Origin of the sequence: Sphingomonas pituitosa NBRC 102491, from assembly GCF_001598435.1 — a bacterium.
GTDB lineage: Bacteria > Pseudomonadota > Alphaproteobacteria > Sphingomonadales > Sphingomonadaceae > Sphingomonas > Sphingomonas pituitosa.
The window spans coordinates 511,205-568,875 of record NZ_BCYY01000001.1; the positions used below are offsets into that span (position 1 = coordinate 511,205).

At 66.6% G+C, this 57,671-nt stretch carries 48 protein-coding genes and 1 tRNA gene (2 of these 49 running past the window's edge); 26 read left to right on the top strand and 23 right to left on the bottom strand.

All coding sequences use genetic code 11. The features are described 5' to 3' along the window. The 6 genes from SPI01S_RS02295 to SPI01S_RS21660 form a co-directional block, all read left to right on the top strand. Window positions 1-1,786: the 3' portion of a TonB-dependent receptor gene (locus SPI01S_RS02295; RefSeq protein ID WP_066717720.1), read on the top strand. Its footprint begins 983 nt before the window's first position; only the last 1,786 of its 2,769 coding nucleotides appear in the window; its start codon lies off the left edge, out of view; its stop codon occupies window positions 1,784-1,786. A gap of 181 nt (window positions 1,787-1,967) precedes the next feature. Next, window positions 1,968-2,043 (top strand) — tRNA-Thr (locus tag SPI01S_RS02300). A 161-nt stretch (window positions 2,044-2,204) separates the two neighbouring features. Continuing rightward, entirely contained in the window at window positions 2,205-3,092 is an 888-nt protein-coding gene (locus SPI01S_RS02305) for a tyrosine-type recombinase/integrase (protein WP_066717398.1), read from the top strand. 11 nt (window positions 3,093-3,103) lie between these two features. Next, a protein-coding gene (locus tag SPI01S_RS02315) for an IS3 family transposase (protein WP_157084519.1) occupies window positions 3,104-4,230 on the top strand; the annotation gives its coding sequence in 2 pieces (ribosomal slippage) (window positions 3,104-3,356 and window positions 3,356-4,230; 1,128 coding nt in all). Continuing rightward, window positions 4,231-4,509, top strand: coding sequence for a hypothetical protein (locus SPI01S_RS02320; RefSeq protein ID WP_066717409.1), 279 nt, complete (start codon window positions 4,231-4,233; stop codon window positions 4,507-4,509). A gap of 573 nt (window positions 4,510-5,082) precedes the next feature. Further along, on the top strand, window positions 5,083-5,805 hold the full coding sequence (locus tag SPI01S_RS21660) for a TonB family protein (protein WP_157084520.1): 723 nt from the start codon (window positions 5,083-5,085) through the stop codon (window positions 5,803-5,805). A gap of 3 nt (window positions 5,806-5,808) precedes the next feature. On the opposite strand, the gene SPI01S_RS02330 is transcribed toward SPI01S_RS21660, so the two are convergent. The 10 genes from SPI01S_RS02330 to SPI01S_RS02375 all read right to left on the bottom strand — a co-directional run bounded on the left by SPI01S_RS02330 (window position 5,809) and on the right by SPI01S_RS02375 (window position 19,518). Further along, complete coding sequence (locus tag SPI01S_RS02330) at window positions 5,809-6,846, bottom strand: cytochrome-c peroxidase (RefSeq protein WP_218017569.1); 1,038 nt, start codon at window positions 6,844-6,846, stop codon at window positions 5,809-5,811. A 44-nt stretch (window positions 6,847-6,890) separates the two neighbouring features. Continuing rightward, window positions 6,891-9,380 (bottom strand): TonB-dependent receptor plug domain-containing protein, encoded by a 2,490-nt coding sequence (locus SPI01S_RS02335; protein WP_245653440.1) that lies wholly within the window; start codon window positions 9,378-9,380, stop codon window positions 6,891-6,893. A 210-nt stretch (window positions 9,381-9,590) separates the two neighbouring features. Further along, complete coding sequence (locus SPI01S_RS02340) at window positions 9,591-11,156, bottom strand: sensor histidine kinase (RefSeq protein WP_066717417.1); 1,566 nt, start codon at window positions 11,154-11,156, stop codon at window positions 9,591-9,593. Then, window positions 11,153-11,854, bottom strand: coding sequence for a response regulator transcription factor (locus tag SPI01S_RS02345; protein ID WP_066717724.1), 702 nt, complete (start codon window positions 11,852-11,854; stop codon window positions 11,153-11,155). The genes SPI01S_RS02340 and SPI01S_RS02345 overlap by 4 nt, the downstream gene beginning before the upstream one ends. Before the next feature lie 32 nt (window positions 11,855-11,886). Next, window positions 11,887-13,365, bottom strand: coding sequence for a DUF4153 domain-containing protein (locus tag SPI01S_RS02350; RefSeq protein WP_157084521.1), 1,479 nt, complete (start codon window positions 13,363-13,365; stop codon window positions 11,887-11,889). An 856-nt stretch (window positions 13,366-14,221) separates the two neighbouring features. Next, a complete protein-coding gene (locus SPI01S_RS02355; RefSeq protein WP_066717427.1) occupies window positions 14,222-15,034 on the bottom strand; it encodes a sulfite exporter TauE/SafE family protein in 813 nt (270 codons plus the stop codon). Further along, window positions 15,034-16,581, bottom strand: coding sequence for a CRTAC1 family protein (locus SPI01S_RS02360; RefSeq protein ID WP_084253232.1), 1,548 nt, complete (start codon window positions 16,579-16,581; stop codon window positions 15,034-15,036). Before SPI01S_RS02360 ends, SPI01S_RS02355 begins: the two co-directional genes overlap by 1 nt. A 5-nt stretch (window positions 16,582-16,586) precedes the next feature. Beyond that, window positions 16,587-17,936 (bottom strand): MFS transporter, encoded by a 1,350-nt coding sequence (locus SPI01S_RS02365; protein ID WP_066717432.1) that lies wholly within the window; start codon window positions 17,934-17,936, stop codon window positions 16,587-16,589. Between the two features lie 45 nt (window positions 17,937-17,981). Beyond that, complete coding sequence (locus SPI01S_RS02370; RefSeq protein ID WP_084253218.1) at window positions 17,982-19,001, bottom strand: FecR family protein; 1,020 nt, start codon at window positions 18,999-19,001, stop codon at window positions 17,982-17,984. After that, the gene (locus SPI01S_RS02375; protein WP_066717434.1) at window positions 18,910-19,518 is read right to left on the bottom strand and encodes a sigma-70 family RNA polymerase sigma factor; all 609 of its coding nucleotides are present in this window, start codon (window positions 19,516-19,518) and stop codon (window positions 18,910-18,912) included. Before SPI01S_RS02375 ends, SPI01S_RS02370 begins: the two co-directional genes overlap by 92 nt. 180 nt (window positions 19,519-19,698) lie before the next feature. Here SPI01S_RS02375 and SPI01S_RS02380 point away from each other — a divergent pair, with 180 nt between their 5' ends. Genes SPI01S_RS02380 through SPI01S_RS02395 form a run of 4 tightly spaced genes read left to right on the top strand, consistent with a single transcriptional unit; the run spans window position 19,699 to window position 26,999 of the window. Continuing rightward, a complete protein-coding gene (locus tag SPI01S_RS02380; protein ID WP_066717436.1) occupies window positions 19,699-22,491 on the top strand; it encodes a TonB-dependent receptor in 2,793 nt (930 codons plus the stop codon). 12 nt (window positions 22,492-22,503) lie between these two features. After that, entirely contained in the window at window positions 22,504-24,594 is a 2,091-nt protein-coding gene (locus tag SPI01S_RS02385; RefSeq protein WP_066717437.1) for an acylase, read from the top strand. Continuing rightward, window positions 24,594-25,826 carry a dipeptidase gene (locus tag SPI01S_RS02390; protein ID WP_066717438.1) on the top strand — a complete coding sequence of 411 codons (1,233 nt, stop codon included), beginning with the start codon at window positions 24,594-24,596 and terminating at the stop codon, window positions 25,824-25,826. The genes SPI01S_RS02385 and SPI01S_RS02390 overlap by 1 nt, the downstream gene beginning before the upstream one ends. 18 nt (window positions 25,827-25,844) lie before the next feature. Next, a complete protein-coding gene (locus SPI01S_RS02395; protein ID WP_066717443.1) occupies window positions 25,845-26,999 on the top strand; it encodes a pyridoxal phosphate-dependent aminotransferase in 1,155 nt (384 codons plus the stop codon). 115 nt (window positions 27,000-27,114) lie between these two features. Here the strand turns inward: SPI01S_RS02395 and SPI01S_RS02400 are convergent, their stop codons facing one another. The 4 genes from SPI01S_RS02400 to SPI01S_RS02415 form a co-directional block, all read right to left on the bottom strand. After that, complete coding sequence (locus SPI01S_RS02400; RefSeq protein WP_066717446.1) at window positions 27,115-28,116, bottom strand: NADP-dependent oxidoreductase; 1,002 nt, start codon at window positions 28,114-28,116, stop codon at window positions 27,115-27,117. 30 nt (window positions 28,117-28,146) lie between these two features. Beyond that, window positions 28,147-29,010: an alpha/beta fold hydrolase gene (locus SPI01S_RS02405; RefSeq protein ID WP_066717459.1), complete on the bottom strand. Its 864-nt coding sequence runs from the start codon at window positions 29,008-29,010 to the stop codon at window positions 28,147-28,149. Between the two features lie 48 nt (window positions 29,011-29,058). Next, window positions 29,059-29,883: an oxidoreductase gene (locus SPI01S_RS02410; protein WP_066717461.1), complete on the bottom strand. Its 825-nt coding sequence runs from the start codon at window positions 29,881-29,883 to the stop codon at window positions 29,059-29,061. A 99-nt stretch (window positions 29,884-29,982) separates the two neighbouring features. Next, on the bottom strand, window positions 29,983-30,771 hold the full coding sequence (locus SPI01S_RS02415) for an SDR family NAD(P)-dependent oxidoreductase (RefSeq protein ID WP_066717463.1): 789 nt from the start codon (window positions 30,769-30,771) through the stop codon (window positions 29,983-29,985). Between the two features lie 108 nt (window positions 30,772-30,879). Here SPI01S_RS02415 and SPI01S_RS02420 point away from each other — a divergent pair, with 108 nt between their 5' ends. Both SPI01S_RS02420 and SPI01S_RS02425 read left to right on the top strand, forming a co-directional pair. After that, on the top strand, window positions 30,880-31,428 hold the full coding sequence (locus SPI01S_RS02420; protein ID WP_066717465.1) for a TetR/AcrR family transcriptional regulator: 549 nt from the start codon (window positions 30,880-30,882) through the stop codon (window positions 31,426-31,428). Window positions 31,429-31,502: 74 nt separating this feature from the next. Continuing rightward, window positions 31,503-31,712, top strand: a complete 210-nt coding sequence (locus tag SPI01S_RS02425; RefSeq protein WP_157084522.1) for a hypothetical protein — start codon at window positions 31,503-31,505, stop codon at window positions 31,710-31,712. A 150-nt stretch (window positions 31,713-31,862) separates the two neighbouring features. Here the strand turns inward: SPI01S_RS02425 and SPI01S_RS02430 are convergent, their stop codons facing one another. Beyond that, window positions 31,863-32,594: an LLM class flavin-dependent oxidoreductase gene (locus SPI01S_RS02430; RefSeq protein ID WP_066717470.1), complete on the bottom strand. Its 732-nt coding sequence runs from the start codon at window positions 32,592-32,594 to the stop codon at window positions 31,863-31,865. Between SPI01S_RS02430 and SPI01S_RS02435 the strand changes: the two genes are divergently transcribed. Beyond that, window positions 32,566-32,988, top strand: coding sequence for a type 2 periplasmic-binding domain-containing protein (locus SPI01S_RS02435; RefSeq protein WP_157084523.1), 423 nt, complete (start codon window positions 32,566-32,568; stop codon window positions 32,986-32,988). The two genes, SPI01S_RS02430 and SPI01S_RS02435, sit on opposite strands and share 29 nt — an antisense overlap. Before the next feature lie 179 nt (window positions 32,989-33,167). Here SPI01S_RS02435 and SPI01S_RS02440 read toward each other — a convergent pair whose 3' ends face one another. Beyond that, window positions 33,168-35,684 carry a TonB-dependent receptor domain-containing protein gene (locus tag SPI01S_RS02440; protein ID WP_066717477.1) on the bottom strand — a complete coding sequence of 839 codons (2,517 nt, stop codon included), beginning with the start codon at window positions 35,682-35,684 and terminating at the stop codon, window positions 33,168-33,170. Between the two features lie 705 nt (window positions 35,685-36,389). Between SPI01S_RS02440 and SPI01S_RS02445 the strand changes: the two genes are divergently transcribed. From SPI01S_RS02445 to SPI01S_RS02460, 4 genes are all read left to right on the top strand, one after another. Continuing rightward, window positions 36,390-36,842, top strand: coding sequence for a MarR family winged helix-turn-helix transcriptional regulator (locus SPI01S_RS02445; RefSeq protein ID WP_066717480.1), 453 nt, complete (start codon window positions 36,390-36,392; stop codon window positions 36,840-36,842). A 65-nt stretch (window positions 36,843-36,907) separates the two neighbouring features. Further along, complete coding sequence (locus SPI01S_RS02450; RefSeq protein ID WP_066717483.1) at window positions 36,908-38,338, top strand: aldehyde dehydrogenase; 1,431 nt, start codon at window positions 36,908-36,910, stop codon at window positions 38,336-38,338. Between the two features lie 19 nt (window positions 38,339-38,357). Further along, the gene (locus tag SPI01S_RS02455; protein WP_066717488.1) at window positions 38,358-39,194 is read left to right on the top strand and encodes a p-hydroxycinnamoyl CoA hydratase/lyase; all 837 of its coding nucleotides are present in this window, start codon (window positions 38,358-38,360) and stop codon (window positions 39,192-39,194) included. 35 nt (window positions 39,195-39,229) lie between these two features. Then, window positions 39,230-41,305, top strand: a complete 2,076-nt coding sequence (locus tag SPI01S_RS02460; protein ID WP_066717492.1) for an acetate--CoA ligase family protein — start codon at window positions 39,230-39,232, stop codon at window positions 41,303-41,305. A 61-nt stretch (window positions 41,306-41,366) separates the two neighbouring features. Here SPI01S_RS02460 and SPI01S_RS02465 read toward each other — a convergent pair whose 3' ends face one another. Next, window positions 41,367-42,092: an alpha/beta fold hydrolase gene (locus SPI01S_RS02465; RefSeq protein WP_066717494.1), complete on the bottom strand. Its 726-nt coding sequence runs from the start codon at window positions 42,090-42,092 to the stop codon at window positions 41,367-41,369. A gap of 99 nt (window positions 42,093-42,191) precedes the next feature. On the opposite strand from SPI01S_RS02465, the gene SPI01S_RS02470 reads away from it, so the two are divergent. Then, window positions 42,192-43,016 carry a p-hydroxycinnamoyl CoA hydratase/lyase gene (locus tag SPI01S_RS02470; protein WP_066717495.1) on the top strand — a complete coding sequence of 275 codons (825 nt, stop codon included), beginning with the start codon at window positions 42,192-42,194 and terminating at the stop codon, window positions 43,014-43,016. Here SPI01S_RS02470 and SPI01S_RS02475 read toward each other — a convergent pair. Beyond that, window positions 43,003-43,449 carry a MarR family winged helix-turn-helix transcriptional regulator gene (locus SPI01S_RS02475; protein ID WP_066717498.1) on the bottom strand — a complete coding sequence of 149 codons (447 nt, stop codon included), beginning with the start codon at window positions 43,447-43,449 and terminating at the stop codon, window positions 43,003-43,005. The genes SPI01S_RS02470 and SPI01S_RS02475 overlap by 14 nt on opposite strands. A gap of 86 nt (window positions 43,450-43,535) precedes the next feature. Between SPI01S_RS02475 and SPI01S_RS02480 the strand changes: the two genes are divergently transcribed. The 7 genes from SPI01S_RS02480 to SPI01S_RS02510 all read left to right on the top strand — a co-directional run bounded on the left by SPI01S_RS02480 (window position 43,536) and on the right by SPI01S_RS02510 (window position 52,486). Continuing rightward, window positions 43,536-44,957, top strand: coding sequence for an aldehyde dehydrogenase family protein (locus SPI01S_RS02480; RefSeq protein ID WP_066717731.1), 1,422 nt, complete (start codon window positions 43,536-43,538; stop codon window positions 44,955-44,957). 29 nt (window positions 44,958-44,986) lie between these two features. Continuing rightward, window positions 44,987-45,874: an AraC family transcriptional regulator gene (locus tag SPI01S_RS02485; protein WP_084253219.1), complete on the top strand. Its 888-nt coding sequence runs from the start codon at window positions 44,987-44,989 to the stop codon at window positions 45,872-45,874. Between the two features lie 90 nt (window positions 45,875-45,964). Beyond that, on the top strand, window positions 45,965-48,568 hold the full coding sequence (locus tag SPI01S_RS02490) for a TonB-dependent receptor (RefSeq protein WP_157084524.1): 2,604 nt from the start codon (window positions 45,965-45,967) through the stop codon (window positions 48,566-48,568). A gap of 13 nt (window positions 48,569-48,581) precedes the next feature. After that, a complete protein-coding gene (locus SPI01S_RS02495) occupies window positions 48,582-49,664 on the top strand; it encodes an NAD(P)-dependent alcohol dehydrogenase (protein ID WP_066717503.1) in 1,083 nt (360 codons plus the stop codon). Continuing rightward, window positions 49,661-50,632 (top strand): alpha/beta hydrolase, encoded by a 972-nt coding sequence (locus tag SPI01S_RS02500; RefSeq protein ID WP_066717506.1) that lies wholly within the window; start codon window positions 49,661-49,663, stop codon window positions 50,630-50,632. Before SPI01S_RS02495 ends, SPI01S_RS02500 begins: the two co-directional genes overlap by 4 nt. A 35-nt stretch (window positions 50,633-50,667) precedes the next feature. Further along, window positions 50,668-51,756 carry a Rieske 2Fe-2S domain-containing protein gene (locus SPI01S_RS02505; RefSeq protein ID WP_066717509.1) on the top strand — a complete coding sequence of 363 codons (1,089 nt, stop codon included), beginning with the start codon at window positions 50,668-50,670 and terminating at the stop codon, window positions 51,754-51,756. A 40-nt stretch (window positions 51,757-51,796) separates the two neighbouring features. Next, complete coding sequence (locus SPI01S_RS02510; RefSeq protein WP_066717512.1) at window positions 51,797-52,486, top strand: GntR family transcriptional regulator; 690 nt, start codon at window positions 51,797-51,799, stop codon at window positions 52,484-52,486. A 99-nt stretch (window positions 52,487-52,585) separates the two neighbouring features. Here the strand turns inward: SPI01S_RS02510 and SPI01S_RS02515 are convergent, their stop codons facing one another. Both SPI01S_RS02515 and pobA read right to left on the bottom strand, forming a co-directional pair. Beyond that, a complete protein-coding gene (locus SPI01S_RS02515) occupies window positions 52,586-53,599 on the bottom strand; it encodes an aldo/keto reductase (protein WP_066717515.1) in 1,014 nt (337 codons plus the stop codon). 2 nt (window positions 53,600-53,601) lie between these two features. After that, window positions 53,602-54,771, bottom strand: coding sequence for a 4-hydroxybenzoate 3-monooxygenase (gene pobA, locus SPI01S_RS02520; RefSeq protein ID WP_066717517.1), 1,170 nt, complete (start codon window positions 54,769-54,771; stop codon window positions 53,602-53,604). Window positions 54,772-54,887: 116 nt separating this feature from the next. On the opposite strand from pobA, the gene SPI01S_RS02525 reads away from it, so the two are divergent. Beyond that, a complete protein-coding gene (locus SPI01S_RS02525) occupies window positions 54,888-55,808 on the top strand; it encodes a helix-turn-helix domain-containing protein (protein ID WP_066717518.1) in 921 nt (306 codons plus the stop codon). Here SPI01S_RS02525 and SPI01S_RS02530 read toward each other — a convergent pair. The 3 genes in view from SPI01S_RS02530 to ligA are tightly spaced (at most 23 nt apart) and all read right to left on the bottom strand, a layout consistent with a single transcriptional unit that may run on beyond the window. After that, window positions 55,766-56,707 (bottom strand): Gfo/Idh/MocA family oxidoreductase, encoded by a 942-nt coding sequence (locus tag SPI01S_RS02530; RefSeq protein WP_066717520.1) that lies wholly within the window; start codon window positions 56,705-56,707, stop codon window positions 55,766-55,768. The genes SPI01S_RS02525 and SPI01S_RS02530 overlap by 43 nt on opposite strands. Window positions 56,708-56,730: 23 nt before the next feature. Then, window positions 56,731-57,576, bottom strand: coding sequence for a class III extradiol dioxygenase subunit beta (locus tag SPI01S_RS02535; protein WP_066717522.1), 846 nt, complete (start codon window positions 57,574-57,576; stop codon window positions 56,731-56,733). Then, window positions 57,576-57,671 carry the 3' portion of a protocatechuate 4,5-dioxygenase subunit alpha gene (gene ligA / locus SPI01S_RS02540; RefSeq protein ID WP_066717525.1) on the bottom strand. It continues 315 nt past the right edge of the window, so only the last 96 of its 411 coding nucleotides appear in the window; the start codon falls outside the window, past its right edge; the stop codon is at window positions 57,576-57,578. Before ligA ends, SPI01S_RS02535 begins: the two co-directional genes overlap by 1 nt.

Below are 57,671 nucleotides of genomic sequence, written 5' to 3' on the forward strand. Positions count from 1 at the left end.
CGGGCTGCACATCGACGGCAACTACAACAACTACAGCCAGTCGCTGTACGTGATCCCCGGCGCCTGGTCCGGTGCGCTCGCCCAGTCGCTGACGATCGATCGCGGCCTGGTCACCGCGGGCACCTTCGGCGCGGCCGACCGCAACGTGACCCAGAACGCCCAGCTCGACACGCTGGTCCGCAGCACCAAGCTGAAGACCGACAACTATAACGGCGTGTTCGAATGGACCGCGCCGGACGGCGGCAAGATCACCGTCGGCGGCGGCTGGAGCAAGGCGACCGGCGGCAAGACCCCCGAGTATCTGTTCGACACCCAGGTCGCCCTGCCGTACAGCTATGCCTTCACCGGCAGCAGCGCCAACGTGAACTTCACCGGCGACCTGAAGAACCCGGCCAACTACTTCAACAGCAACGGCGTCGAGGCGCAGACGATCGACGGCGTGCCGATCGTCGTCAACGGCACGCAGCTGGTGGCGGCCCGCAGCGGCGGCGTCGACATCAGCAAGACGACCGATGAAGACATGTACGGCAATATCGACATGGAGTTCCCGGTCGAGCTGGCGTTCTTCAGCAAGGTGCGCGGCGGCCTGAAATATGTCCACCACATCAACCGCCAGGATGCCGGCGGCAGCAACACCTACCGCGCCAACCCCTACACCGTCGCGGACCTGGGCGTGCCGACCTCGGTAACCCCGGACGGCGTCTTCGGCGGCCTCAACGCCACCGGCAACGCCACGGTTTTCCTGAACCTGCCGCGCCAGTCGGTGATCGACATCCTGAACAATTCGATCACCATCCCGGTCGCGAAGCCGACCGCGACCTACTATGTCTCTGAAAGCACCGCAGCGGGCTATCTCCAGCTCGACTTCGACCAGGGCGGCTTCCGCGGCAACCTCGGCGGCCGGCTGGTCTACACCCAGCAGGTCTCCAATTCGACCAGCCAGATCAACCAGGGCGGCACGCCGATCTTCGTGCCGAGCTCGGTCTCGCACGACTATGTGAAGTTCCTGCCTGCGTTCAACATCGCCTATTCGGTGCGTCCGGACGTGGTGGTGCGCGGCGCGGCTGCCAAGGTCATCGCCCGTCCGCGCTTCAGCGATCTGGCCGGCTCGTTCAGCCAGAACGACGTCACGCTCGACGCCGGCGGCGGCAATCCGGACCTGAAGCCCTACGAATCGACCAACTACGAGCTCTCGGCAGAATATTATCCGCGCCCGGGCGCCGTGCTCTCGCTCGAGCTCTTCCGGCGTGAGATCGGCTCGTACATCATCAACACCCGCCAGGAAGGCGTGCAGCTGTTCAACAGCCTGACGCAGCGCTTCGCATCCTATGGCGTGTCGCGGCCGATCAACGGCGGCAACGCCAAGGTGAACGGCGTGCTCGTCGCGGGCCAGGCGGAAATCTGGGGCGGGTTCGGCCTGCAGGCGAACTACAGCTATGCCGATGCCTCGACCGACAACGGGCTCAACATGCCCTATCTGTCGCGGCACACCGTCAACGTGATCCCCTATTACGAGAAGGGGCCGATCCAGGCGCGCCTGAGCTACAACTACCGCTCGTCCTACTTCCGGACGATCGGCCGCCTGAACTCGATCGACATGGTCGCGCCGTACAGCCAGCTTGATTTCTCGGCCAGCTACCAGCTGACGCCGCAGATCTCGATCAGCGTCAACGCGCAGAACCTGCTCGACGAAACCTACTATCAGTACAGCGGCGATCGCCGCGCGCCGACCGCCTTCTACAAGAACGGCCGGACCTTCGCGGGCAGCGTCAGCTTCCGCCTGTAAGCGATCCGCTGCGCTCCCGGGTGCAAGCCCGGGAGACGGCAATCGAACGACGCAAGAGCCGTCCGCCAGCACCAGCCGGCGGGCGGCTTTTTGCAAGCAGGGAAAGAGGCTTTCCTTCCCGCTTGACCCGTCGCCGCAAACCGCGCAGATGCGTGCCCAGCCTTTTTGCGGCGAGCCAAGGGCCGGTTTAGCTCAGCTGGTAGAGCAGCGGTTTTGTAAACCGAAGGTCGCGGGTTCGATTCCTGCAACCGGCACCATCCACCTTTCCGCAGGCATCCAAGGGCATCCAAAATTGGCGGATTTGCGTGGTTTTTGACGGCATCTGATCCACCCAGATCCGGGTCAATCCATTGGAACCCGCGGCCCCTGACGGTATATTTGACGGTATCAGCACTGCGCCAGCGGAGGAGATACCGTCATGCTCACCGATGCAGCCGTCCGTCGAATCAAACCGCGGGACAAAGCGTTCAAAACCCAGGACATGCACGGCATGTACCTCCTCGTTCAACCTGGCGGTGGTCGGTACTGGCGATGGGACTATCGTCACGACGGCAAGCGCGGCACGGTGGCGCTGGGCCTATATCCTAACGTCTCCCTAAAGGAAGCACGCGAGCGCCGGGAGAACGCTCGGAAACTGCTCGAGAAGGGCATTAACCCCTCCTCCTACGGCAAACTGACGCGCGGCGTGGGCAGCATTTCGGCCGGAGATACGTTCGCCACCGTCGCCGACGAATGGCTGAAGAAGATCGAGGCGGAAGGGCGAGCTGCGAAGACCCTCGAAAAGCTGCGCTGGCTGATTGCGTTCGCCAACCCGCTGATCGGCACTCGACCGATCGGCGACATCAGCGCGCCAGAGCTGCTCACCGTATTGAGGACAGTGGAGGTTCGGGGCCGCTATGAGACGGCACGACGCCTCCGCAGCAGCTGTAGCAGCGTCATTCGCTACGCGATCGCCACCGGACGGGCGCAGCGAGATGTGACCGCCGATCTCCAGGGCGCCCTGATCACGCCCAAGGTCAAGCATCATGCCGCGATCATCGAACCCGACAAGGTCGGCGCACTCTTGCGCGCCATAGACGGGTACGAAGGTCAGCCATCAGTTGCCCTGGCGCTTCGGATCCTCATCTGGAGCGTTCGCGCCAACGGCTGCTTTCCACTGCCACTCCTGTCCCGCCATATCTCTACGGGGCTCAAGGCGAGCAGATGCCTAACGCTTTCTGCCACGGACTGGCTGACTATGGCGCGGTCAAGGGCATTGACGTGCTCCCCTGAAACTCCTCCATTTATAAGTAGAGTCCTCGACTAAGGAGGACGGAGATGAAGCGCAGCAGGTTTACGGAAGAGCAGATCATCGGGATCTTACGCGAGCAGGAGGCCGGGTCGTCGACGGCAGACGTGTGCCGGAAGCACGGTGTAAGCAGCGCGACGTTTTACAAGTGGAAGGCGACGTACGGCGGCATGGACGTGTCGCAGGCGCGCAAGCTGAAGGTGCTCGAGGACGAGAACGCGCGGCTGAAGCGGCTGCTGGCCGATGCGATGCTCGACAATGCGGTACTGAAGGAAGTTGCCGCAAAAAACTGGTGAAGCCTGCCGCTCGCCGAAGGGCTGTCGAGGATGTGCGGCAGGCCTTCGGCATCAGCGAGCGTCGGGCATGCGCCATTCTGAGCGTGGATCGGTCGTCGATGCGCTATGCGCATCGGCGTAGTGATGATGGCGACCTGCGGTCGCGGCTTCGCGAGATCGCGCTTGAGCGCCGTCGGTTCGGCTATCGGCGGCTTGGGATCATGCTGGCCCGAGAAGGGATCGTCATGAACCACAAGAAGCTGCTGCGGCTGTATCGCGAGGAGAATCTGCGGGTGCGTCGTCGCCGCGGCCGCAAACGGGCGATGGGCACGCGGGCGCCGATGGCGCACCCGCAGGGGCCGAACCAACGGTGGAGCCTGGACTTTGTGAGCGATACGCTGGTGTGCAGCCGGCGCATCCGTATCCTTGCCGTCTTCGACGACTTCACGCGGGAGAACCTGGCGCTGGTGGTGGATACATCGCTGTCGGGCGCTCGTGTTGCTCGCGAGCTCGACGCGATCATCGCGGTGCGCGGCAGGCCCCTGATGATCGTCAGCGACAACGGGACCGAACTGACGAGTCTGGCAATCCTGCGCTGGGCGCAGGACCGGCAGATTGAGTGGCATTACATCGCGCCGGGCAAGCCGCAGCAGAATGGCTATGTCGAGAGCTTTAATGGTCGCTTGCGCGACGAATGCCTGAACGAGACGCTGTTTGCCTCGCTGAGCCATGCCCGCTCGGTGCTGAGCAACTGGCGAGACGACTACAACCATGTGCGGCCGCATAGCGGTATAGGCGGGCTGACGCCCGCCGATGCCGCCAGACGCGTTGCGCAAACCCACCCGCCAGGGCATCCTGGCAGCCCCGGACTCTACTTATAAATGGAGGAGTTTCAGGGGAGCACGTCAGCCGCGCGCCGGGCCGAGATTCGACACCGCGCGTGGCTGGAGGAACAGGAGAAATGCCGCCGCCGCGAGGACGAGCGCAACATCGCCAAATCTTACGAGGAAAGCCTGACCTCCCTGCAGAGCGCTATCCAGCGATGGTCAAGGGTAATGGAGATCGAACAGTTCTTCTCCCAAGCCGAGCAACGCGCAGCAATACTGCCCAGCGAAGCCCGAACGAACGTGTGGAGCGGGTCAGCCTTGCCCGAGACCTGATCGGTAATCAGGACCCCCTCGACCTCCTTCGAGAATGGAGGTCGCCCGCCGAACTCTATAAGCCGCTATTTGCCGAATCCGCGAATGCAGTGCGGCAGCAAATGCGCAGAAAACTCTGACGGCCGCTATAGCTGGACGTCCCCTAGGTCTCAGCTCGGCTGGATGTAACCCCAAATCGGCGGCAGCATCCGACCAGCTCCAGCCATTATTGTTCAACTTGAGGATGGCCGGTTTCAGAAACTTCTGCCGTTCGGGCGGCAATTGCCGTCGTTAAAATGCCGTGCTCCAATCACCGAAGCGCTCCGGCAGATTGCACCACGGGCTGCCCGTCGCGCGATCCGCAACACCGCCTCCAAGAATAGCCGACTGCCCCGACCGCTTCGGCCCGTCAGTCCGCTTGCCCAGACAATGCGGCTCGATCGCCACTGGGCCTCCGGCAGTACGTCTCGGTCCATCCACAGCGTGAATCACATCAGCGCCACTGCGTGAATCCTCACGATCCCTGATCGCCCTGCAACCACTCGACCCGCCGAGAATATTGCTATTGCATATCGTTCGCTATAACAGACAACCGTGTATCTGTCTCATCCTTCCATGTCCGAACGATCCGGCGCCGCGACGCTGACGGCGTCGGTTACCGCCGCGCTCCTCGGTGCGGTCATCACACTGTCGCGACTGGGCGAGCCGGTTCCCTCCGGTGGCGGCGCAATGCGGATATTCGACGTCGTGGGCGTAGCGCCAGCCGATGCCACGCCTGATTCGATGGCCAAGGCGCCCGACGAACCGCCGCGATCGACGCCGCCCGCTGCGACTCCCGCCCCGGCGATACAGGACCCGCCCGAACCCAAAGTCGAAGCCGCCATCGTTTCAGCCCCTGCGTCCGCACCCTCCGCCCCCGCGCTGCGAGCGGAAGGAACGACGTCGCCGCTCTCGGGAGCGGCACAGGCGAGCACGATAGCCGTGTCCGAAGCCACTCCGGGTGCAGCGCGCAGCAGTGTATCCCCTACGCAAGCGGCAGCGGATGCCGATTTCTATGGCCGTCTCGTTTTCCGCGAGATCCGTGCCCGCCAGACATTTCCGCCCGAGCTGGCGCGCATGGGTATTGGCGGCATCGTCGTGGTGGAGTTTCGCGTCTCGCCGCGCGGCCGGATCATCGCGGCTGCCGTTTTTCTTTCCTCTCAAAGCCGGCAGCTCGACACGCTGGCGGTCGCCCAGGTCCTGGCAACGCCGCTCCCCGCACCGCCACGGGGAGAGGCGCGGACGTTCCGTATCCCGATGCGCTACCAGCTGGACTGACGCTCACAGGATCTCCAGAAAGGCAACCAGAGCGGCGCGCTCGTCGGGAGTCAGCGCCAGCTTCTGAAGTTGCGGATCATGGCGCGGCGGCGGCGCACTGGTCGTGGCGCTCTGCGCTGCCCGGTCCACACCTCCGCCCGCAACATAGAGGTTCACCACACCCGCCAGGCTGGGAAAAAGGCCGTTGTGCATATACGGGCCGGTCCGTCGCACCGCGCGCAGCGACGGCGTCCGGAACCGACCGACATCGGCGGGGTCGTGCGTTATCCCGTAGCGACCGATGTCCTCCCGCCGCCGGCCGTAGAAGCTGATGCCCAGATTGTGGAATTTCTGGTCGGTCAGCAACGGGCCGTTGTGGCAGTTGGCGCACCGCGCCTTGGTGCGGAATAGGTGCAGCCCCTGCAGTTGCTGGTCGGTCAGGACCTCGGTACCGCGGGTGAAGACGCGGTCCCATGGGGTCTGCGGCGGGCGCAAACTCCGCTCGAAGCTCGCCAGCGCTCGCGCTACTTCCGCCATCCCGATGCGGGGGACGCCGAACGCCGCCCCAAACCCCCGCCGATAGGATTCGTCGCGGTTGATCCAGCCCTCGATCTGCCTAGGATGACCTGCCATTTCAATGGGATTGGCGATGGGTTGCAGCGCCTGATGCTCGAGCGTGGGGCTCCGACCGTCCCAGAACAATGTGTTCTGGAAGCCCACAGTGTACAGACCCGGCGCGTTGCGCTGGCCGCGACGGCGGTCATGCCCGAAGGACGTGCGCAGCCCGTCGCCGAAGCCTAGCTCAGGACTGTGGCAGGACGCACAGGCGAACTGCCCGGTAGCCGACAGGCGCCGTTCGTCAAACAATCGCGCACCAAGTGCAATCCGCTGTGCTTCGATGGTATCGGGCGGCAGCAGCGCGGGCAGCGGCCCGAACTCGACAAAGTCCACCCCCGCATCCACTTCGGCACGCGGCCAGCCGGATACGGGGCCGGAATAGGCGCGACGAAGTTCTGAAGCATCCATAGACTGCCGCAGCCCCGCCGCGGTGAGGAACAGCAAGAATGCGCCCAGCAACGCGAGGTGAAACACGCGGTGCATCGCGTTCAGAACCGATAGGCCAGGCCGAACCAGGCCGATCGCCCCATCTGATAGGGATTGGCGGTCAACGCAGAATCCTGCACCGGGACGCGGTTGAGCAGATTGGCGATACGGGCATCGAGCGTGAGCGTGCCTGCGCGGCTGCGGATCACGTCGAATTGGGCATTGAGGTTCACGTCCAGACCCGACGCATAGTGCCGAAGCGCCACGACATCATAGCGTGCGCCGTTAACCGTCTGCCGCTCACCGGTCACTTCAATGCGATCGAAACCGTTCCGATAGCGCGCATTGACGTTGGTGGTCAGCCGATCGCTGAACCAGCGGCCGGTCCAGGTGAGATTGGCGAGGAACGGCGAGGCAAATTCCAGCCGCTGGTTCTGTTCGTTGATCGACGAGGCGGAAACCAGTGCGCCGTTGTAGACGTAGAGCACGGCCTCGTCCTCCACGTCGTCGCTAGTCACGAAATAGTCGGTGTTGCTGGTGAAGGCCTTTGAATAATTGACGTTCGCAGCGATGCTTTGTTTTCCGAAGGCTCGGGTCCATTCAAGAGAGGCGCCGCGATAGCGGCTGCGCCCCTCGTTGTTGGGCGTATAGAGGGTGTAGGTTGTCGTCGCGCCGGTCGCCAGCGTCCCGGTGACGCGCGTTGCAGACGATCGCGAAAATTCGTCCTTCGCCCAGCGGAACACCCCCTTCAAGCGGATCGTGCCGCCCAGCACCCGGCCGGTGATCGCCCCGGTAAGCTCGTCCGAATAGGGCGTCTTGAGATTGGCGTTCGCATAGCTGGTCGAGTGCGAGGTGTCGTACAGCGTCCAGCCGGCGTCGGAAAAAACCAGACTGCTGCCGGAACGAACGCCCGCACGCCGATAGATGAAATTGTCGGGATATTGCTCTCGCAGCGCATAGCCCAGCATCGACCGGCCATAATAGCGGTTGGCACCCGCCGTAGCTGCCCAGCCCTGCCATGGCAGGGCCACGGTCGCCGAAAGGCGCGGCGCAAAGTTGTGGTTGCCCAGGAAGCTTTCATAATCGTACCGAAGCCCGCCCCGAAGATCGACCGGGCCGGCCTTCACCGCATATTCCGTCCAGGCCGAAACGCTGTCCAGCCCAGCGTTCGCCCGATAGGCGCGGTACTCGCTGTACTGGGTCAGCGCATATTGGCCGCTGGCGCACAACAAGCTGTCGCCGCTGCCGCAGACGATATTGGTAGCGCTCGTGCCGCGCGAATAGGCGTTGTTGGTCTGCGGACGGCTGCGCATCGCCTCGAAGCGTTGGTAGTCGACCCCGCCGCGAAGCTCGCCGGCGCCAATATCGCGCGCTGCGGTGAAGGTCAGCGCGAAATTGTTCTGCCACTGATCGACATTGCCAAAACCGCCGATCGTGCAGTTGGTGCTGCTGCACACGTTGCCATTGGTGGAACTGGAAGGAATGGAATAGTTGTTCGGCGAAGCAGTACGGCCTGAATCATTATGACTGAACCGTGCCTTGAGCGACCACCGCGTCATGCCGCTGCCGTCCAGTTGCAACTGCCCCGCGAGACCACCTCCCTTGGAAGTGACGAGATTGTCGATACCGTTCGCCGCGGAGGACTGGCTTTCGTAGGGTGCATAGGTGAGCTGGCCGGTGAGCTTGATGCTCGGCGAAAGGTCCGCCACGCCGCGCAGCATCAGGTTGTCGCTGACGCTGCGTTGCCCATAGGGGGTGCCGCCATAGGCCGCCGCGCGCTGATAGGTGACGTCCGCGCGTGAGCGATTGGCCGCTACGAGCACCGCGACATTCTCCGAGAGCGGCACATCCACGCTGGCGCCGAACCGCCACTTGCGGAAACTGGGCCGCTCCGGCAGCGCCCCGGTGCCAAGTGCCGCGCGGGAGGCATCGGAGATCCGATAGTCCACCAACTCGTCGGACGTGTAGCTCAGGCTGGCATTGCCGCCGAACCGGCGCTTGGGATCGCGGGTGCGGATGTCGAGCGCACCGCCGGTGAACCTGCCGAACTCTGCCGACACGTTCGAATCGCGCACCACGATCTCGCCGATCAGGTTGGAATCAAGCCAGAGGTTCTGTGCGGCGTTGCCGGCCGGCTCGGCGAAATGTTGCGGATTGTTCTCCGTGACGTCGAGCCGGGTGTTGGCATCGATGCCGTCGATGGTGATCAGGTTCTCATAGATGCGCCCGCCCGAGATCGAGATGTCGGCGGGTCGGATGTCCTGGATGGCCTCCCGCGATGCGAGCCCTGCCCGGCGATCGAACTGGACAGTGGGCAAGGCTTTGAGCAGTTGGTTGACGTCGCCGGATCCGGGAACGCGGGCCCTGATCTCTTTCTCACGGATGATCGTTGTCCCTGTGTCGTTGCCGGGCTGCAGTTCGTAGCTGGGATCCGCCTTGTCCCCCGTTGCCACGGTCTCCGGTAGCATCTCGGTCTGCTGTGCCATCGCCGTACCAGCCGACATCAACGCAATGGCGGTAGCCGCTGCGGAGCAGCAGAAACGAACGTGCATGAACGACCCCCTTTGTGATTAGGGTGCGCCCCATAGCAGCCAATAACGCTAATGCAAATGATTCGCACAATCATGTGCGGTGGCGCACTGCTTGACGCCTCCATTGCCGCACCGCGATAGGAAGACAGCTTCCTTTGAAACCAGACGTAGCGCGCCAAAGTCTCGAACGGCCGCTTCGTCCCAATTTCAGGCGCTAGCAGGTCGAAGGCCTCACCATTGAACCGGGAGCGAGATCACAAACGAGGCGCCTGCCGCGTCCGACGCATCCAAGTCGATCTTCCCACGGTTCGCGTCGAGCAACGAGCGCAGGATTGGCAGGCCAAGGCCGGTACCACCATCCGAGCGGCGCGTGGTGAAAAACGGCTCAAAGATGCGATGGCGATCCCCCAAAGGCACCCCTGGACCATCGTCCCTTACGGTAACCGTGACACCTGCGGTCGCTGATCGGGCTGCGAGCGTCACCTGCGTGGCGCCTGCCTGCTTGCTGTTTTCAATCAGCCCCACCAGCACCGCTTCCAGCACGTTGGAGGGAATTGCGACCAGCGGCACAAAGTACTCCGAAATGTTGACAGCGAGCCCAGCGCCCTCGTGCCCATAGGCGTCGGCGAGGCAGCGCATCACATGGAGCACATCGGTCCGCGCCCCCTCCTCTGCCGTCGCCATGTCTGCACGGGCCAGATCGAGCAGCCGGCTGACGAGCAGATTGAGCCGGGCCGCGTCGCCAGCGATATTGGAGAGGAAACGCTCGCGATCCGCGGGGGCCATGTCCCCATGATCCTGCAGCAGCTCGACCGCGCCTCGGATGCCCGCCAGCGGCGTCTTGAATTCATGGCTGACCGCATGGGCGAAGTCCCGCAGGTAGCGCGAGCGCCGCTCGATTGCCTCGGCCATGCTGCCGAAGTCGCGGTACAGCGCCTGGATTTCGATCGCGGCGGTCGTGGGCGCCTCCGGCACCGCCCCGCCCCCCTTTGCGACGGCGCGGGTCGCCTCGCCCAGCGCCTCCACGGGCCGTACGATGCCGCGCGACAGCAGGCCACTCAGCACCACCAGCGTGGCGAAGATCACGACGATGCCGAAAAGGATTTTGCCCCGATCCTCATAGATGCCGACGAATAGCGCGCGCGGCGAGCGTGCGAGCAGCAGCACGCCGACCACCCGGCCATCGACGACGATCGGCTGCGCATGGTGGAGGCGCAGGTCGGAGGCACGGCTCAGCCACTCGAGCGCATAGTGCGGCCGGTAGGCGCCGTTGCGACGCAGCGTCGTCACCGCGCGACCGGCCAGCGCCGCCTGCAGTTCCGGCATCGCGCCATAGGCCAGGCGGGCATCGCCGCCTGCAAGAATGCGCCCTTGCGGGTCGAGTAACTGGATCGACGCAAGCGTCGTGTTTGCCGTCGCACGAAGGACAGGGGCCAAGCGCGTTGCCCAAGCTTGCGTCTCCGGATCGGCCGAGCCTCTTCCAGCGATCGGCACGGGGCGTTCGGGAAAGACCGACGTCAGGCGCAGATCAAGCGTGGACGCACTGGGCATAGTGCCCATGCTCTCCGGCATCCCGTGCGCACCAGGCCATTCTGCAGCGCCCGCCGCTGCCAGCGCGACACTCTGCGCGACCAGCGCGGCCTCGGTCTGGCGCAGCAGGCTGTTCTCATAGACCCGCAGGAATAGCGCCCCGAAGCCCGGCAAAGCCGCCACGAAGACGAAGGTCAGCAGCAGGATCGTGCGGAGCCGCAGGCGCGGCCAATGGCGCCGCACGACCGCCTTGAACCGCTCGATCATCCCGCCCCGCAGGTGCCGAGTCGATAGCCGATCCCGGCGCGGGTCTCGATCACGTCCTCCGCGCCGATCCGCGCGAACTTGCCCCGCAGGTTGCGGATGTGGCTGTCGATTGTGCGATCGGTGATGGCGAAGCCCGGCCCATGGAGCCGGTCGATGATCGCGTCGCGGCTGAACACCTTGGACGGCATCGCCGCCAGCGTGCGCAGGATGCCAAACTCGGTGACGGTGAGCGGCACCGCCTCCCCTGCCCAGCTCGCCTGCCAGCCATCGGGGTCGAGCGTCAGGCGTCCATGCTGGAGCGGCCCCGCCGCCGCGGCGACGTCCGGCGGGCGGCTGCCCACCCGCCGCAGGATCGCCATCACCCGCGCCACCACCTCGCGCGGCGAGAAGGGCTTCACGACATAATCGTCCGCGCCGAGCTCGATGCCGACGACGCGATCGATCTCGTCGTCTCGGCTGGACAGGAACAGGATCGGCAGATCGCCACTGGCGCGCAGCTGCCGGCAGACCTCGATCCCGTCCATCCGCGGCATGTTGATGTCGAGCACGATCAGGTCCGGCGCGTGGGACGCGACCGCGGCCAGCGCCGCCTCGCCATCCTCGGCCTCGATCGCATCGAGCCCGGCCTTGGCCAGCGCGAACACCAGCAGTTGGCGGATGTGCGGATCATCGTCCGCGACCAGGATCGTCCGGGGCATGGGGCACTGGATCATGGCGCGCGCCGCCCCCGTCAAGATCGGACTTGCGGGGGAATGATGCTGCCGTCGCACCACTCCCGGCTGTAGTTGGCAGTCAGCGGGCGCGGCGCCCCCGGTCCGACGAGCGCGCGGGCCGCTGCCAGGCGGCGCGCGCCATGCCATGTCCAGTACCGTCCATCCGCCTGCCGCGTCTCGAGATCCCGGAGGAGCTCGGCGCGCACATAGCGCACGCGGTCCAACTTCTCGGCGTCCATCGGCCGGCGTTCCAGCGCAATCAGCGGCAGCAGGGCACTGTCCCCACTGCGATGCAGATAGCAGAGGTCGATCTTCGCCGGGTCGGCAGCCTGCACGTTCCAGCGGGCCGCAATCGCTTCGATGTCGACGAAACAGCAGGCGGTCAGCACAACACCGGCAGCCAGCACGTTGCAGTTGATCAGCCAGCGCGCACTGCGCCCGCGGAGGATGCGCCAGCAGATCAGCACCAGGCCGAGTGCAACCAGCGCCATCCACAGCAGCGCCGCGATCCGCCAGGAGGTGAGCATCGACTCTTGGATATACTGCACCGTCCGTAGCGCGCTGGAGGCGACGAGCACCAGGTTCTGCGCCACCCACAGGGCTACCATCCGCCGCGCCCAGGGATCTCGTTCGCTCGCACTGCCCGGCCGCAGCATGGCCAGCGCCATCGCGCCGGCGATCAGGGCCGTGACGATTAGCGGATAGGCGCCACGATGCACATAGTCCGTCCGGGTCATGCCGTCCGGCAGCGCGCCTCCGCTCCAAAGGAAAGCGATGTCGAGGGCATTCTGGACCGCGAAGATCAGGTTGAAGAGCGCGAGGGCAATCAACACCGACGGCAGCGACGTACCGGGAAGGATCGGCTCCAGATCCGGCACGCGACGAGCAACGCGCAGCGCGAGCGCGCCGGGCCGCAGCATCGGCCAGACGCAGCAGGCGACGAAGGTCCACAGCGCGAGCTGCCACAGGCTGGGCAGCTGGATGGAGGCGAAGGCATGCTCGATCAGCGGGTTCGCCGCCGCGAAGAGGATCAGGAAGACAATGCCGCCGAGCAGCGGCAGGGCCAGCGTAGTCGCGAGCAGGCGCGGAGAAGCGCCGACGCCCCGTCGTTGCCCGGCGACGCGGCGCAGGTCGGCGAAGAGCCACAGGAAGCCGGTGGCGCCATGGAGGAACAGGCGAACACCCCAATGCCAGGCATCGTCGAAACGCCCAACTCTGGGCGCCACTGTGGCGAACGCGATCGCGCACCAGAACATCGACCATGCCAGCACCCCCGGCTCGTCGAACAGCGATGCCGCGAAAAGCGCCGCCAGCGCGAGCCCAGGCCAAGCGGATCGCGCCCTGCCGATGTCCGGCCGGGTGGCGATGATGGCGAGCAGCCAGGCGCCGGCGAACACACCGACTCTCGCCCCGCCGAAGCTGTCGGCAAAAAGCCTGTCGAACAGGATGATCAGGGCCAAGGCGGCACCGGCCTTGCGGACGAAACTGAAGCGCACGTGTTGCTCCCTCTTGCACAGGAGCAGCGTGGATATGCGATGCTGGTCCATCGCTAGCGCTGGCGCTGAGGAAATTCATGGGAGTGCCTGTGCAGGACCGGTGCAGATTGCTGCCTTCGCTACCGTCGCGGCTGAGACCGTTTAGCGCAAAGCGGTTAGATTGTTGGCCGCATATCACTGGCCGGGCGCAGTAAAATATTTCTCCTTATTGCTTGAATTTGCATCGCTGCGGGCAGATTCACCATCTCTCGCAGCGCGATTGGGCCAACGCGAACCTGAAATCATCGGCTAGTTTGGAATCGAACCCGGCAAGACTTTCCCGGTGACGGTACTTCGCACGGTACCGAGACTGACGGTATCAGCTTAGATGCTTGAATTATCTTTCGGTTTTCGGCGCAATTCGATTCCTGCAACCGGCACCATTTCTCCCATCCCTTTGGCCATCCGACTCTGCCGGGAGGGTCAAGAGAGTTGCCCCTTGATCGGATTGGCGATCGGGCTTTGGACCGCCGCACATCCGGGCTCCCCGCTTGTCAGGAGCACCACGATGTCGCCTCCCCGGACGGAGCTGATGGAAAGTCAGCAAGTCCCCGGCGTCGACGCGCTTGCGCGCCTCGCAGGAGAGGCCGCGGAAGCACGGTTACGCGCTCAGGAGGACGCCGCGCCGGCAAAATTGATCAAGTCCCGGGTTGTAGACCGCAAAGGTCAGGTCGGCCTCCGCGTGCAGCGGGGGAACCCGCAAACGCCCTTCTGGTCATCCTTTTCCGGAAGAAGTGGGAGCGCGACCGCTTTCGCGAGTGGTTCGATGGCAGCGGCATCGCTTCGCCGGATGGGCCGAGGCAGCTTGGCGCGAGCTTTAGCCGATCGCGCGGTGCAGCATCAGATAGGCGATCGCGAGCAGATAGATGCCGAAGATCGTCTTCAGGGGCCGGGACGGCAGCTTGTGCGCTGCCGCCACGCCGTAGGGCGCCGTCACGATCGACATGGCCGCTACCGCCGCCGTCGCGGGCAGGTTTACATAACCGAGCGAGCCCCAGGGCAGCCGCTGCTCGTGCAGCCCGATCAGCACGAAGCCCAGCGTCGTCGGGACCGCGATCAGCGTGCCGACGCCCGATGCTGTCGCGATCGCGCGATGAATGGTGCGCCCGCACAACGTCATCAGCATGATCGCGAGCGTCCCGCCGCCGATGCCGAGCAGCGAGGAAAAGGTCCCGAGTCCGGTTGCGAAGCCTATCCGGAGCATGCCGCCGGGCATCGTGTCGCGCACCACCTTGTCGCCCAGCTTGGGGACAAGGAAATTGATCGACATGAGCCCCACCCCGATCCCGAAGATCAGGGTCAGCACGCGGCCGTCGATCCGGTCGGCGAGCAGCACGCCCGCGCCGCAGCCGAGGACGATCCATGGCGCCCAGCTGCGCAGCGTATCGAATTCCACGGCGCCGCGCTTCGCATGCGCGCGAAGCGACCGCAGCGAGGTTATGATGATCGTCGCGGCCGAGGTGCCGATCGCGACATGGGCATAATGATGCGGATCGCCGCCCAGCAGCGGCAGCACCAGCAGCAATGCGGGAACGACGACAAAGCCACCACCGATCCCGAACAGCCCGGCGGCGAACCCCGCCGCCAGGCCTGCTGCAAGCAAGGCGATCCCGGGAAGGAGCAAGGCCATCAGCGCCCGCCCTCCACCTTCTGGCGCACCACCAGTCGGGTGCCGGCATAGCGCCGCGGATCGACGTTGCGGATCGCCTGCGTCCTGCGGCCCTTCGGCGTCAGGAACGTCACCTCCACGGTGACCGGCGCGATTCTGGACAGCCCGAAATGCACCGGCAGCGCGCTCTGCGTGTTGTAGCCATCGCCGGTACCCAGTTGTCGGGTGGCGAGGATCTTTCCGGCCGCATCGCGTAGCCGCACCTCGGCGCCGGCGCGGGTGAAATGCCCCTTGGCGTCGAGCACCAGCACCTGCAGGCTGCGTGCCGCGACGCTTTTCGGCGAGGTGTTGTGGAAGACGAAATGGCCGCCGACCGGGCCATAGCCATCGGTGATCGACAGATCGAGCGCGCCGTCGCCGTCATAATCGACCCACTGCACGCCGTGATCGCCGGCATTGACCGGGCTGGTGCGCGGCAGCACGTTGACGAAATGGCGGCCGCCCTTGCCATCGGGCTCATTGTGCATCAGCGCGTTGGTCGGCACCTGCTGGCCGACCGGGCCCTCATAAGCCATGATCGACAGGTCGATCCAGCCGTCATTGTCATAGTCGCCCCAGGCGGCACCGACGCCGTGGTTCTCGAAGCCAAGGCCCGCTGCGGCGGAGACATTCTCGAACGTGCCGTCACCCTTGTTTCGGTACAGCGCGTTGGCGCCGTAATTGGGCACGAACAGGTCGAGGTGCCCGTCATTGTCGAAATCGCCGACAGCGCAGCCTACGCCGCCTTCCTCCTTGGTGCGGGGCGGCCCGGCGACGCCCGCCTGGACGGCAACGTCGGTGAAATGCCCGCCATCGTTGCGCCACAGGGCATCTGCCGCGCCCGACTGGTTGGCGAGGAACAGGTCGAGGTCGCCGTCCTCGTCATAGTCGAACCAGCATGCGCCCACGGTCGGGCGCGGGTCGGTGATGCCGTCGCCGGCCAGGATCTGGGCGAACCGGCCTCGGTTGTTGGCGAACAGCTTGTTGGGGCCGATCCGATCGGCGGCGTACACGTCCAGGTCGCCGTCATTGTCGAAATCGACCCAGCTGGTCTGCCGCGCCGAGCGGCCGGAAAAGCCCAGCCCGATCGCCGCGCCGACTTCCTCGAATTTCCTGCCGCCAAGATTGTGGAACACCAATGTCGCGGTCTTGGGATCGGTCGCGCCGCCGAGCAGGTCGAGCCAGCCGTCGCCGTCATAATCGCCCCAGCTCAGGCCGCGCAGTTCATAGCCCTTGGTCGGCAGCCCCATCGCCGCACCGATGCTGACGAAGGTGCCACCGTCGTTGCGGTAGAGCCGCAGCTCGCCGCTCTTGAGCGATACCGCCAGATCGGCATCGCCATCGCCGTCGAAATCGCCCCAGGCGTTGGAAAGCGAGCCCGCGACGCCGAACAGTTCGGGCTGAACCGACTGGAACGGCAGCGGCGGCGCATCGGCGGCGGGCAGCGGCACGCCGTGTTCGTCCTGCACCGGCGCGGCGGCCAGCAACAGGGCGAAGGGAAGCAGGGGCAACAGGCGAACGCGTGCCATCGGCATTACCTTTCGGGATCGGCGCCATCCGCGGCCATCTGGCCGCCGGCGCGGGTTTCGGGCATCAGGAAATAGGCGATGAGCGACAGGGCGATCAGCGCCGAGACGTACCAGTAGAAGCCGTTCTCCAGCCCTTCCCGCTTCAGCCACAGCGCGACATATTCGGCGGTGCCGCCGAACAATGTGTTGGCCAGCGCATAGGGCAGCGCGACACCGAGCGCGCGGATATGGGCGGGGAACATCTCCGCCTTCACCACCGCGTTGATCGACGTGTAGCCGGTGACGAGCAGCAGCCCCGCCAGCACCAGCAGGAACGCCGCGAACGACGAGGTGACATGCTCCAGCCGGGTGAAGATCGGCACGGTCAGCGCCGCGCCGCCGATGCCGAACAGGATCAGCAGCGGCTTGCGCCCGATGCGATCGGAAAGGCCGCCCGCCAGCGGCTGGGCCAGCATGTAGAGGAACAGCGCCGATGCCATGATCGCGGTGGCGGTCTGGCGGCCGAACCCGGCCGAGTTGACCAGGAATTTCTGCATGTAGGTCGAGTATGCGTAGAAGGCGAGCGTGCCGCCGGCGGTCATCACGAACACCGTCAGCGCCGCGCGCGGATGGTGACGGAACAGCACCAGCGCCGCCGAACGCGGGCGATCGGCCCGCGCGGCGCTGTGCGCGAAAGCCTCCGTTTCCTGCAGCCTACGGCGCAGCACATAGACGCCCACCGCCATCACCGCGCCCACCGCAAAGGGAATCCGCCAGCCCCAGGCCTCCAGTTGCGCCTCGCTCAGCACGCCCTGGAGCAGCAACAGCACGCACAGCGCCAGCAGCTGGCCGGCGATCAGCGTGACATATTGGAAGCTGGAGAAGAATCCGCGCAGGCCCGGCCGCGCCATCTCGGACAGATAGGTGGCGCTGGCGCCATATTCGCCGCCGACGGAAAGCCCCTGCATCAGCCGGGCGAGGAGCAGCAGCAGCGGCGCGGCGTTGCCGATCGTCGCATGGCCCGGCGTTGCCGCGATCAGCGCCGAGCCGCCGCCCATCAGCGCTACCGAGAGCGCGAGGCCGGCCTTGCGCCCATGGCGATCGGCATAGATGCCCATGATCCACGCCCCCAGCGGCCGCATCAGAAAGCCGACGGCGAAGATCGCCGCCGCGCTCAGCAACTGCGCGGTGCTGTCGTCCGACGGGAAGAAGACCGGCGCGAAATAGAGGGTGAACGCCGAATAGACGTACCAGTCATACCATTCGACGAGATTGCCTAGTGAGCCGCCGATGATCGAGGTCAGCCGCCGATCTGCCTTGGCGGCTACGATCGGTGCGTGGTCTGCCGTTGAACGCTGCTGTGTCGTGAACTCCATGTCGCCGGAAACGGACCGCGCGACGCTTTCTGCTACTCGGCCGGGCTATTCCGCCGCCGGCATCAGCAGCAGCGATCCATCCGCGCCGGGAAGGGCGCGGATGCCGAAGCTCTGCTCCAGCGCATGGGCGAAATCGTCGGAGCGATCCGAGCGGAAGGTACCACCGATGCGCAGGCCGCTGAGCGCCGGATCGCCGATCACGATCGGGCTGGTGCGGTATCGGTTGAACTCCTCCACCGCCTGCGCGAGCGTGTCGCCGTCGAAGCTGAGCCGCCCCTGCTGCCAGGCGAGGCGGCGGGCGATATCGCGACCGGCGAGCGGCGTCACCGCGATCGCGCCTTGGCGCACCGCGGCGGCATTGCCTGCCGTCACGCGCCGTCCGGTCGCCTGCGCATCGCGCACCAGCACCACGCCCTGGGTGACGGTCACTTCGGTCAGGTCGGGGCGCAGCCGCACCGAAAACGCCGTGCCGACCGCGCGCACCTTGGCGCCGTCCGCATCGACGATGAACGGCCGGGCGGTATCATGCGCCACGTCGAAGCTCGCTTCGCCGCGCAGCAGCCGGATCGCGCGCTCCTTCTTGCCCAGCGCGACCTCGATCGAACTGCCGGTGTTGAGCCGCACGACGCTGCCATCCGCGAGCCGGACGACCCGCTTTTCGCCGATTTCGGTGCGATAGTGATCCACCGCATGATCGAGCTGGAGCGCCACCGTGCCGCCGATCGCCACCGCCAGCACGCTGGCGGCAAGGGTACCGGCCAACATCCGGCGGGTCGGCCGCCACGGCGCGGTTTTCGGCACGACCGGATCGGCCGCCAGATTGGCGTCCCGCCCGCTCAGCGGACAGCGCGGGTCCGTGGGAGCGATCTCGCCCAGCCGCTCGGAGAGTTCCCACGCCGCCTCCACCTTGGCGAAGGCATAGCCGTGCGCCGGGTGCTCCGCGACCCAGCCGAGCGCTTCCTCCCACGCCGCGTCAGTGTCGGCGGCGCGCGCCTTCAGGAACCGCCGCGCTGCCTCGGCCTCGATCGCCTGCCGTTCCGCTGCGCTTGTGAAGGGACCACCCAAAACCCGAACCCTCAAACTCGCCGATCGCCTGCATGATCTTCAGTGCGGCCCGCGCAAGATGCTTGTCTACAGTGGAAACGGACAGGCCCATCTCCTCTGCTATCGCTGTCACCGGCCAATCATAGACGCGCCGCAAAAAGAAAGCACGCCGGCACTGGGGCGGCAACGTATCCAATATGGCCTGCAAGTGGCGCAATTCATCGCGCGCTTCCAGCCGGGCATGCGCGCTATCGTCCACCCCGATCAGTTCCAGGTCGGCGATCACTTCGAACGATACGATCTTGCTGCGGCGCGCCTCGTCGATCACCAAGTTGCGCGCGATCTGGAACAGATAGGCGCGGCCCGACTGCGTCCGATCGATGTCCCCGTTCGCATAGGCGCGCGTCATCGCCTCGGCCACCATGTCGTCGATGTCATAGCCATCGGGCAGGACGCGACGGAGGCGTGCCCGCAAGGCTCCCTCATGCGGCAGGATACACCTTTTATACCAGTCCAGTCGTGCCCGAACGGAATCCATGCGACGCTCCCCCCTTTTCTGTGGGGCATCCTCTCCTGCGGATTCGTGGTTGGCCGGATACGAACAGGTAAGCGGGGGCGTGTCCAGCCACGATGAAATAAAAGTGACACGCCGATTAGCAGAATATGTCGCGCCGTCCGTCTTCCCCAGCAGCAAACATCTTCTCTGGGGGGGCAACCCATGACATCGACCCTGCTTCGCACCTTGATGGCCAGCGCCACCGCCGTGGTCGCGCTTCCCGCGGCCGCACAGGCCGAGCGCGACGTGACCTTCGACATTCGCGCACAGCCGGTGCAATCCGCCCTGGCGCGCTTCGCCGAACAGACAGGCATGCAGATCCTGTATCCCTATGATCGCGTGGCGGGCCTGCGCACCGCCGGCGTGCAAGGCAAGATGGCACCGCGCGCCGCGCTCGACCGGCTGCTCGCCGGGACCGGGCTGCAGATCAATCGTGCCGGCGGCGGCGTGATCGCGCTCTCGCTTCCCAAGGCCGTTGCCGCCGCGAAGCTGGTACGGACCGCCAGCCTCACACCGATGGGTCTTCCCGCCGCGCCGCCGGCGAACGCGACCCGGTGGGCGCAGGATGCGCAGGATAGTGCGGTGCCAGCGGCTGCACAGGATACCCCCGACAAGGAGATCGTCGTCACCGGCAATCGCGGCCTGCCGCGGACGGTAGCGGACAGCCCCACCCCCATCGACGTCATCGGCGCTGCGGAGTTGCAGCGCACCGGGCGGGCGGGCGTGTTTTCCGCGCTGAACACGCTGGTGCCGTCGTTCAACCTCCCGACCCGTGCCGGCGGCGGCACGTCGACCGTGATCGCCACCGGCGGCCTGCGCGGCCTGAATCCGGACCAGACGCTGATCCTCGTAAACGGCAAGCGGCGCCACAAGACCTCGCTGATCAACGCGGTCTCGTCCTATTACAACGGCTCGGTTCCTGCCGACCTCGACCTGATCCCGACCTCCGCCATCGACCATATCGAAGTGCTGCGCGACGGTGCCGCCGCCCAATATGGCTCGGACGCGATCGCCGGCGTGATCAACATCATCCTGAAGAAGGACAAGTCGGGCGGCTTTGGATCGTTCACCGCCGGCCAGAATTTCGACCGGAGCGACGGGGAACTGTACCAGGCCGACGCCAATATCGGCTTCGCGCTGGGGCAGAACGGGTTCCTCACCCTCTCGGTCAGCGCCAAGAAGCAGGACCCCTCGAACCGGGCGGAGCCGATTTCCTCCTCGATCCGCCTCTATCCGCTCGTCAGCGGCGCGCTCGATCCGCGCGAGGCGACAATCAACCGGCTGGTGACCAGCAACTATGGCGCGATGCCGCAACAGGGGATCAATACCGGCTACAACGCCGGCTACGATCTGGGCGGCGTGGAGCTGTATTCCTTCGCCACCTACAGCCAGCGGCGATCGGACCTGAACTACACCTATCGCGCGCCGACCAACGCCAATGCCCTGCCCCAGCTCTTCCCCAACGGCTTCCGACCGCGGCTGGTGATCGCCGAGGAGGATTATGAAGTCGCGGTCGGCGCGCGCGGCACGCTGGCCGGCTGGAAGTGGGATCTCAGCCAGACGCTGGGCCGGAACCGGGCGCGCCAGAATGCCGACAACACGCTGAATGCCTCGATCGGACCGACCAGCCAGACCGAATTCTATGTCGGTTCGCTGATCTCGCAGGAAGCGGTCACCTCGCTCGACGTGACGCGCGGCTATGCGGTGGGTGGCGGCAACCTCCAGGTGTCCGGCGGGCTGCAGTTCCGTGCCGAGCGCTACGAGGTGAAGGCAGGCGAACCGGCCAGTTACACCGCCGGTACCTATACCAGCAGCCTCGGCCGGCCGACGCCGGGCGCATCGGGTGCCGCCGGCTTCACGCCCGCGGATGCAGGCTCGCTGAAGCGCAACAATCTCGCCGCCTACGGCGATGTCGTCTGGGATCCGACCACCAAGCTGACGCTGGGCGGTGCGGTCCGCTACGAACATTATAACGACGACAGCGGCGACACGCTGATCGGCAAGTTCAACGGCCGCTACGCGATGACGCCGTGGATCGCGGTGCGCGGCGCGGTGAGCACCGGGTTCCGCGCGCCGGCGCTGGCGCAGCAGATCTATGCCTCCACCACCGGCCAGTTCCGCAACATCGGCACCCCGCCGGTGCTGAACCTGCTGCAGATCAAGACGCTGCCGGTGGGATCGCCCGCCGCCCGCGCGCTGGGCGCCGAGCCGCTGACGCCCGAGAAATCGACCAACTTCAGCGCGGGCATCGTTCTCAACCCCTTCGCGCGGTTCAGCCTCACGGTCGACGGCTATCAGATCAAGGTGAAGGATCGGATCGCGATCACCTCCACCCTCACCGGCAACGCCGTGTCCGCGATCCTGGTCGCCAACGGCCTGTCGCCGGATATCAGCGCCCAATATTACACCAACGCCATCGACACCCGCACCCGCGGCGTCGACGTGGTCGCCACCTATCAGCACCGGGTTGCCGGCATCGCGAGCATGGCGTGGAACCTCGGCTACAACTACAACCAGACCGTCATCACCCACATCAAGCAGAACCCGTCCGAGCTGGCCTCGCTGGGGGCCGATTATGTGCTGTTCGACCGGCTGTCGCGCAGCAACATGACGGTCAACCTGCCCGAGACGAAGTTCTTCCTGGGCAACGTCACCACCGTCGATCCGTTTACGCTGTCGACCCGGCTGGTGCGGTATGGCGCGTTCAGATCCTATGGCAACGCGGTGGTCAACGATCGCACCTTCGGCGCGAAGTGGGTCACGGACGTCGAGTTTTCCTGGAAGGCGAACGATGCGGTTACTCTCGCTGTGGGCGCGAACAACCTGTTCAACGTCTATCCCGATCGCGACGATACGCTGATCAACGTCAATACCGGCGCGGGCTTCTATTCCACCGGCGGCGCCTATGGCTTCACCGGCGGCTATTATTACGGCCGCCTCGCGGTCAAGTTCTGAGGGGCGACAGATATGCGTATGAAGATGCTCTGTGGATTGCTGCTGGCCGGTGCCGCGGCCGCCCCCGCCGCCGCGCAACCGACCAATGGCGGCAAGGGGGAGATCCTGTGGGACAGCTTCGGCGTGCCCCATGTCTATGCGAAAACGGAATCGGGCGCGTTCTGGGGCTTCGGCTATGCGCAGGCGCAGAGCCACGGCAACCTGCTGCTCAAGCTTTATGGCGAGGCGCGCGCGAAATCGGCTGAATATTGGGGCGGCGCGGCCAACGAGGCGCAGGATCGCTGGCTGGTCGCCAACGACGTGCCCGCCCGTGCCGCGCGCTGGTTCGCCGCGCAAACCCCGCAGATGCGCGCCGATCTGGACGCATTCGCCGCCGGCATCAATGCCTATGCCGCCAAGCACCGCGAAGCGATCGATCCGGCGATGCGGCGCGTGCTGCCGATCACCGGGCTGGACGTGATGGCCCATGCCCATCGCCTGATGAACTATGTCTACATCGCCTCGGACCGGAAGGTGCTGGCCGATCCCGCGACCAACGAGGCCGGCGGATCGAATGCCTGGGCAGTGGCGCCGTCGCGCTCGGCCAGCGGCAAGGCGATGCTGCTCGCCAACCCGCATCTGCCCTGGGCGCCGAGCATGCTGACCTATTACGAGGCGCATCTGAACGCGCCGGGCTACAGCGTTTATGGCGCGACGCAGGTGGGGCTGCCGGTGCTGCGCTTCGCGTTCAACAACGATCTGGGCTTCACCAACACGGTCAACACGATGCTCGGCTATTCGAGCTACACGCTCACCCTGGCCGACGGCGGCTATCGCTATGACGGCAAGGTGCTGCCGTTCCGCACCGAGCAGAAAAGCTACAAGGTCCGCCAGGCCGACGGTTCGCTGAAGACCGTGACCTTCACCCAGCGCTATGCCGTGCAGGGCCCGGTGTTCGACATCCCCGGCGGCACCACCATCGCGCTGAAGGTGGCGGGGCTCGATCGCCCGGGCGTGCTCAAACAGTATCTCGACATGGGCAAGGCGCACAATTTCGCGCAGTTCCAGGCGGCGCTGCGCCAGATGCAGGTGCCGATGTTCAACATCGTCTATGCCGATCGCGCCGGGCATATCCTGTATCTCGACAACGGCATCCTGCCCAGGCACACCGACGGCGATCTCGCCAAATGGTCCGCGCCGGTGCCGGGCGATACCTCCGCAACATTGTGGCGCGACGTGCACGGCTATGACGATCTGCCCAAGGTGATCGATCCCGCCAGCGGCTTCGTCCAGAACGCCAATGATCCGCCCTGGCTCGCCACCTGGCCGCGCGTGCTCGATCCCAAGGCATTTCCCGCCTATGTCGCGCCGGTCGGCCCGGTCAGCCAGCGCGCGCAGATGTCGGTCAAGCTGATGACTGCGACGCCGAAGATCTCGTTCGACGATTTCGTGGCGCGCAAGCTCGAGACGCGGGCGCTGATGGCCGACCGGCTGCTGCCGGAGCTGATCGCCGCGGCGAAGGACAGCACCGATCCCGAGATCGTCGAAGCGGTACGCCTGCTCGGCGGCTGGGATCACCGGTTCGAGGCGGATGCCCGCGGCGCGCTGCTGTTCGAGACCTGGGCGGCGATCTTCGCGCCGAAGAACTTCACCGACCAGAGCAACTATGCGGTGAAGTGGACGCTCTCCGATCCGCTGGAGACGCCGCGCGGGCTGAAGAATCCTGCTGGCGCGGTCGCGATGCTCAAGGCGGCGGTGGCCAAGACGCGGCAGCTCTACGGCGCCGTCGATCGCCCGTATGGCGAGGTTTCGCGCTTCCATCTGGGCGATGTGAGCCTGCCCGCCAATGGCGGCTTCGGGAATACCGGCGTGTTCCGCACGATCACCTGGGGCCCGATGAAGAATCGCGAGCGCACGCCGATGCACGGCGAGACCTGGGTCTCGATGATCGAATTCGGCACGCCGATGCGCGCGGTGGGCATGATGAGCTATGGCAACAGCAGCCAGCCGGGATCGAAGCACAATGCCGATCAGCTGCAGTTCCTCAACAGCAAAACCTTCCGTACGCTGTGGACCGACCGGACCGAGGTCGAACGCCATGTTGAAGAACGGACCCCCTTCTGATGCGCACCCTTGCCACGCTGCCGCTGCTCGCGCTGCTCGCCACGCTCCCTACCCTCGCCTCGGCGCAGACCGCGCGGAAGGTGCATGACGACGCGATCGTGCTCGACACCCATTTCGACACGCCGGCCAATCTCGGCCGGCCGGGCTGGACCATCACCGATCGGCACGACACCGCCAAGGACGGCGACCAGGTCGACGTGCCCCGCATGATCGAAGGCGGCGTCGATGGCGGCTTCTTCGCCATCTACACCGCGCAGGGCCCCCGCACGCCCGAGGCGCGGCGCGCCGCGCGCGATGCCGGCTTCGTCCGTGCGGTACAGATCCGCGAGATGGTGGCGCGCCACCCCGACGTGTTCCAGTTCGTCACCACGGCGGAGCAGGCCCGCGCCGTCGCCGCTTCGGGCAAGCGCTTCGTGTTCATGAGCATGGAGAACGGCACGCCGGTGGAAGCCGACGTCTCGCTGCTCTCGACCTTCCATGCGCTGGGGCTGACGATGGCCTCGCCGGTGCACTTCAAGAACAACGACCTGGCCGACAGCGCCACCGACAAGCCCGAATGGAACGGCCTGAGCCCCGCCGGGCGGACCTTTGTGGCCGAGGCCAATCGGCTGGGCATCCTGCTCGATGCCAGCCACGCCTCCGATCAGGTGCTGGAACAGATGATCGCGCTGTCCAAGGCGCCGATCATCCTGTCGCATTCGGGCGTGCGGGCGATCTATAACCACCCGCGCAACGTCAGCGATGCCGATCTGAAGCTGCTCGCGGCCAAGGGCGGGGTCGTCCAGATCAACGCGTTCAGCGCCTATATGATCGACCAGCCCAAGATCCCCGAGCGCGATGCGGCGATGCAGGCGCTGATGGTCAAGGCGGAAGCCATGCGCGACATGACGCCGGAGCAGCGCGGCGCGCTGATGGCCGAACGCAAGGCGATCCTTGAACGCTGGCCCGCACCGCGCGCGACCTTCGCCGATCTGATGAAGCATCTCGAACATGCGATCCAGGTCGCCGGCATCGACCATGTCGGGCTGAGCGGCGATTTCGACGGCGGCGGCGGGATCGAGGGGTTCGACGGCGTCGCCGATTTCCCGAAGGTCAGCGCGGCGTTGCTCGAACGGGGCTATTCGGCAGCGGACGTCGCCAAAGTGATGGGCGGCAATGCCCTGCGCGTGCTCGCCGCGGCCCAGGCGGCCGGCGATCCCGCCGCGCGCGTCACCATTCCACAGACCAATTGAACCAAGGGGGCCGGAACCATGCTCGACAAGGATGCACGCAACGATCTGATGGAACGCGGCTATTCGCGGCGGCAGCTGGGCCGCATCGCCGCGCTGGTCGGCGGCGGCGCGGCGCTGGCGCCGTTCGCGCCCTCGGCCTTTGCGCAGAGCCAGGCCGCGCGCGGCGTGAAGGGTGCTGTGCAGATCGGCGCCAATGAATGCTGGACCGGTCCTTTTCCCGCTGCCGTAGCGGCCGGCGCCAGCATCCTGGCGCAGGGCAATCGCTACGACCCGGATGACCTGCGTGGCAAGCTGATCAAGACGGTCGCCACCGTCGAGCACCTGCCCGAAGAGCGCGTGATGCCCTGGCCCGGCTCTGGCGACCCGCTGGTGCGCTCAGTCATCACCTTCTGCTCGCCGAGCAAGGGTCTGGTGACCGCCGATCCCACCTTCGAATCCGCCTGGCGCGCCGCCGCGTGGCTGGAAGCGCCGCTCGCCAAGGTGCCGATGGCGCCGGGCGCTGGGGCAGATGTGCGCAAGATGCTCGCCGCCAATCCGAATGCGGGTCTCTATTACATCTGCACGCCCAACAACCCGACGGGCACGGTCACCCCGCTCGCCGATATCGAATGGCTGCTCGCCAACAAGCCGGCCGATTCCGTGCTGCTGATCGACGAGGCCTATCTGCACTTTTCCGAGGCGCCGAGCGCCGTCCCGCTGGCAGCGGCGCGCAGCGACGTGATCGTGATGCGCACCTTCTCGAAGCTGTTCGGCATGGCCGGGGTGCGCCTCGGCCTCACTTTCGCGCACCCCGATCTGCACAAGCGGATGATGCGCTATGACGGGTTCCAGGTGACGGGCACCCTCCCCATGCCCGCCGTCGCCTGCGGTACGGCGGCCTACACCATGGCCGACGCGATCCGCGCCCGCCGAGCCGAGATGGTGGCGGTGCGCGAGGCGACCATCGCCCAGCTCAACCGGCGCGGACTGCAGGTGCACCCGAACAGCCAGGCGAACATGATCATGGTCGATTGGAAGAACCGCCCGGCCGCGGAAGTGCAGAAGGCGCTGCTCGCCCAAAATGTCCAGATCGGGCGCAACTGGCCGATCTGGCCCAACGTCTCGCGCGTGACGATCGGCTCTGCCGACGACATGATGAAGTTCTGCGCGGCGGTAGACAAGGTGCTGGCCTGAACATCGGTACCGACAGGAGATCGTGGGAGCACCCTTCCACGATCTCCCTTCTTTAGCGGGTCTGATGATCGCGCCGCGGCAAGGGACGAGCGCACCAGGCGTGCTCGACGCCTCGTCACAAAGCCCGGACGACAACCTTTCCCTTGGCTCGGCCGGTTTCGACATAGGCAAGGGCATCCGCCGTCTGCGCGAAGGGGAAGACCTTGTCGACGACCGCGCGGATCACGCCGCCGTCGATCAGCTTGGCGATCTCCGCCAATTGCCGCCCATCGGCGCGCATGAACAGGAAGGCATAGTCGACCCCCCGGCGCTTTGCCTTTTTCACGATGCCCCGGCTCAGCATCCGCATTACGAAGCGCAGTACCGGGTTCAGCCCCAGGGATCTGGCAAAGGCAATATCCGGCGGACCGGAGATGGAAATCAGTTTTCCACCAGGCTTCAGCACGTTCAGGGACTTTGCCAGCGTCCGGGCATCCTGGCTGTTGAGCACCAGGTCGTACCCGGACAGCAGCTGTTCGAAATCCTGGGTCTTGTAATCGATCACCACATCCGCGCCGAGGCTCCTGACCAGTTCGGTATTGGCGGCACTGGTGGTGGTTGCGACGGTGGCGCCGAGATGCTTGGCCAGCTGAATGGCAAAGGTGCCGACACCGCCCGAACCGGCCTGGATGAACACCTTCTGGCCGGGCTTGAGCTTGCCCAGCTCGACGAGCGCCTGCCAGGCGGTCAGGCCGACGAGCGGAATCGACGCGGCCTCTTCCATCGACAGGCTTGCCGGCTTCAGCGCGAGGTCCGACGCGTCCACCGCGATCCTTTCCGCGAAGGTGCCGACGCGACCGTCACGCGGGCGCGCATAGACTTCGTCGCCTGCCTTGAACTGCTGCACATTGGCGCCGGTGCGGAGCACCGTCCCCGCCAGGTCGTGCCCCAGAATGAAGGGCGGGCGATAGGGCAGGAACAGCTTGAACGCGCCGTCGCGAACCTTCGAATCGAGAAGGTTGATCGCGGCGGCGTGCATGCGAACCAGCACGTCATCGGCGCCGATCTCGGGATCGGGCATGTCGGCCAGACGCAGCGGGCCGCTCTTCTTGTACTTGTCGACGACAAAGGCTTTCACGTGCGGTCTCCAGCGTGGAACAGTGTCACGTCAGTCAGCCAGGAAAGCCAGGGCTTTCGAGACGAACGCGCCATGGTATTGGAAGATGCCGCCATGGCCGGCATCGGGGTAGATCACCAGTTCGGCATCGGGCAGACGCCGCGCCATGTCCCGGCTGTTCGCGGTGGGCACCATGATGTCCTTGTCTCCATTGGCGACGAGAACCGGGATGCCGATGCGCCCGAGATCCTGCGGGGCCTGACGCCCCCAGGCCTTGATCGCGGCAAGCTGGCGCAGGAAAGCGCGCGGCGTCGGCCCCTTGTCCCGATCCGCCTTGCGTTCTTGCAAGCGCGCCATGAAGTCCTTGGCCGCGCGGCGGCCATTGGCGGTAGCGGTGAAGAACAGATAGGTCTTCGGGTCGCGCGCCGTCAGCAACCCCTTGAGGATCAGCGGCCAGGAGATGGCGCCGACCCGATCGATGCCGGCGCCCCCCGCAGGGCCGGTGCCGGTAAGGATCAGCTTGCGCACCAGGCCGGGCGCGTTGAGCGCGACATCCTGGGCCACGAAGCCCCCCAGCGAGAAGCCCAGCAGATCGACCTTGGTGAAGCCGAGCTTGCCGATGACGGCCTGCACATCGCGCGCCATCTCCCCCACGGTCATAGGCGCCGACCCGCCGGAAAGACCGATCCCTCGATAGTCCAGCGCGATCACGTGGTGCCCGGCCGCGAGGCCGTCGACAATCCGGGGATCGAAATTGTCCAGCACCGCGCCCCAGTGGTTGAGCAGGACCAGCGGCGTCCCGCCGCGCGGGCCGAGTTCGCGGTAGGCGAACCGGATCTTGTCCACGGTCACGAAGCGGTTGGGGGCGTCGCGATAGTGGCTTGTCGATGCGGTCGGGAGGGGTGCGTGGGTCATGATGGGCCTGCTTTGCCCGCGTGCGGGCCGATGGGAGGACAAGGTCTTTCAGGCGATGTTGAACTGCTTGCGCAGGGTGCGATCGAACAGCGCGCGCGGCAGAAAGCGCCGGGCAAAGGCCGTTTGTCGCGCCGCCTTGCCCGAGGGGTAACGCAGCTGCGGCTTGCGGGCCTGTGCCGCGGCAACAATGGTTTCGGCGACAGCTTCCGCGGTATCGCCGCTCGCCATGGCTGCGTCGAACGCGGCCTGATAGCGGGCAAAAGTCTCGCTATAGTCCGCGACGGGCTGGTCGCCGCGCGGCGAATTGGCTTCGATGGACGTCTTCGTCGCCCAGGGCTCGATCACGGCGACGCGGATGCCGAACGGTCGCACTTCATGGTCGAGCGATTCGGAATAGCCTTCGATGGCGTGCTTGCTCGCCGTGTAATGGGCGCCGAAGGGACCAGGGATCAGCCCCATGACCGAGCCGATATTCAGGACCCGCCCGCCACCCTGACGGCGCATGATTGGCAGCACCGCGTTCGTCACCCTTAGAACGCCCAGATAGTTGGTGTCGAACAAGGCGCGGACCTGCTCGATCGAACTCTCCTCCGCCGCGCCCGAAACGGCATAGCCGGCATTGTTGACCAGCAGGTCGATGCGGCCGAGTTCGGCGTGCGCCGATGCCACTGCGGCAGCAACGGAGGCGTCCGATGTCACGTCGCACGCAAGCATGCGAATGCCGTCTCGAACCTCGCCGGGCGTCGCCTTGCGGCTGGTGCCGATCACCCGGTAGCCCGCATGGCTGAGCGCCAATGCCGCCGCTTTGCCGATGCCGCTGGAGGCGCCGGTCACGAATGCTGTCTTCGATGCTTTGGATGCAGAGGTGGCCATGGCGTTGGTCTCGATCTGGCGTACGGCATCGGCCGCGCTGCCGTTGATGGTGAGGGAATGCGGATGACGGGAGGGTCGGGGCGCCCCCCGGCGTGGTGCTCAGGCGGGCGTGCGATACCGTTCGGCAGGCAGGGCGTTGACGATGTTGCCGAGCATGGCCTTGCGCGCGCCATCGAAAGCCTCCCACTGGCCGTCGTCGTGCAGCGGCGGGATGGTCACCGGTTCGCGGCGGTCGAAGCCGACCAGGGCGGCATCCACCAGATCGCCCACTTCCATGACATTGCTCATCGCATTGACGTCGGCACCGACATGATCCCAGATCTCGGTGCGCGTCGTGGCCGGCAGCACCGCCTGGACATAGACGCCCTTCGGCCCCAGTTCCTGCGCGAGTCCCTGCGACAGGAACTGCACGAACGCCTTGGTCGCGCCATACACCGTCATGCCGAATTCCGGCGCGACGCCGACGACCGAACCGATGTTGACGATCGCGCCCTCGCCGGCTGCGGCCAGACGCGGGGCAATGGCGCGGGAAAGCCGCACGAGCGCGGTGGCGTTGAGCGCGACGAGCCGGGTCATGGCATCGACGTCCTGGTCGAGGAAGGTCCCGCCGATCGCCGCTCCGGCATTGTTGACCAGGATCCCGATGCGCGCATCGTCGCGCAGCCGGGTCTCGACCTTGGCAAGGTCCGTCGCCTGGGTGAGATCGGCCGGCAGGATGTCGATCGCCACGCCGGTTTCCTCGCGCAGGCGCACCGCAAGCGCCTCCATCCGCGCTTCGTCACGCGCGACCAGCACGAGATCGTGCCCGCGGCGGGCAAAGCGCTCGGCATAGGTGGCGCCGATGCCGGTGGAGGCGCCGGTGATCAGGACTGCAGGAATTTGCGTCATCGGATTGCTCTTTCTATCAGTGGCCTTATATTCATGACAATGATCATGATTGGCTAAATATGATAGCCATCATCTAAATGTCAACGGCGCGTGCGGAGAAATTTGAACATGAAGGTCAGCCGAGAGCAGATGGCGGAAAACCGCCGCCGGATCCTGGAGGTCGCCGGCACCTTGTTTAAGGACAAGGGGTTCGAGGCGGTCAGCGTTGCGGAGGTGATGAAGGCGGCAGGCCTCACCCATGGCGGCTTCTATGGGCACTTCCGCTCGAAGGACGATCTCGTGGCGCAGGCGCTGGCGCACGCGCTCGCGGCGGACAGTTTCGACGAGGGCGGGTTCGGCGACTTCGTCCGCGCCTATCTGGCGCCGCGGCACCGGGACAATCCGGACAAGGGGTGCCCGACGGCGGGTCTCGCCGCTGCCATTCGCCACCAGACGCCGGCAGCGAAAGCCGCAATGACGGAAGGGTTGCGCGCGCAGATCGCGCGCATCGAACAGGCGCTGCCGGCGTTGCCCGCAACCGAAAAGCGCAGCGCGGCTATCGGCAGCTGGGCGGCGATGGTGGGGGCCGTCATCCTGGCCCGGGCGGTCGACGATCCCCAATTGTCGGACGAGCTTCTCGAGCAGACGCGGGCCTGGATCGACGCCTCCGTCAGCTAGGCACTGAACCTATTGGGCGCGATCACGGCGTGCCTCGCCTCGAGCGCGTCCAACTGCGCGTCGGGAAGATGCCGGTGATCGAACTGCGCGAGATCGTCGCCGGGCAGCCAGGCATTGAGCAGGCTCTCGACAACCGCGAGCCTGCCCTGCCCTGCCTTGCCCTGGACGGCGATCGGTCGGACGTCTGCCGGCGACAGCGCCAGCGGCGCGCGCGGGGTTGCGATCGGCGATGGCGTGGATCGATCGTCAGGGTCTGCGCGGAGGCGGATCCGGCCGCCAGCTAGAGCATGCGCGCCAACAGGCTGTCGTTCATGCGATGCTCCTCAGAGAATGCCGATATTCTTGGGCGCTGTCTTGGGTGTTGCCCGGTCATTCACAGGAATGCGTGCTTCCTATTCGCAGCGCCCCGGCCGCACCGCGACGTCTGGATGCGTTCAACGGGCATTGTGCGCAGCTTCAAGTACAGCGGACTGTTGCGCCCGGGCGCCTGTCACCCCCGCGGGTCGTTCGTCGGCGCTGGCGCTGTCTTGACGGCGATTGGCGGGGATCGGCAGCCCCAGATGCCCGCGCAGCGTTGTATGTTCATACTCCCGGCGGAACAGGCCGCGTGCCTGGAGCAGCGGCACGACTTCCTGGGTAAAGCGTCGGAACTGGCTGGGATGGCCGGCATGGACGTTGATGCCGTCGAAGGCCCTGCCCTCGAACCAGCGTTCGATTTCGTCGGCGACCGTCTTGGCCGATCCGACGAAGGGGCTGGTGAACTGGTCGCGCTGGTGCTCCACCGTTTCGCGCAGCGTCAGGCCGCGCGACGCCGCCTGCTCCGTGATGGCCTTTGCCTGGGTGTAGAAACTGCTCCTGGCATGTTCCAGCGCCTGGACCGGAAACGGCGCGTCCAAATCATACTGGCGGAAATCGTGCCAGCCGAAGGCGCGGCCGAACTCGGCCAGCGCCTGGTCGAAGCTCTGGTCGATCCGGCGAAGCTCGCGATCGATCGCCCGCGCATCCTCGTCGGTATCGCCGATCGTGATCGAAAAGCCGGGGAGGATCACGATGTCGTCGGGATTGCGGCCCAGCGCAGCCGCGCGTCCCTTGATATCTGCATAAAAGGCCTGGCCCTGCTCGATCGTCCGGGCATGGGTGAAGATCGCATCCGCGACCGTCGGCATCTATCAACTGGCCGCCGAACAGCCCGGCGCGCGGGTGCTGCGCGACGGGGATGGGATCAATACCGGCCTGAGCCTGATCGCGGCATCGAACGACGCGCTCGGCGATCCTGCCCGCCGGGCGGCACTGCGCGACGTGATCGCCCGTCTGCGCCAGTCCAGTCGCTGGGCACAGGCCCACCAGGACGCCTACACCCGCATCCTCGCGCAAAATACCAAGGCAGACATCGCGCTCGCGAAACTGGTGGTGGAACGGCAGAACCCGCTCCTTGTCCCCGCCGATGCCAGCGTCATCGTGCCACTCCAGCGCATCGTCGATCGCTTCTACGCGGACGGCGAACTACCGGCCCATGTCGACGTCGCCGCGATCGTCGACCCCGGCATCCTTCCTGCGTGAACGGAGCGACGAGCATCGGTAGCGGCTGAGGCCGCTACTGCCGAACCATCTATTGGCATCGCTCGCGCTCGCATCGCGCCGCCCGCTAACCCCGCTTGCCGACAAGATGAAGGCACTTGGAGCGCATACTGCGCGGGGTGGTGCCGCCGGGCGCTTGCCCGGCGGCCTGGTCCGTCACTTCAGAAGCTGAAGCGCACCGACCCCGTGATCGTCCTGCCGTTCATCACCTGGGCGTTGGCGACACCGCCGGCGGGAACTGCCGCCGAGCCGACCTGCACGAACGCCAGCTTGTCGAACACATTGTAGACGTTGAGCCCGAGCTGGATGCGGTCGACCGGGCGAACCTGGAGGAACGGGCTCACGATCACATATCCCGGCTGCTTCAGCAGATTGCTGTCCTGCGCGAAGCTGCTGGTGGTGCCGAGAATGTTGGCGCCGATCGAGAAAAGCCGCGACTGATATTGCGGCATGGCCTGGAACATCAGGTCCGGCTGGTGCCGCGGCGTGTTGCCGACGGCGGTGGCATCCGCCTTGTCGCTGTCGATCTTGGCCTTCGTATAGGTGGCGCCCAACCGCAGGCTGAGCGGCCCGCGTTCCACCAGCGCCTCCAGCTCGACGCCCTTGGCGCTGTACGCACGGTCGATCGGGAGGACCACGGTGTTGCCGGTGGCGTCGGCGGCGATCTGGTAGTTCTTGTCGGTGGTCGACGCCCAGAAGCCCGTCACGAACAGCGAAAGGCCGTCGCGGCGAAACTTCGCGCCCACTTCGGCCTGCTTGACCGGGCTGTTGCGCAGGGCCGGATCGGTAAGCTGGCCGGTGCTGGCGTTCAGCGACGGCGGGAACAGCACCCGCTCGGCACTCGCGCGCCCGCCGCGGCTGTAGCGGGCGAACACCGAAAAGGCATCCGCGACACGATAGTTCGCGCCGACCGAGTAGGAGGCGTAGCCATAGTCATAGTCGACCGGGCCGGGCCGGGAGAGCGGCAGCCATCCCGTCAGGCTTTCGGCCGGCGAGATCACGCCGTCGCGGTTCAGATCCGTGGCGGTGGTGCTGGCGCGGCCGCCGCCGAGGTCACCGCCATAGACAGCGCCGGTGACCTTCCCGAAATCATAGCGCAGGCTCGCCCCCAGCGAGAGGCCGCCCAGCTGGTAGTTCACCGAGCCATAGGGGGCCAGCGTCCGATAGTTGACGTCATAATATTGGTGATAGGACGACGGCCCGAGCTGCAGGCTGTAGAAGAGCATGCCAGTATCGGTGACAGGCGACCCATTGGGTGCGATCAGGTCGACCAGATGGCTGTTGCCGCCGGGGGCGACATCGGTGATCGGCGACAGGAACGTCCACATCATCCCGATATCCTGCGACGATGCATACAGGCCGGCGGTGGTGGTGATCTTTGCGCTGCCCGCCTGCCAGACGCGGCTTGCGCGGAAATCGTTGGTGACGTTGTTGAGGCGGTTGAAGTCCGAGTTGATGTACAGGCCCCGCGCCAGCAGGCCGTTGCCGTTCAGCGTCGCCGGGTTCCCGATCGACTGGCCGGTGTTCGGACCCGAGGCAAAGCGGGCCGTGGTTCCGGGGCCAGCGCCGAAGGCGATGGGCAGGATGGCGGCGGGAAGCGTGATCACCGGCAGATTCTCGTTGTAGGTTCCGGAAATCTGGGCGTAGCGGAGGCGGTTGGAGAAGGTCCATCCGGCGACGTCGAACTGCGCTTCCAGGCCGATCGACTTGACCTGCGCCCGATTGCCTTCGTGCACGTCGATCCGGTGCGGATTGTTGTTCCGGTCCAGCGCGAGGAATGACGGGATGTACCGCGACGACATGGTGTCGCGACGCGGATCGAAGCCGGGCAACGGCGCGTAGCTGGGATTTTCGTTGGTGCCGGTCACCTGCACCGGCACGAGGCCGTAATTCGGTTCGCGATCGTCGAGCAGCTTGGCATACAGCCGCACATAGCCGCTGCCGAACGTCTTGGTGATGTTGAACTTCACCTGGCCGCCCTTGAAGGCATCATAGCCTGCCGCGCGCGGGCCTTCGCCCTGGCGGTAATAGCCGCCGATGTTGAAGCGCACGCTGTCGCTCAGCTTGGCGCCGTAGTTGAAATCGGCGCGCCCCAGTTCGTGATCGATGCCCGAGGAAAGCTGCAGCGTACCGCCGGTTTCCTCGCCCGTTTTGGAAATGAAGTTGACGATGCCGCCGGGCGAGTTGGAGGCGAAGGTCGAGGCTGAACCGCCGCGGATCGCCTGGACCTGGGCAAGGCTCAGGTCCGCGCGGAGAAAGGCGGTGGTCGAGCCGAAATGGATGTCGCCGAATTCCAGGACCGGCAGGCCGTCTTCTTGGACCTGCAGGAACTTGGAGCCGTCGGCCGACAGGGGCAGGCCGCGGATGGTGACCGCCGTCATTCCGTCCGTGCCGGCGGTTTCGGCGCGAATGCCGGGAATGTTCGACAAAATTTCCGCGATCGAGCGCGTGCTCGTCTTCTGGATTTCAGATTCGTCCAGCGTGCTCGCCGAGATCGCGGAATCCAGCATGTCGCGCCCCTTGGCGACGCCGGTGGTGAAGGATTGCTTGGCGGGTTTCGCCTGATGCGCGCCGACGGGCGCGGGTTCCCTGTCTTTGCCAGTGGACTGCTGCGCCCAGACCGGCGTTGCAATCAGGGCGCAGGATACGAACAACGACTGGCGAACATGGTGCTTCACAACAACCCTCTCTCTCGCTTCTGTTATAAGGCCCCGCCTAGAAGCGAACTATTTACAGTTAGTCGCAGCCATGTTCCGCAAATATACGTGCATCAACGATGCACTGTCGCGCCTCAGCACGTTTAACCAAAGTACAATATCGGCGTAATACACATATATTGGCGCTATCGACTTAAGAATTATACGCCAAAATCAAATGTATGGCGGTATTTCCTGCCACGTCGATCCAGCATCGCCTCCGGAACATGCTGCGCGAGCGCCTGCGCTGTCGTTTTCGGGTGGGACGTTGCCGAACATTCCTGGACCCGCCTTCCCTCGCCGTCGCCTCGAGCGACTTGCCCTGGTTGCGCAGTGCCCCGATCCCGCCGACGGGACCCGAGGCACCGAGAAATCTCATGAGAATCCAGGCAAGGCTCGGCATCACGGGACTGCAGGCGTCGAAGCGATGCGCATGATCATGATGTGCAGGATCACGAGTTCCAGCCGAAAGCCGAAGATCGCGACCTGCGTCATGCCGAACGGCCTCTTTGTGAAGCTAGGATGCCTGCTCTCGCCGAACCGAGGCTATTCGCCCTGCCGGTTGGCCATCGTTGAATCATCCTGTCCGAGCGGCGTGATCCGCGAGGCTGGCGCGATGTATCGACGTTTGGAGCTTGAGCCCGCCTCCATAGACTGATTAGGCGCTTGCCGAACAAGGGAGGAAGCATGGCCGCTGACAACGATACCACCGCGCTTGGATCGCTAGACTCGTTCGTCGGCTATCACATGCGACGTGCGTCCGCACGGATGTCCGCCGATTTCAGTGCGGCGATGGCGGACACCGGAATCCGACAAGTTACTTTCGGCGTCCTTTCGGTCATTGCGGCTAATCCCGGTATAAACCAGGGCCAGATCGGCCGCGCCCTCGGGATCCAGCGCGCGAACATGGTGGCGCTGATCAGCGAACTGACCGATGCGGGCTATATCTCGCGTACCACCTCGCCGGAGGATCGCCGTGCCTTCGTGTTCCAGCTGACGGACTTCGGCTCGGCCGCCGTCGCGGACGGCCTGGCCCGCATCCGCCGCCATGAAGACCGGTTGCTGTGCACCCTGTCCGCGGAAGAGCGGGATACGCTGATAGCGCTCCTGAAAAGGATTCAGGCCGCAGAAGCCGAATGACGCAAACCGCCTTGCGGCCCCCTTCCCATTAAGTTATGTGAGATAACAATCTTGGGAGAGGGACGATGTCGATCGTCATCGAGCAGGCGACAAAATTCGCCACATTCAAGCGCTTGAACCCCGTTACCGGGGAAGTTGCATCCACAAGCCCGGCGGCCGGCATCGCCGATGCCGACATCGCGGTGGAGCGCGCGGCCACGGCCTTTGCCAACTGGTCGATCCTGGGGCCCACCGCGCGCCGCGCCGCATTGATGCGGGCCGCCGACGCGCTGGAGGCCCGTGCAGACGCCTTCGTCGAGGCGATGATGGGCGAGATCGGCGCCACCGAGGGCTGGGCCCGCTTCAACCTGATGCTCGCCGCCAACATGGTGCGCGAGGCGGCGGCGCTCACCACCCAGATCGGCGGCGAGGTGATCCCTTCGGACAAGCCCGGCTGCATCGCCATGGCGGTGCGCGAGCCGGTGGGCGTGCTGCTCGGCATCGCGCCGTGGAACGCGCCGATCATCCTGGGCGTGCGCGCGGTCGCGGTGCCGCTCGCCTGCGGCAACACCGTAGTGCTCAAGGCCAGCGAGCAATGCCCGCGCACCCACAGCCTGATCGCCGAAGCGTTCGCAGACGCCGGGCTGCCCGACGGCGCGGTCTCGATCGTCACCAACGCGCCGGAAGACGCCGCCGAGATCGTCGGCGCGCTGATCGACCATCCCAAGATCCGCCGCATCAACTTCACCGGCTCCACCCATGTCGGCAAGATCATCGCCCAGCGCGCGGCCGGCCATCTGAAGCCGGTGCTGCTCGAGCTGGGCGGCAAGGCGCCGCTGATCGTGCTCGACGACGCCGATCTCGACGAGGCGGTGAAGGCCGCCGCGTTCGGTGCGTTCATGAACCAGGGCCAGATCTGCATGTCGACCGAGCGGATCATCGTGCTCGATGCCGTTGCCGATGCGTTCGTCGAGAAGTTCGCCGCCAAGGTCGCGACGCTGGCCGTCGGCGATCCGCGCGAGGGCAAGGCGCCGCTCGGCGCGGTGGTCGATCGCAAGACCGTGGGCCATGTCCAGTCGCTCGTCGCCGATGCGGTGGCGGACGGCGCGGTGCAGGTCGCCGGCGGCCCGGCGGACGGCGTGCTGATGCCGGCGCATGTCGTGGATCGCGTCACGCCCGCCATGCGGCTGTTCCGCGAGGAGAGCTTCGGACCCGTGGTCGGCATCATCCGCGCCGCCGACGAGGACGCGGCGATCGCGCTGGCCAACGACAGCGAATACGGCCTGTCCGCTTCCGTCTTCACCCGCGACACCGCGCGGGGCTTGCGGGTCGCGCGGCGGATCCAGTCGGGCATCTGCCATGTCAACGGGCCGACCGTGCACGACGAGGCGCAGATGCCGTTCGGCGGCGTCAAGGCCAGCGGCCATGGCCGCTTCGGCGGCAAGGCCGGCATCGATTCCTTCACCGAGCTGCGCTGGATCACGATCGAGACCCAGCCCGGCCATTATCCGATCTAAGCAAACCTAAGGACTGCACATGACCGAGACGAGCAGCAACGGCGTCGTGGCCTACGACGTCGAAGGCGGAATCGCGTGGGTTCGATTCAACCGCCCCGAAAAGCGCAACGCCATGTCGCCGACGCTCAATCGCGACATGATGGAGGTGCTCCACGCCCTCGAATTCCGCGACGATGTCGGCGTGCTGGTGCTGAGCGGCGAAGGCGCCGCCTGGTCGGCCGGCATGGATCTCAAGGAATATTTCCGCGAGACCGAGGCTGGCGGCCTGGGCGCGGTGCGCCAGGCGCAGCGCGAAAGCTATGGTTGGTGGCGCCGCCTGCGCTGGTACCAGAAGCCGACGATCGCGATGGTCAATGGCTGGTGCTTCGGCGGCGGCTATGGCCCGCTGTTCGCCTGCGACCTCGCCTTCGCGGCGGAAGAGGCGCAGTTCGGCCTCTCCGAGATCAACTGGGGCATCCTGCCCGGCGGGGGTGCCACCAAGGTGGCGGTGGAGCTCGCCTCGTTCCGCAACGCGATGTACCACGCGCTGATGGGCGAGAATATCGACGGCCGGAAAGCCGCCGAATGGGGCCTTGTCAACGAGGCGCTGCCGCTCGACCAGCTCAAGGCGCGCGTCGCCGAAGTGGCGAACGTACTGCTGAAGAAGAACCCGGTGGCGCTCAAGGCAACCAAGGATGCGGTCCGCCGCGTCTCGATCATGAGCTATGACGATGCCGAGGATTATCTGGTCCGCGCGCAGGAAGCCGCGAACAGCTTCGACAATGAAGGGCGCAAGGAAGGCATCCGCCAGTTCATCGACGAGAAGAGCTACAAGCCCGGTCTCGGCGCGTACGACAAGGATCGCACCCGCGCCTGATCTTCCCCTGCCCTTTTGAGAAACGGACGCCAGCAATGGATCTCGCCCGCCTGCTTACCCCCCGTTCGGTCGCCATCGTCGGCGCCTCCGAAAAACCCGGCGCGCTGGGCGCGACGGTGCTCGCCAACCTCGTCCGCCACGGCTTCGCGGGCGATATCCACCTGATCAACCCCAAGCGGGAAACGATCGAGGGGCGGCCCTGCCTCGCCTCGATCGACCAGCTCCCGCACGGGGTGGACGCCGCCATCCTCGCCATTCCCGGCCCCGCCGTGCTCGACGCCATCCGGGCGCTGGCCGCGCGCGGCGTGGGCGCGGCGATCATCTTCTCGGCGGGGTTCGCCGAGGGCGGCGCGGACGGGCTGGCGGCGCAGGCCGAAGTGGCGCGCATCGCCCACGAGCACGGCATGGTGGTGGAAGGGCCGAACTGCCTCGGCCTGACCAACAACGTCGCCGGCGTCCCCCTCACCTTCGTCGAGATGCCACCGCTCGACGTGACGGGCCTCCCCTGCGTCGGCATCGTCTCGCAGTCCGGCGCGATGGCGGCGGTGCTCGGTACCACGCTGACGGCCAAGCAGCTCGGCGTCTCGGCCTGGATCTCGACCGGCAACGAAGCGGCCTCCGGCGTCGAGGATTATGTCGCCTGGCTGATCGACGAGCCGAACACGCGCGTGATCGCGATGATCGTCGAGCAGTTCCGCAAGCCGGCGCGCTTCCTGGCGCTCGCGGCGCAGGCCAAGGCGGCGGGCAAGCCGATCGTGCTGCTCCACCCCGGCACGTCGAGCGCCGCGCGCGACAGCGCCGCGACGCACACCGGCGCGATGGCGGGCGACTGGTCGCTGATGAAGACCAAGGTCACCCGCGCCGGCGTGGTGGTGGTCGAAAGCCTGGAGGAGCTGGGTGACGTCGCCGAGATCCTCGCGCGCACCCCGCCGCTGCCGCAGGGCGGCGTGGCGGTGCTGGCGGAATCGGGCGCGTTCAAGGCGCTGACGCTCGACCTCGCCGAGCGGATCGGCATGCCCCTGCCGGCGATCGGCGGCGCGACCCATGACGCGATCCGCGCGACGCTGCCGGACTTCATCGGCGTTTCCAACCCGATGGACCTCACCGCCCAGGCCCTTGTCGATCCCGACCTGTACCGCCGCACGCTGGATCCGCTCCTTGCCGACCCGGCCTATGCCGCGGTCGTGCTGGGCATCATCCAGACCGATGCCGGCACCTGCGCGCGCAAGTTCCCGCCGATCACCGCGGCGGTGCGGACGCTGGCCCCGACCAAGCCGGTGATCTTCGCCGGGCTGGACGAAGGCGCACCGGTGCCGCCGGAGATGATCGCGGCGCTGCACGCCGAGAATGTCCCCTATTTCCCCACCGCCGACCGCGCCTTCCGCGCGCTGACGCGCCTGCTCGAACCCGAGCGGCACCAGGCGGTGGAGGCCGCGACGCCGGTGGCTATCGCGCTGCCGCGCGGCGTGGTGCCCGAATATCTGGCGAAGCGCGCGCTCGCCCCGCTCGGCATCCCGTTCCCGCCGGGCGACTTCGCCCAGACGCCGGACGAGGCCGTCGCGATCGCGGAACGGGTCGGCTATCCGGTTGCGCTGAAGGCCCAGGCGGTAGCGCTCAGCCACAAGAGCGATGCGGGCGGGGTGATCCTCTCCATCGCCGACGAAGCGGCGCTGCGGGCGGCGTGGCGAAAACTCTACGCCAACGTCGCAGCCTATGATGCCGGCATCGTGCTCGACGGCGCGGTGGTCGAGGCGATGGGCGAACGCGGCGTCGAGCTGATCGTCGGCGCGCGCAACGATCCCGAATGGGGGCCGGTGATCCTGGTCGGGCTGGGCGGGGTAACCGCCGAGCTGATGAAGGACGTGTGCCTGCTGCCCCCGGACCTCACCCGCGAGAGCATCGTCGCGGCGCTGCGTCGCCTGAAGGGTGCGGCGCTGTTCGACGGCTATCGCGGGGCACCGGCGGTGGACCTCGATGCGGTGGCGGCGATCGTGCAGACGCTCGGCCGCCTGCTGGCAGGCACGCCCGCCATTCGCGAGATCGACCTCAACCCGGTGATCGCCCGTCCCGACGGCGCGGTGGCGCTCGACGCGCTGATCCTCACCGCCTGAATCCCCCCGGGGAAGGCCGTCGGCACGGGCTCCCCTGTCCCGTGCCGACGGCCAAACACCGTTAGGTCGAATCCGCGCCGCGGTGGAGCAGACCATGGGCAACGGCCCAATCGGCAATCGCCGCCGCCGTCGCCTCGGGCGCCTCGACCGGCAGCATGTGGCCCGCGCCTTCGACGATCCGGAGCGTGGCCTGCGGTGCGAGCGCATGCATCGCCGCGTGCTGGGCAGGCGGCGACCAGCGGTCCTGATCGGCCGAGAGCAGCAGCACCGGGCCGCGATACCCCGCCAGCACCGGCCCCGCATCGGTACGGCCGAGCAGCGCGGTGATCTGGCCGAGATAGGCCTGCAGCAAATACCCCTCCACCATCGCGCGCAGGCCCGGCATCAGCGCCGCCACCCGCGCCGGCGCTGCGCCCATCATCGGCGGCAGCCAGGCCTCGGCAAGCGCCGCCATCCCCTGCCCCTGGGCGATATCGATCAGTCGCTGGCGCCCTGCCCCCTCGCTTTCCGCGGGCGGATGCACCCCGGTATTGGCGAGCACCAGCCCCGCGATCCGATCGGGCGCCTGCCGCACCGCCTCCAGCGCGACACGCCCGCCCATCGAATGACCGACCAGTACCAGCGGGCCAGCCGTGGCGGCGAGCACCGACTCCGCCATCGCCGCGAGCGAATCAAAACCCGGAAATGCGAAGATCCGGCCCGGCAGCGCCTCCGCCACCGGCGCCCATACCCGCGCATCGCTGAGCAACCCGCAGAGAAAAACGAAGCTGGGCAACGGCTTGGACATAGACAACTCTCCTTGCGGGCAGATCGAACGCTGCCCCTTCCCGAACGGCTTATTGTATGCCAATGATACATTCAAACGGCAATCGATGGAGAGGTTCGGATGATCACCAAGGACGGCGTTTCGTATCGCGTCGAGGACCGCATCGCATGGGTCTATTTCGCCCGGCCCGAAAAACGTAACGCGATGAACCCCGCGCTCAACCGGCGCATGGCGGAAGTGTTCGACGAGCTGGAATTCCGCGACGATGTCGGCGTGCTGGTGCTGAGCGGCGAGGGTAATGCCTGGTCCGCCGGCATGGACCTCAAGGAATATTTCCGCGAAACCGAAGCGCAGGGACTAGGCGGCATCCGCCGGTCGCAGCGCGAAAGCTATGGCTGGTTCCGCCGCCTGCGCTGGTTCCAGAAGCCGACGATCGCGATGGTCAATGGCTGGTGCTTCGGCGGCGGCTTCGGCCCGCTGTTCGCCTGCGACCTGGCCGTGGCAGCCGACGACGCCAAGTTCGGGCTGAGCGAGATCAACTGGGGCATCCTGCCGGGCGGCGGCGTCACCAAGGTGGTGGTCGATCTGCTGCCGATGCGCGACGCGATGTGGCTGACGCTCACCGGCGACCTGATCGACGGCAAGCAGGCCGCCGCCTGCCGGCTGGTCAACGAAAGCGTGCCGCTCGACCGGCTGGAAGCGCGCACCCGCGAAATCGCCGAACTACTGCTCAAGAAGAACCCCGTAGCGCTCAAATTCGCCAAGGACGCGGTGCGCCGCGTCGGCAACCTGACCTATGACGAGGCCGAGGACTATCTCGTGCGGATGCAGGAAGCGGCCAACTTCCACGACAAGAGCGAAGGCCGCAAGGAAGGCATCCGCCAGTTCATCGACGAAAAGAGCTACAAGCCCGGGCTGGGCGCCTACGACCTCAATCGCAGCTGAGCGGTTCGTGGATCCGTTGCAGCAGCTGGAGCAGCGCGGCATGTTCGGTTCTGGACAGATCGGCGAGGAGCGGCGCCTCGGAATCGCGCAGCCGCGCGATCATTTCGGGCAGCTGCGTCTCGCCTTCACCGGTCAGGTGCAGCGCATGGCTGCGCAGGTTGCGCCCCGCGCGCCGCTCCACCAGCCCGCGCTCCACCAGCAGGTTGACCAGCTTCATCGCGCTCGCGCGGTTGATCGACAGGGCCCTGCCGAGCGCCGACTGGTCAAGGCCCGGCTGGGCGCGGATCAGCGCCAGCGCCGTCACCCGCGCGGGCGAGATGCCGTACGGCGCCAGCGCGGCATACGCGGCCTCCATCAGTCGCAGGCGCGCCATCTGCAGCTGGTAACCGATGAGCGCGTCGAGTTCGGGATCCTGGGGAGCGGGCTTGGTCATCTTGTCCGGTTGGTATGCCTGGGATACATTTTATCAAAATAGAAGATCCGCCGCAGCGAGTCGCGGCCTGTTTTAGGAGAATGGCATTGGAACGCACCTTCAAGCTGTTGATCAATGGCGAGGCCGTGGACGGCGCATCGCAGTTCGACGTGATCAATCCTGCCACCGCCCAGCCGTTCGCGCGCTGCCCGAAGGCGGACGCCGCGCAGCTCAACGCCGCCGTCGCTGCGGCCAAGGCCGCCTTCCCCGCCTGGGCCGCGACGCCGATCGAGGAACGCGCCGCCAAGGTCGAGGCGGTCGCCGCGCGGCTGCAGGAGCGGTTGAGCGAATTCGCCAGCCTGCTCACCACCGAACAGGGCAAGCCGCTCGACCAGGCAACGGGCGAGGTGATGGGTACGGTGTTCACGCTGCGCGCCTTCACCGAGATGCGGCCTGAAACCAAGGTGCTGCGCGACGAGGGCGGCAATCGCGTCGTCGAGCATCGCACCCCGCTGGGCGTGGTCGCGGCGATCACGCCGTGGAACTTCCCGATGATCCTGGCGGCGAACAAGATCGGCCCGGCGCTGGTCGCCGGCAACACCATGGTGCTCAAGCCCGCGCCGACCACCCCGCTCACCTCGCTGCTGCTGGGCGAGATCTTCGCCGAGCTGCTGCCGCCGGGCGTGATCAACATCATCTGCGACCAGAACGACCTCGGCGCGCTGCTCACCACCCATCCGGACGTCGCCAAGGTCGCCTTCACCGGCTCCACCGCGACCGGCAAGAAGGTGATGGCGAGCGCCGCCGAGGGCGTGAAGCGCGTGACGCTGGAGCTGGGCGGCAACGATGCCGCGATCGTGCTCGACGATGTCGAGCCGGCGCTGGCCGCGAAGAAGGTGTTCCAGGGCGCGATGTACAATGCCGGGCAGATCTGCGTGGCGGTGAAGCGCGCCTATGTGCCCGAGGGCATGTACGAGGAATTCTGCACCGAGATCGCCCAGCTTGCCCGCGACGCGGTGGTCGACGACGGCGCCAAGCAGGGTGCCAAGGTCGGCCCGGTGCAGAATGCGATGCAGTTCGAGAAGGTGAAGGCGCTGATCGAGGATGCCAGGCAGCGCGGCACCGTGCTGGCCGGCGGCGACGCGCTCGATCGCCCCGGCTATTTCATCCCGCCGACGATCGTCCGCGACCTCGACGACGATGCCCCGCTGGTCCGCGAGGAACAGTTCGGCCCGGTGCTGCCGGTGCTGAAGTATCGCGACATCGACGAGGTGATCGCCCGCGCCAATGATTCCGACTATGGCCTTGGCGGCACGATCTGGGGCCGCGACGTCGCCCGCGCGACCGAAGTGGCAATGAAGATCGACAGCGGCACGGTGTGGGTGAACCAGCATCTCGCCATCGACCCGCGCATTCCGTTCCGCGGATCGAAGCAGTCGGGCCTGGGCGGCGAGCTCGGCCAGGCGGGGCTGCACGAATATACCCAGGCGCACATCGTCAACGCCGTCGAGCTGGAGCCTTCGGCCTGAGCGCGGTCGAACATTTCACCACCCAGGGGGTGCCGCTCCAACGGCGGCACCTCTTCTGGCGCGACATCGTCGCCGAAGCCTTTCCGGGCATGACCGCCATCGCCCCGGAAGGCATCCGCGCCGATCTCGCCCGGTGGAACCTGGGTCCGGTGGGCCTCGCCCGCGCCCGCAGCGGGCGGGCGCAGGTACGGCGCGAGGTCAATCGCGACGGGCATAACGTGCTGCTCCATCTCCAGCGGCGCGGGCGGCTGACGATGCTGCACGGCGACGCGGCCGTCTCCGGGGGCATGGGCGACATCCTGATCGCCGACGACAGCCGGCCCTATGCGATCGACATTTCCGACGCGAACGAATGCCTGATCCTGCAAGTCCCCTCCGCACTGCTGGGCGACGGGATCGGGCTGGGCGCGCTGCATGGCCGGCTGCTGCCGGGGCAGGACCCCCATGTCGCCTTTCTCAACCATATGCTGCTGGGGCTCTGGGACCAGCGCGCGATGCTCGGCGCCGTGGATGACGGCGTGGGCGAACTGCTGGTCGACGCGACGCGGCTCGTCTGCCGCCAGCAGCGTAACGCGCCGTTCGTCGCAGGCGGCGCCGAGACGCCGGTCGCCTATGCGCTGCGGCACCTGAACGATCCCGAGCTCGGCACGGCGAGCCTGTGCGCCGCAACCGGCCTGAGCCCCCGCGCCGTCCAGAAGGCGTTCCTGCGCGAGACCGGGCTGACGCCCACCGCCTTCGTCACCGAACGCCGGCTCACCCGCGCGGCCGAACTGCTGGTGGCAGAGCCGGGGCGCAGCGTGACCGACATCGCCTTTGCGCTCGGTTTCAACGACGCCGCCTTCTTCAGTCGCTGTTTCCGCCGCCGCTTCGGTACCACGCCGCGCGAATGGCGCATGGCTGGTGCGCGTCCGTCCTGATCGCGGTGCGCGCCCGTCCAAGACGGGTCCGCGGCGAAGCGCTAGCCTCCTCCCATAAGACGCCAAAAGGCGTGTCATCGGGAGAGGAAAATGCGCATAGGTCTCGCCACCGCCCTGCTCGCTTCGGCGGCATGGACGGCGCCCGTCTGGGCCCAAACCACCGAACAACCTGCCCAGCCGGAATCCAAGCAACAGGATAGCGGCATCGCCGAAATCGTCGTGACGGCGCAGAAGCGCGCCGAAAACGTCCAGGACGTGCCGATCGCCATTTCGGCCTTCGGGGCGAACACGCTGCAGGAGCGCGCCGTCGGCAGCGTCGCCCAGCTTTCGGCACTCGCGCCCAACGTCAATCTCGATGCCGGCACACCCTTTTCCGGATCGCCCGCCGTACTCTCCGCCTATATCCGCGGCATCGGCTCGGACGATTTCGCCTTCAACATCGATCCCGGCGTCGGCCTCTATCTCGACGGCGTCTATCTCGCCCGCACCGTGGGCGCGAACCAGGACCTGATGGACGTGGCGCGCGTCGAGGTGCTGAAGGGCCCGCAGGGCACGCTGTTCGGGCGCAACACGATCGGCGGCGCGATCTCGATCGTCACGCGCGATCCGGGCAAGAATTTCCGCGTCCAGGGCGACGTGACCACCGGCAGCTACAAGCGGCTTGGCGTGCGCGGCGCGATCGACATTCCGATCACCAGCGAGCTGGGCACGATCCTCAGCTTCGGCGTGCAATCGCGCGACGGCTTCCTCAAGCGCATCCCCTATCCGGACCAGCGCGCCAACAACACGCCGTCCTACACCGCCTTCTCCGCCGCCGGATACGGCAATTCCCCGCGCGAGGGCGGCAACGACAACTGGAACCTGCGCGGCAAGGCAAAATGGTCGAACGGCGGGCCACTTACCCTCACCCTCTCGGGCGATTACAGCCGCGACAAGGGCACCAGCGCCAACAAGCTGATCGCCACGGCGGAGACGGTCCCCGGCAATTTCGCGGGCACGGCCAACCTGCCCGGCACCGGGTTCGATCCCACCGGCACCACCGGCTTCAACTTCGCCGGACTGTACAATTTCTGCATCGGCGCCACCCAGGCCCAGATCGCCGCGCGCGGCGCCTCGGCGCTGTGCGGCACCTCCGGCACCCAGTTCAACCCGCGCTTCCAGGTGCCGAGCTATGCCGGGGTGAATGTCGACAGCAATCCGTCGAACAATCGCCTGCCCTGGGACAGCCGCTACCTGATCGCCGATCCGGACAAGAGCTATGCCACCGGCAACGCCTTTTCCGACCTGAAGAACTGGGGCTTCTCCGGCGTGATCGACTATGACCTGAGCGATGCGATCGCGCTCAAGTCGATCACCGCCTATCGCCAGCTCAACTGGAGCGCAGGGCTCGATGCGGACGGATCGCCGCTCAACTTCCTCCAGCTCAGCTTCACCATGCGCCAATGGCAGTTCAGCCAGGAAGTGCAGCTGCTCGGCAAGGCGCTGGACAACAAGCTGAACTACGTGCTCGGCGGCTATTACTTCAAGGAAGCCGGCAACCTCCATGATTACGTGACCTTCGCCGAGGGCCAGGTCCAGGTCGACGGCCCCAATCGGCTCGAGACCGCCAACTATGCCGCGTTCGGGCAGGTCGACTATCGCGCGTTCGACTGGCTCGGCCTCACGATCGGCGGCCGCTACACCAGCGAGAAGAAGCGGTTCGAGGGCGGTCAGCAGGAGCTGAACGGCTTCAACTACAAGCTGTTCGGCTGTTCGGATGCGAACGGCAACATCACGCCGAACGGCCCCTTCCCGCTAGCGCCGATCCCCTGCCAGGCAGGCCTTGGCTATCCCGATCCGAACAACCCGGTGCGCGTCTATGTGCCCGGCATGAACCGCAAGACGTTCAGCGACTTCTCGCCGAAGTTCGGCGTGCAGCTGCATCCGAACGACGACGTGATGGTCTATGGCAGCTGGTCGCGCGGCTACAAGACCGGCGGCTGGACGACCCGGCTGACCAACCCGCAGGGCAATGTCGCGCCCGACTTCAACGAGGAAAACGCGACCACCATCGAGGTCGGCGTGAAGTCGTCGCTGTTCGATCGCAAGCTGCAGCTCAACGCCGCTGCGTTCACCACCGACTACAAGGACATCCAGCTCAACATCCAGATCGGCACCTCGCCCACCATCGCGAATGCCGGCGATGCGCGGATCCGCGGGTTCGAGCTGGAAGCGATCGCAGCCCCGGTGCGCGGTCTCACGATCAACAGCTCGATCGGCTATATCGACGCCTATTACACCCGCGTCTCGGCCGCCGCCGCCGCGGTGGGCGGGCCGAGTCCCTTCCAGGCGGGCACCGTGGTCGGCGCGCCGCTGCCCAAGACGCCGAACTGGAAGATCAACATCTCGCCGCGCTACGAAACGCGGATCGGCAATGGCGGTTCGGTGACCCTGCTCGCCGACTGGAGCCACGCCAGCAGCGTGTGGAACGATACCCAGCGCACCTTCGTGCTTCGGCGCGCGGCGGTGGATCTGGTCAACGCCAGCATCGCCTATCAGGAGCCCGGCGACCATTGGACGCTGACGGTGGGCGGCACCAACCTCACCGACAACCGCTACCTCACCTCCGGCGGCGCGAACATCGCCGACGGCACCTTCTTCGGCACCTATAGCCGCCCGCGCGAATGGTATGCGCGCTTCGGCTTCAAATTCTAGGGGAAGCACGATCATGGACATCCAGGCGGCCGTTACCGAGACGGCAGGCGGCAGCTTCCGGATCGAGACGCTGCGGATCGACGCGCCGGGCACCGAGCAGGTGCTGGTTCGGATCGTCGCCTGCGGCGTCTGCCATACCGACATGGTGATGCGCGACGGCGCGCTGCCGGTGCCCTTTCCTGCCGTGTTCGGGCACGAGGGCGCCGGCGTGGTCGAGGCGGTGGGACCGGGGGTGACGGGCCTCGCTCCCGGCGACCAGGTGCTGCTCAGCTTCGACAGCTGCGGCGCCTGCCCGGCCTGCCACGACCATCAGCCCGGCTACTGCCCCGAATTCTTTCCGCGCAACTTCCTCGGCGCGCTCGCGCCCGAACAGGGCGGGCTGTGGCGGGGCGCGGATCGGATCGGCAGCAACATCTTCGGCCAGTCCGCCTTCGCCACCCACGCACTCGCCCATCCGCGCAACGTGGTGAAGGTGGATGCCGATCTGCCGCTCCACCTGCTCGCCCCGCTCGGCTGCGGCATCCAGACCGGTGCCGGTACCGTATTGGAGACGCTGAAGGTCGACGCCGGCCAGTCGATCGCGGTGTTCGGCGCCGGCGCCGTAGGGCTGGCGGCAGTGATGGCGGCGGCGATCGCCGGCGCAGGGCGGATCGCGCTGCTGGACCGCCACGCGCACCGGCTCGAGCTCGGGCGCGAGCTGGGCGCGACCGACACCGCTACCGGTCTCGAAATGCTCAGCGGGCCGTTCGACCATATCGTCGACACCACCGGCGTCCCGGCGCTGCTCGGGCCGGCAGTCGGCCTGCTCGCCGCGCGCGGCACGCTGGCGCTGGTCGGCGCCTATCCGTCCGATCCCAAGCTCGCGATCGACGCGTCCGCGATCATGAGCCTCGGCCGGCGGATCGTCGGCGTGGTGGAAGGCGGCATCGATCCGCAACGCTTCATCCCCGAGCTGATCGAACATTACCGGGCCGGCTGGCTGCCGATGGAGAAGCTGGTCCGCACCTATCCCTTCACCGCCATCGCCCAGGCCGTCCACGATTCGGAAACCGGCGCCGTCATCAAGCCGGTGCTGCTGATGGAGCAGGAAATATGAGCGCAGCCACGCCGCGGCCCGACGTTGCCGCCTTCCTTGCCTATCTGGCGGAGAACGTCGCTCCGCCGCTGTCTGCATTGCCGGTCGAGGCAGCGCGGCTGGTGATGCGGGCGAATTGCGCCGTCGCCGATCTGCCCCCGCTCCCGCTGGCGCGGGTGCAGGATTGGACGGTGCCGGGCCCCGCCGGGCCGATCGCCGCGCGGCTCTACGATCGGCGGCTCGATCGCCTGTCCGGTCCGCTGGTCCTGTTCTTCCATGGCGGCGGCTTCGTGATCGGCGATCTCGGCACGCATCACAGCTTCTGCACCTGGCTGGCCGACACGCTGGATCTGCCGGTGCTGGCAATCGACTATCGTCTGGCCCCCGAACATCGCTTCCCCGCCGCTGTCGAAGATGCCGAAGCCGCCGCACGCTGGATCGCGCAGGCGCCCGACATCTTCGGCTTCCAGGTGACCGGCATCATCCCCTGCGGCGACAGTGCGGGCGGCAATCTCGCCATCGTGACGACGCAGCAGCTGGCGCGTCGGCCCGCGGAGGTGCCCGTGCTGGCCTGCTGGACTCTCTATCCCTATGTCGGCGGGGGAACCGACTGGCCCTCCCAGCGCGCCTTTGGCCAAGGCTTTTTCCTCAGCACCGAAGACGGGGCCTGGTTCAACCGGCAATATGATGCCGCGATCGGCGATCCGCGCCACGATTGCCTGGACGGGCCGATCCCCATGGTGCCGCTGTTGCTGCACACCGCCGCGCTCGATCCGCTGCACGACGCGGCCCATGCCTATGCCGACCGGGTGGAAGCGCGCGGCGTTCCGGTACGAAGGCTGGAGGCCTCGGGCATGATTCACGGCTTCGTCAATTTCCGCCAGGCACTTCCGTCCGCGCAGCAGGACTGCGCCGCCTTCGCGGCCGCCGCCACCGAGATGCTCGCGACGCTTCGGCACGAGGCCACGCTTGACACCGCGCCCGCTTGAGCTTCTATTGGATCCAATAATGGAGAGTACGCATCATGCTCGGGCAAGCCGCCACCCCGCCTAGCGATTCGCAACCCTGGCCCAAGGATGCCTGGTACGTTGCTGCATCCGCCGGCGAACTCACCGATCGCCCGCTCGGCCGCACGATCTGCGGGCAGCCCCTGGTGTTCTTCCGCGGCGCGGAAGGGCAGGTCGTCGCCCTGGAGGACTTTTGCCCGCATCGCGGCGCGCCGCTGTCGCTGGGTTTCGTGCAGGACGGGGCGCTGGTGTGCGGCTATCACGGCCTGGTGATGGGGTGCGCCGGACGCGCGACCTCGATGCCCGGCCAGCGGGTGGAGAAGTTCGCCGGCATCCGTCGCTTCGCCGTCATCGAGCGCTATGGCTTCATCTGGGTCTGGCCCGGCGAGGCCGAGACCGCCGATCCCGCCAAGCTCCACCATCTCGCCTGGGCCGAGAGCCCCGAATGGGCGTATGGCGGCGGCTATTACCACATCGCCTGCGACTATCGCCTGATGGTCGACAACCTCATGGATCTCACCCACGAGACCTATGTCCACAGCACCAGCATCGGCCAGAAGGAAATCGACGAGGCGCCGGTGGAAACGCTGGTCGAGGACGGGCAGGTCGTCACCCGCCGCTTCATGGACGGCATCGAGGCCCCGCCCTTCTGGAAGATGGCGCTGCGCGGCGCCGGGCTCCCGGACGACCAGCCGGTCGACCGCTGGCAGATCTGCCGCTTCACCCTCCCCAGCCATGTCCTGATCGAAGTCGGCGTCGCGCTCGCCGGCAAGGGTGGCTACCACGCCGAGGATCGCTGGAAGGCGTCCAGCACGGTCGTCGACTTCATCACCCCGGAGACCGAGACCTCGCACCATTATTTCTGGGGCATGGCGCGCCGCTTCGCGGTGGCCGACGAGGCGCTGACCGACACCATCCGCGCCGGGCAGGGCAAGATCTTCGGCGAAGACCTGGAGATGCTGGAGCGGCAACAGGCCAATCTGCTGCGCTATCCCGAACGCCGGCTGATGAAGCTCAACATCGATGCCGGCGGCGTGCGTTCGCGGCTGATGATCGAGCGTGCGATCGCGGCAGAGCGCGCGCCCGAGGCGGAGGTCGCCGCCTAACCCCTTGCCCGGCGCCGCACCGGTGCTTTAACCCCGCGCGATGGAAAAGCCTGCCAAGCCGGGCCAGCAGGTGCTGGTCGCGCTCCGCCGGATGATCGCCGACGGGACGATCAAGCCCGGCGACCGGATCGCCGAGATTCCCACGGCCGAGGCGCTGGGCGTCTCTCGGATGCCGGTGCGCACCGCCCTGCGCGCGCTGGAGCATGAAGGGCTGGTCGTGAAGCTCGGCGCGCGCGGCTATACGCCCCGCCCGGTGGATGCCGATGCGATCACCGGCGCCATCGAGGTGCGCGGCGCGCTGGAAGGGCTGGCGGCACGGCGCCTGGCGGAACGCCGGCCGACCGCGCAGGAGGAAGCGCGCCTCGCCGCGATCCTGGCCGACGGCGACGCGCTGTTCGCCAAGGGCTATCTGGAAAACGGCGATCTCGACGGCTTCTATCGCTACAACCTTGCCTTTCACGATCTGCTGATCGCCGCGAGCGGCAATCCGTCGATCGAACTGGCGCTGACGCGCAACAACCACCTGCCCTTCGCGTCCGCCGCAGCGCTGGCGCTGGACTGGGACGACCTGGAAGGCGAATATCGCCACCTGCTCGCCGCGCACCGCGAGCACCATGCAGTGTTCCAGGCGATCCGCAGCGGCGATGCCGACCAGGCCGAGCGGCTGATGCGCGGCCATGCCGGCGCGGCGATCGCCAACCGCAAGGCATTCCGGATGTTGACGGCGTAGCCGGCGGCTAGAGCGTTTTCACGTTGAGTGAAGACGCTCTAGGTTTCTGATTGCCGCAATTCCGAGCCGTCGACCGTAAACGGTCAACTTGAAAATGCGCTAGGAGGCGAGCGGCTCGTCGGCCCAGGTCTCGGTATCCACCTGCGTCTGGGCTTCGCGGGCATAGCGCGGGCCGGCGGCGGCATTGGGCGGGAACAGCGCATCCACCTGCGCCAGCGCCTCGACCGGCACCGGGTGCGCGAAGGTGCCGAGCAGGTCGTCGAGATGATCGATCCGGGTGGTGCCGGGGATCGGCACGATGAAGTCGCGCCGCGACAGCACCCAGGCCATGCAGAGCTGCGCCATGGTGCAGCCGGCGGCCTCGGCGATCGCGCGGAAACGGGCGGCCATCGCCAGATTGTGGGCAAGATTGTCGCCCTGGAAGCGCGGCATGCCGCCCCGCAGATCGCCCTGCGGCACGCCTTCGGCGCCCACCCCGCCGGCGAGCAGCCCGCGTGCGACCGGCGAGAAGGCAACGAAGCCGGTGCCCAGCTCGGCGCAGGCATCGAGCACGGCGATCTCGGGATTGCGCGTCCACGGCGAATATTCGGTCTGCATCGCCGCGATCGGATGTACGGCATGGGCGCGGCGCAGCGTCGCCGCCGACATTTCGGAAAGGCCGATCGCGCCGATCTTGCCCGCCTCCACCGCGCGGGCGAGCGCGCCGACCGATTCCTCGATCGGCACGTTCGGATCCAGCCGGTGCATGTAATAAAGGTCGATATGCTCGGTACCCAGCCGGCGCAGCGAATCCTCCAGCGTGCCGGTGATCGCCTCCGGGCTGCCGTCGATCCCGCGCTTGCCGTCCGCCCCTCCCAGCACGCATTTGCTCGCCAGCGTGAACTCGGCGCGGCGGTGCATCACGCTGCGGCCCAGCAGTTCCTCGTTCGCGCCGAAGCCATAGAGTGCCGCGGTATCGAGGAACGTCACCCCCGCATCCAGCGCGTGGAGCAGCAGCCGCGCCCCCTCGGCCGCATCGGGGCGCGGCAGATAGGCGTGGCTGAGGTTCATGCAACCGAGCCCGATCGCGGAGACGGTGAACGGGCCGATGGTACGGGTGGGCAGCGTCGTCATGGTCAGAGCGGCAATCCTACATAGTTTTCGGCGATCGTCGTCTGGGCCGCGCGCGACGTGGCGATATAGTCCAGGTCGGCCAGCTGCATCCGGCGATCGAACGCATCGCTATCCGGGAAACGATGCATCAGCTTGGTCAGTTGCCACGAGAAGCGCTCCGATTTCCAGACCCGTGCGAGCGCCTTTTGCGAATATCCGCCGATCGCGTCCTGATCCCCCGCCTTGAAGTGGCGGACCAGCGCATCGGACAGGTAATGCACGTCCGAAGCGGCCAGGTTCAGCCCCTTCGCGCCGGTGGGCGGCACGATGTGCGCGCTGTCGCCCGCGAGCAGCAGCCGGCCATGGCGCATCGGCTCGAAGACGAAGGAGCGCAAGGGCGCGATCGACTTTTCGATCGCCGGGCCGCGGGTGAGGTTCGCTGCCGCTTCGGGCCCCAGGCGCACCGCCAGCTCGTCCCACAGCCGGTCATCGGGCCAGAGGCCGATATCCTCGTCCACCGGCACCTGGATGTAATAGCGGCTGCGCGTCGCCGAGCGCATCGAGGCGAGCGCGAAGCCGCGATCGTGGTTGGCGTAGATCAGCTCGTGGTGGCAGGGCGGCACGTCGGCCAGGATGCCGAGCCAGCCGAACGGATAGACCTTCTCATAGGCGGTGCCGACATGTCCCGGGATCGCCTTGCGCGAGGGACCGTGAAAGCCGTCGCAGCCGCAGAGGAAATCGGCGTCGATCCGTTCTTCGCGGCCGTCCCTGGTGTAGGTGAGATAGGGCGCATCGCTGTCGACATCGTGCAGCGCGACGTCCGCCGCGCCGTAGACCACCTGGAGGCCGCGTTCGGGGGCCGCTTCCATCAGGTCGCGGGTCAGTTCGGTCTGGCCATAGACGAGCACGTGATGGCCGGTGAGCTCGGTGACGGGAATGCGGATCAGCCGGTCGCCATCGGCCAGCGCGAAGGCGTCGTGCGGCAGGCCTTCGCGGTGCATACGGTCTGCCAGCCCCACCCGCTCCATCAGCATGGTGGCGGTGCGCTCCAGCACGCCGGCGCGGATGCGGCCAAGGACATAGTCGGGCGTCGCGCGCTCGACGACGACGACCTCGATGCCTTCCGCCCGCAGCAGATGGCCGAGCAACAGGCCAGCGGGACCCGCACCGATGATCGCAACCTGGGTTCGCATATGCGCCTCTCCACATGTTTTCGTTGGCGGTGATGCTGCCGCAACCGGGGGCGCCGCGTGAGGGAGAGATCAACCTTTTACTTGGACGATTCGCCCGGTCGTGCAACAACTATCCGATGCGCGAGCGCAGCCCCGTCCCCGCCTTCTACCTCTATGGCGAGCCGCAGCGCGGCGTGACCGAGGGGTTCGTGCACGTCGAGAGCCTCGACGATCGCTCGCGCCCGAGTGAATGGACGATCCGCCCGCACCTCCACCGCGATCTCCACCATGTGATCCTGATCGCCGAGGGCGGCGGATCGATGACCGCCGAAGCCGAGACAGTGGTGTTCGACGCGCCCGCGCTGCTGCTGGTGCCGGCGGGGATCGTTCACGGCTTCACCTGGCATCGCGAGTCCCGCGGCTGGGTATGCACCATCGCCGACAGCTATTTCGCGCAGCTCGCCACGCGCGACGCGGCGCTGGAAGCGCTGTTCCGCACGCCCCAGGCGCTGTCGCTCGCGATGCCCGAGCGCGACGCGGTCGCCGCGCTGCTTGCCGAGGTGCAGCAGGAACTGAACTGGTCCGCACCCGGCCAGCGCGCGGCGGTCGAGGCGGCGCTGCTCGCCATCCTGGTACGCAGCCTGCGCCATGCCCGGCCGGCGCACGCGGAAGGCACCGGAAACCGGCGCGAGGCGGAGATCGTCGCGCAGCTGCGGGCGCGGATCGAGGAGCGGTTCCGGTTTCGCGAACCCGTCGGCGTGCACGCCCGGGCGCTGGGGGTGAGCGTCACCGCATTTCGGCTCGCCTGCGCGCGGGTCGCCGGCAGCAGCCCGGCCGCGATGCTCGATGCCCGCGCACTGCTCGAGGCGCGGCGGCTGCTGCTCTATTCCAACCTGTCGGTGGGCGAGATCGCCGACGCCGTGGGCTTCGAGGATCCCGCCTATTTCTCGCGCTTCTTCGCGCGGCATGTCGGCATGTCGCCGCGCGCCTTTCGCGAGCGCGCGGCCACGAAGGCTCAGCCGGCCAGCTGCGCTTCCAGCTCGCCGAGCACGCGGTAGCAATCGAACACCTGCGCCACCGAGCTGTTCGGATCGCGCCCCTCGCGGATTGCGGCCACGAACTCGCGGTCCTGCAGCTCGATGCCGTTCATCGACACGTCGACCTTGCTCACGTCGATCGGCGCTTCCTTGCCGTCCACCAGATCGTCGTAGCGGGCGATATAGGTGCCGTTGTCGCAGATATAGCGGAAGAAGGTGCCCAGCGGCCCGTCATTGTTGAAGCTGAGCGACAGCGTGCAGATCGCGCCGCGCTCGCTCTTCAGCTGGATCGACATGTCCATCGCGATGCCGAGTTCGGGATGGATCGGCCCCTGCACCGCATGCGCCTGGACGATTCGGCCCGCCTGATAGGCGAACAGGTCCACCGTATGTGCGGCGTGGTGCCAGAGCAGATGATCGGTCCAGCTGCGCGGCTGGCCCTTGGCGTTGATGTTCTTGCGGCGGAAAAAATAGGTCTGCACGTCCATCTGCTGGACGGCGAGCTCGCCCGCGGTGATGCGGTTGTGCACCCATTGGTGGCTGGGATTGAAGCGCCGGGTGTGGCCGACCATGCAGACCAGCCCCGTCTCCTGCTGCTTGGCCAGCACCGCCTGCGAGTCCGCCCAGCTGTCCGCCAGCGGGATCTCGACCTGGACGTGCTTGCCGGCGTCCATGCAGGCGATCGCCTGTTCGGCGTGCATCTGGGTGGGGGTGCAGAGGATCACCGCGTCGACATCGTCGCGGGCCAGCGCATCCGCGAGCTCGGTCGAATGGTGCTTTGCGCCGTATTTCTCGGCGACCGCGGCGGCCTGCTCGCCGGTGCGGCTGATGATCGAGGTGATCTCCACCCCGTCGATCTTCTGCAGGCCATCGAGATGCTTTTCGCCGAACGCACCGGCGCCGGCCAGGGCAATACGCATGGAGGTCTCCTGTAAGTCTTGGATCAGCGGACGGGTTCGAGCACGAGATGCCCGACCGCGGTGTTGGAAGCAGGCACATGATAATGGCGGTGCAGCGCCCGCACGTCGCGCCCCAGCGCGCCGCGCATGATCAGCCACATCACCATCTCGATGCCTTCGGACCCGGTCTCGCGCAGATATTCGATGTGCGGGATGGCGCGCAGTTCAGGCCCATGCGGCCCGCTCATCATGTCGAGGAAACGGTTGTCCCACTCGGCATTGATCAGCCCCGCGCGCGGCCCCTGGAGCTGGTGGCTCATGCCGCCGGTGCCCCAGACCTGTACGTTGAGGTCTTCCGGATAGCTGGCCACCGCCCGCGCGATCGCCTCGCCGAGCAGCCAGCAGCGATTGCCGGTGGGCGGCGGATAGGTGACGACGTTGACCGCGATCGGCACCACCTGGACAGGCCATGCCTCGGGCTGGCCGAACATCACACTCAGCGGCACGGTGAGGCCGTGATCGACCTGCATCTCGTTGACGATGGTGATGTCGAACTCGTCGAGGATGCAGCTCTGCGCGATATGCCAGGCAAGATCGGGATGGCCGATCACGTCGGGCACCGGCCGCGGACCCCAGCCCTCGTCGCAGATGCCGTAGCGCTCGGCGCAGCCGATGGCGAAGGTGGGGATCACCCGCATGTCGAACGCCGAGGCATGGTCGTTATAGACCAGGATCACGACATCGGGCTTCTCCTGCGCGATCCAATGCTTGGACCAGTCGTATCCGGCGAACACCGGCTGCCAATAGGCGTCGGCGGTCTTGCCCAGATCCATCGCTGCCCCCACGGCGGGAACATGGCTGGTCGCGACGCCCGCGGTAATCCGTGCCATCATCGTTTCTCCCGGATCGATCGGACGCCCACGGGCGAACGCCCGCCGGCAACCATCATCGCCTGATAGTCCTGCGTGCTCATTCCCGTCATCGT

Bases quoted from the DNA above. Each gene is read 5' to 3' on its own strand.
- SPI01S_RS02390 (WP_066717438.1), top strand. From the start codon at position 24,594: ATGCGCACCCTTGCCACGCTGCCGCTGCTCGCGCTGCTCGCCACGCTC.
- SPI01S_RS02410 (WP_066717461.1), bottom strand. From the start codon at position 29,883: ATGGCCACCTCTGCATCCAAAGCATCGAAGACAGCATTCGTGACCGGC.
- SPI01S_RS02430 (WP_066717470.1), bottom strand. From the start codon at position 32,594: ATGCCGACGGTCGCGGATGCGATCTTCACCCATGCCCGGACGATCGAG.
- SPI01S_RS02345 (WP_066717724.1), bottom strand. From the start codon at position 11,854: ATGCCCCGGACGATCCTGGTCGCGGACGATGATCCGCACATCCGCCAA.
- SPI01S_RS02395 (WP_066717443.1), top strand. From the start codon at position 25,845: ATGCTCGACAAGGATGCACGCAACGATCTGATGGAACGCGGCTATTCG.
- SPI01S_RS02515 (WP_066717515.1), bottom strand. From the start codon at position 53,599: ATGACGACGCTGCCCACCCGTACCATCGGCCCGTTCACCGTCTCCGCG.
- SPI01S_RS02465 (WP_066717494.1), bottom strand. From the start codon at position 42,092: ATGTCCAAGCCGTTGCCCAGCTTCGTTTTTCTCTGCGGGTTGCTCAGC.
- SPI01S_RS02365 (WP_066717432.1), bottom strand. From the start codon at position 17,936: ATGGAGTTCACGACACAGCAGCGTTCAACGGCAGACCACGCACCGATC.
- SPI01S_RS02420 (WP_066717465.1), top strand. From the start codon at position 30,880: ATGAAGGTCAGCCGAGAGCAGATGGCGGAAAACCGCCGCCGGATCCTG.
- SPI01S_RS02525 (WP_066717518.1), top strand. From the start codon at position 54,888: ATGCGCGAGCGCAGCCCCGTCCCCGCCTTCTACCTCTATGGCGAGCCG.
- SPI01S_RS02360 (WP_084253232.1), bottom strand. From the start codon at position 16,581: ATGGCACGCGTTCGCCTGTTGCCCCTGCTTCCCTTCGCCCTGTTGCTG.
- SPI01S_RS02385 (WP_066717437.1), top strand. From the start codon at position 22,504: ATGCGTATGAAGATGCTCTGTGGATTGCTGCTGGCCGGTGCCGCGGCC.
- SPI01S_RS02450 (WP_066717483.1), top strand. From the start codon at position 36,908: ATGTCGATCGTCATCGAGCAGGCGACAAAATTCGCCACATTCAAGCGC.
- pobA (WP_066717517.1), bottom strand. From the start codon at position 54,771: ATGCGAACCCAGGTTGCGATCATCGGTGCGGGTCCCGCTGGCCTGTTG.
- SPI01S_RS02495 (WP_066717503.1), top strand. From the start codon at position 48,582: ATGGACATCCAGGCGGCCGTTACCGAGACGGCAGGCGGCAGCTTCCGG.
- SPI01S_RS02455 (WP_066717488.1), top strand. From the start codon at position 38,358: ATGACCGAGACGAGCAGCAACGGCGTCGTGGCCTACGACGTCGAAGGC.
- SPI01S_RS02475 (WP_066717498.1), bottom strand. From the start codon at position 43,449: ATGACCAAGCCCGCTCCCCAGGATCCCGAACTCGACGCGCTCATCGGT.
- SPI01S_RS02355 (WP_066717427.1), bottom strand. From the start codon at position 15,034: ATGGCCTTGCTCCTTCCCGGGATCGCCTTGCTTGCAGCAGGCCTGGCG.
- SPI01S_RS02530 (WP_066717520.1), bottom strand. From the start codon at position 56,707: ATGCGTATTGCCCTGGCCGGCGCCGGTGCGTTCGGCGAAAAGCATCTC.
- SPI01S_RS02380 (WP_066717436.1), top strand. From the start codon at position 19,699: ATGACATCGACCCTGCTTCGCACCTTGATGGCCAGCGCCACCGCCGTG.
- SPI01S_RS02340 (WP_066717417.1), bottom strand. From the start codon at position 11,156: ATGATCGAGCGGTTCAAGGCGGTCGTGCGGCGCCATTGGCCGCGCCTG.
- SPI01S_RS02445 (WP_066717480.1), top strand. From the start codon at position 36,390: ATGGCCGCTGACAACGATACCACCGCGCTTGGATCGCTAGACTCGTTC.
- SPI01S_RS02375 (WP_066717434.1), bottom strand. From the start codon at position 19,518: ATGGATTCCGTTCGGGCACGACTGGACTGGTATAAAAGGTGTATCCTG.
- SPI01S_RS02405 (WP_066717459.1), bottom strand. From the start codon at position 29,010: ATGACCCACGCACCCCTCCCGACCGCATCGACAAGCCACTATCGCGAC.
- SPI01S_RS02320 (WP_066717409.1), top strand. From the start codon at position 4,231: ATGGAGGAGTTTCAGGGGAGCACGTCAGCCGCGCGCCGGGCCGAGATT.
- SPI01S_RS02490 (WP_157084524.1), top strand. From the start codon at position 45,965: ATGCGCATAGGTCTCGCCACCGCCCTGCTCGCTTCGGCGGCATGGACG.
- SPI01S_RS02335 (WP_245653440.1), bottom strand. From the start codon at position 9,380: ATGCACGTTCGTTTCTGCTGCTCCGCAGCGGCTACCGCCATTGCGTTG.
- SPI01S_RS02460 (WP_066717492.1), top strand. From the start codon at position 39,230: ATGGATCTCGCCCGCCTGCTTACCCCCCGTTCGGTCGCCATCGTCGGC.
- SPI01S_RS02505 (WP_066717509.1), top strand. From the start codon at position 50,668: ATGCTCGGGCAAGCCGCCACCCCGCCTAGCGATTCGCAACCCTGGCCC.
- SPI01S_RS02535 (WP_066717522.1), bottom strand. From the start codon at position 57,576: ATGGCACGGATTACCGCGGGCGTCGCGACCAGCCATGTTCCCGCCGTG.
- SPI01S_RS02500 (WP_066717506.1), top strand. From the start codon at position 49,661: ATGAGCGCAGCCACGCCGCGGCCCGACGTTGCCGCCTTCCTTGCCTAT.
- SPI01S_RS02305 (WP_066717398.1), top strand. From the start codon at position 2,205: ATGCTCACCGATGCAGCCGTCCGTCGAATCAAACCGCGGGACAAAGCG.
- SPI01S_RS02510 (WP_066717512.1), top strand. From the start codon at position 51,797: ATGGAAAAGCCTGCCAAGCCGGGCCAGCAGGTGCTGGTCGCGCTCCGC.
- SPI01S_RS02415 (WP_066717463.1), bottom strand. From the start codon at position 30,771: ATGACGCAAATTCCTGCAGTCCTGATCACCGGCGCCTCCACCGGCATC.
- SPI01S_RS02470 (WP_066717495.1), top strand. From the start codon at position 42,192: ATGATCACCAAGGACGGCGTTTCGTATCGCGTCGAGGACCGCATCGCA.